The 55817-nt window shown below is 64.3% G+C and carries 55 protein-coding genes, 1 pseudogene and 1 riboswitch (2 of these 57 running past the window's edge); of the genes and pseudogenes, 30 read left to right on the top strand and 26 right to left on the bottom strand.

The window, feature by feature from the left end:
• The 8 genes from sufB to K6301_RS07595 all read left to right on the top strand — a co-directional run.
• On the top strand, positions 1-1354 hold the 3' portion of the coding sequence (sufB, locus tag K6301_RS07630; protein ID WP_247220288.1) for a Fe-S cluster assembly protein SufB. It extends 116 nt beyond the left edge of the window; 1354 of the gene's 1470 nt are visible here — the last part of the coding sequence; its start codon lies off the left edge, out of view; its stop codon occupies positions 1352-1354.
• Positions 1355-1428: 74 nt separating this feature from the next.
• Entirely contained in the window at positions 1429-2184 is a 756-nt protein-coding gene (gene sufC / locus K6301_RS07625; protein ID WP_247220286.1) for a Fe-S cluster assembly ATPase SufC, read from the top strand.
• A gap of 22 nt (positions 2185-2206) precedes the next feature.
• Positions 2207-3481, top strand: a complete 1275-nt coding sequence (gene sufD / locus K6301_RS07620; RefSeq protein ID WP_247220285.1) for a Fe-S cluster assembly protein SufD — start codon at positions 2207-2209, stop codon at positions 3479-3481.
• 64 nt (positions 3482-3545) lie between these two features.
• Complete coding sequence (locus K6301_RS07615; protein WP_247220284.1) at positions 3546-4784, top strand: cysteine desulfurase; 1239 nt, start codon at positions 3546-3548, stop codon at positions 4782-4784.
• Between the two features lie 11 nt (positions 4785-4795).
• Complete coding sequence (locus K6301_RS07610; protein ID WP_134650774.1) at positions 4796-5176, top strand: SUF system Fe-S cluster assembly protein; 381 nt, start codon at positions 4796-4798, stop codon at positions 5174-5176.
• Positions 5177-5284: 108 nt separating this feature from the next.
• A complete protein-coding gene (gene sufA / locus K6301_RS07605) occupies positions 5285-5674 on the top strand; it encodes a Fe-S cluster assembly scaffold SufA (RefSeq protein WP_247220283.1) in 390 nt (129 codons plus the stop codon).
• A gap of 107 nt (positions 5675-5781) precedes the next feature.
• A complete protein-coding gene (locus K6301_RS07600; protein ID WP_247220282.1) occupies positions 5782-7668 on the top strand; it encodes a sensor histidine kinase in 1887 nt (628 codons plus the stop codon).
• A complete protein-coding gene (locus K6301_RS07595) occupies positions 7652-8038 on the top strand; it encodes a response regulator (protein WP_160872441.1) in 387 nt (128 codons plus the stop codon). The genes K6301_RS07600 and K6301_RS07595 overlap by 17 nt, the downstream gene beginning before the upstream one ends.
• A gap of 67 nt (positions 8039-8105) precedes the next feature.
• Here K6301_RS07595 and gcvP read toward each other — a convergent pair whose 3' ends face one another.
• The 5 genes from gcvP to K6301_RS07570 form a co-directional block, all read right to left on the bottom strand.
• Positions 8106-10967, bottom strand: a complete 2862-nt coding sequence (gene gcvP, locus K6301_RS07590) for an aminomethyl-transferring glycine dehydrogenase (protein ID WP_247220281.1) — start codon at positions 10965-10967, stop codon at positions 8106-8108.
• The gene (gene gcvH / locus K6301_RS07585) at positions 10967-11329 is read right to left on the bottom strand and encodes a glycine cleavage system protein GcvH (RefSeq protein WP_134650769.1); all 363 of its coding nucleotides are present in this window, start codon (positions 11327-11329) and stop codon (positions 10967-10969) included. The genes gcvP and gcvH overlap by 1 nt, the downstream gene beginning before the upstream one ends.
• Positions 11330-11366: 37 nt before the next feature.
• Positions 11367-12506, bottom strand: a complete 1140-nt coding sequence (gene gcvT / locus K6301_RS07580; protein ID WP_247220279.1) for a glycine cleavage system aminomethyltransferase GcvT — start codon at positions 12504-12506, stop codon at positions 11367-11369.
• Between the two features lie 152 nt (positions 12507-12658).
• A riboswitch (glycine riboswitch) is annotated at positions 12659-12760 on the bottom strand.
• A 168-nt stretch (positions 12761-12928) separates the two neighbouring features.
• A complete protein-coding gene (locus K6301_RS07575) occupies positions 12929-13162 on the bottom strand; it encodes a DUF2171 domain-containing protein (RefSeq protein WP_247220277.1) in 234 nt (77 codons plus the stop codon).
• 75 nt (positions 13163-13237) lie between these two features.
• Entirely contained in the window at positions 13238-13732 is a 495-nt protein-coding gene (locus tag K6301_RS07570) for a peptide deformylase (protein WP_247220276.1), read from the bottom strand.
• A gap of 302 nt (positions 13733-14034) precedes the next feature.
• Between K6301_RS07570 and mgtE the strand changes: the two genes are divergently transcribed.
• Together mgtE and K6301_RS07560 are read left to right on the top strand one after the other, a co-directional pair.
• Positions 14035-15468, top strand: coding sequence for a magnesium transporter (mgtE, locus tag K6301_RS07565; protein ID WP_247220274.1), 1434 nt, complete (start codon positions 14035-14037; stop codon positions 15466-15468).
• 86 nt (positions 15469-15554) lie between these two features.
• Positions 15555-15941 (top strand): MerR family transcriptional regulator, encoded by a 387-nt coding sequence (locus K6301_RS07560; protein ID WP_134650764.1) that lies wholly within the window; start codon positions 15555-15557, stop codon positions 15939-15941.
• A gap of 49 nt (positions 15942-15990) precedes the next feature.
• On the opposite strand, the gene K6301_RS07555 is transcribed toward K6301_RS07560, so the two are convergent.
• The 3 genes from K6301_RS07555 to K6301_RS07545 all read right to left on the bottom strand — a co-directional run bounded on the left by K6301_RS07555 (position 15991) and on the right by K6301_RS07545 (position 18280).
• Positions 15991-16464 carry a methyltransferase family protein gene (locus tag K6301_RS07555; RefSeq protein WP_247220272.1) on the bottom strand — a complete coding sequence of 158 codons (474 nt, stop codon included), beginning with the start codon at positions 16462-16464 and terminating at the stop codon, positions 15991-15993.
• A gap of 5 nt (positions 16465-16469) precedes the next feature.
• Positions 16470-17489 (bottom strand): acetyltransferase domain-containing protein, encoded by a 1020-nt coding sequence (locus K6301_RS07550; RefSeq protein WP_247220270.1) that lies wholly within the window; start codon positions 17487-17489, stop codon positions 16470-16472.
• A 101-nt stretch (positions 17490-17590) separates the two neighbouring features.
• On the bottom strand, positions 17591-18280 hold the full coding sequence (locus tag K6301_RS07545) for a DUF599 domain-containing protein (RefSeq protein ID WP_247220537.1): 690 nt from the start codon (positions 18278-18280) through the stop codon (positions 17591-17593).
• Positions 18281-18840: 560 nt separating this feature from the next.
• Between K6301_RS07545 and K6301_RS07540 the strand changes: the two genes are divergently transcribed.
• Both K6301_RS07540 and K6301_RS07535 read left to right on the top strand, forming a co-directional pair.
• Positions 18841-20241 (top strand): L-serine ammonia-lyase, encoded by a 1401-nt coding sequence (locus K6301_RS07540; RefSeq protein WP_247220268.1) that lies wholly within the window; start codon positions 18841-18843, stop codon positions 20239-20241.
• 92 nt (positions 20242-20333) lie between these two features.
• On the top strand, positions 20334-20771 hold the full coding sequence (locus K6301_RS07535) for a DUF1489 family protein (RefSeq protein WP_247220267.1): 438 nt from the start codon (positions 20334-20336) through the stop codon (positions 20769-20771).
• A 61-nt stretch (positions 20772-20832) separates the two neighbouring features.
• On the opposite strand, the gene K6301_RS07530 is transcribed toward K6301_RS07535, so the two are convergent.
• The 6 genes from K6301_RS07530 to K6301_RS07505 form a co-directional block, all read right to left on the bottom strand.
• Entirely contained in the window at positions 20833-21105 is a 273-nt protein-coding gene (locus tag K6301_RS07530; RefSeq protein ID WP_134650758.1) for a hypothetical protein, read from the bottom strand.
• A gap of 159 nt (positions 21106-21264) precedes the next feature.
• A complete protein-coding gene (locus tag K6301_RS07525; protein WP_370340474.1) occupies positions 21265-22623 on the bottom strand; it encodes an SPOR domain-containing protein in 1359 nt (452 codons plus the stop codon).
• 219 nt (positions 22624-22842) lie between these two features.
• Entirely contained in the window at positions 22843-23601 is a 759-nt protein-coding gene (locus K6301_RS07520; RefSeq protein WP_247220264.1) for a hypothetical protein, read from the bottom strand.
• Between the two features lie 231 nt (positions 23602-23832).
• A complete protein-coding gene (locus K6301_RS07515) occupies positions 23833-24432 on the bottom strand; it encodes a transglutaminase-like cysteine peptidase (protein ID WP_247220263.1) in 600 nt (199 codons plus the stop codon).
• 479 nt (positions 24433-24911) lie between these two features.
• On the bottom strand, positions 24912-25523 hold the full coding sequence (locus K6301_RS07510; protein ID WP_247220262.1) for a PilZ domain-containing protein: 612 nt from the start codon (positions 25521-25523) through the stop codon (positions 24912-24914).
• Positions 25524-25675: 152 nt separating this feature from the next.
• On the bottom strand, positions 25676-26305 hold the full coding sequence (locus K6301_RS07505; protein WP_247220261.1) for a PAS domain-containing protein: 630 nt from the start codon (positions 26303-26305) through the stop codon (positions 25676-25678).
• 290 nt (positions 26306-26595) lie between these two features.
• Between K6301_RS07505 and K6301_RS07500 the strand changes: the two genes are divergently transcribed.
• Together K6301_RS07500 and K6301_RS07495 are read left to right on the top strand one after the other, a co-directional pair.
• Positions 26596-27336 (top strand): rhomboid family intramembrane serine protease, encoded by a 741-nt coding sequence (locus K6301_RS07500; RefSeq protein ID WP_247220260.1) that lies wholly within the window; start codon positions 26596-26598, stop codon positions 27334-27336.
• 186 nt (positions 27337-27522) lie between these two features.
• Positions 27523-27951 (top strand): CBS domain-containing protein, encoded by a 429-nt coding sequence (locus tag K6301_RS07495; protein WP_134650750.1) that lies wholly within the window; start codon positions 27523-27525, stop codon positions 27949-27951.
• Between the two features lie 110 nt (positions 27952-28061).
• Here the strand turns inward: K6301_RS07495 and K6301_RS07490 are convergent, their stop codons facing one another.
• From K6301_RS07490 to folE, 3 genes are all read right to left on the bottom strand, one after another.
• Positions 28062-29027: a patatin-like phospholipase family protein gene (locus K6301_RS07490; protein WP_160872430.1), complete on the bottom strand. Its 966-nt coding sequence runs from the start codon at positions 29025-29027 to the stop codon at positions 28062-28064.
• 349 nt (positions 29028-29376) lie between these two features.
• Positions 29377-29829 (bottom strand): phosphoribosyl-AMP cyclohydrolase, encoded by a 453-nt coding sequence (gene hisI / locus K6301_RS07485; protein WP_134650748.1) that lies wholly within the window; start codon positions 29827-29829, stop codon positions 29377-29379.
• Positions 29830-29865: 36 nt separating this feature from the next.
• Positions 29866-30477: a GTP cyclohydrolase I FolE gene (gene folE / locus K6301_RS07480; RefSeq protein WP_134650747.1), complete on the bottom strand. Its 612-nt coding sequence runs from the start codon at positions 30475-30477 to the stop codon at positions 29866-29868.
• Between the two features lie 342 nt (positions 30478-30819).
• On the opposite strand from folE, the gene K6301_RS07475 reads away from it, so the two are divergent.
• Genes K6301_RS07475 through K6301_RS07465 form a run of 3 tightly spaced genes read left to right on the top strand, consistent with a single transcriptional unit; the run spans position 30820 to position 32202 of the window.
• A complete protein-coding gene (locus K6301_RS07475; protein WP_134650746.1) occupies positions 30820-31266 on the top strand; it encodes an iron-sulfur cluster assembly scaffold protein in 447 nt (148 codons plus the stop codon).
• A gap of 6 nt (positions 31267-31272) precedes the next feature.
• A complete protein-coding gene (gene yidD, locus K6301_RS07470) occupies positions 31273-31653 on the top strand; it encodes a membrane protein insertion efficiency factor YidD (protein WP_247220259.1) in 381 nt (126 codons plus the stop codon).
• Positions 31654-31656: 3 nt separating this feature from the next.
• Positions 31657-32202 (top strand): DUF1697 domain-containing protein, encoded by a 546-nt coding sequence (locus K6301_RS07465; protein ID WP_247220258.1) that lies wholly within the window; start codon positions 31657-31659, stop codon positions 32200-32202.
• Here K6301_RS07465 and K6301_RS07460 read toward each other — a convergent pair.
• Positions 32186-33034: a pseudouridine synthase gene (locus tag K6301_RS07460; RefSeq protein ID WP_247220256.1), complete on the bottom strand. Its 849-nt coding sequence runs from the start codon at positions 33032-33034 to the stop codon at positions 32186-32188. The genes K6301_RS07465 and K6301_RS07460 overlap by 17 nt on opposite strands.
• A 101-nt stretch (positions 33035-33135) precedes the next feature.
• On the opposite strand from K6301_RS07460, the gene prmB reads away from it, so the two are divergent.
• Complete coding sequence (prmB, locus tag K6301_RS07455) at positions 33136-34053, top strand: 50S ribosomal protein L3 N(5)-glutamine methyltransferase (RefSeq protein WP_247220254.1); 918 nt, start codon at positions 33136-33138, stop codon at positions 34051-34053.
• A gap of 71 nt (positions 34054-34124) precedes the next feature.
• The gene (locus K6301_RS07450; RefSeq protein ID WP_247220252.1) at positions 34125-34628 is read left to right on the top strand and encodes a hypothetical protein; all 504 of its coding nucleotides are present in this window, start codon (positions 34125-34127) and stop codon (positions 34626-34628) included.
• 1277 nt (positions 34629-35905) lie between these two features.
• Here the strand turns inward: K6301_RS07450 and K6301_RS07445 are convergent.
• Positions 35906-36073, bottom strand: a pseudogene (locus K6301_RS07445) (YegP family protein); the annotation flags it as partial.
• A gap of 327 nt (positions 36074-36400) precedes the next feature.
• Here K6301_RS07445 and thrS point away from each other — a divergent pair.
• Positions 36401-38374: a threonine--tRNA ligase gene (gene thrS / locus K6301_RS07440; protein ID WP_247220251.1), complete on the top strand. Its 1974-nt coding sequence runs from the start codon at positions 36401-36403 to the stop codon at positions 38372-38374.
• Between the two features lie 158 nt (positions 38375-38532).
• Positions 38533-39369, top strand: coding sequence for a lysophospholipid acyltransferase family protein (locus tag K6301_RS07435; protein WP_247220250.1), 837 nt, complete (start codon positions 38533-38535; stop codon positions 39367-39369).
• On the opposite strand, the gene K6301_RS07430 is transcribed toward K6301_RS07435, so the two are convergent.
• A complete protein-coding gene (locus K6301_RS07430) occupies positions 39370-40365 on the bottom strand; it encodes a hypothetical protein (protein WP_425475378.1) in 996 nt (331 codons plus the stop codon).
• A 241-nt stretch (positions 40366-40606) separates the two neighbouring features.
• On the opposite strand from K6301_RS07430, the gene K6301_RS07425 reads away from it, so the two are divergent.
• Together K6301_RS07425 and K6301_RS07420 are read left to right on the top strand one after the other, a co-directional pair.
• Positions 40607-41191 (top strand): nitroreductase family protein, encoded by a 585-nt coding sequence (locus tag K6301_RS07425; protein ID WP_247220248.1) that lies wholly within the window; start codon positions 40607-40609, stop codon positions 41189-41191.
• Between the two features lie 4 nt (positions 41192-41195).
• Entirely contained in the window at positions 41196-41804 is a 609-nt protein-coding gene (locus K6301_RS07420) for a flavin reductase family protein (RefSeq protein ID WP_247220531.1), read from the top strand.
• A gap of 30 nt (positions 41805-41834) precedes the next feature.
• Here the strand turns inward: K6301_RS07420 and K6301_RS07415 are convergent, their stop codons facing one another.
• Positions 41835-42404: a hypothetical protein gene (locus tag K6301_RS07415; RefSeq protein ID WP_247220246.1), complete on the bottom strand. Its 570-nt coding sequence runs from the start codon at positions 42402-42404 to the stop codon at positions 41835-41837.
• Between the two features lie 181 nt (positions 42405-42585).
• Here K6301_RS07415 and K6301_RS07410 point away from each other — a divergent pair, with 181 nt between their 5' ends.
• Positions 42586-43713: a DUF2336 domain-containing protein gene (locus tag K6301_RS07410; RefSeq protein ID WP_247220244.1), complete on the top strand. Its 1128-nt coding sequence runs from the start codon at positions 42586-42588 to the stop codon at positions 43711-43713.
• Between the two features lie 32 nt (positions 43714-43745).
• Here K6301_RS07410 and K6301_RS07405 read toward each other — a convergent pair whose 3' ends face one another.
• Positions 43746-44174: a hypothetical protein gene (locus tag K6301_RS07405; RefSeq protein ID WP_247220243.1), complete on the bottom strand. Its 429-nt coding sequence runs from the start codon at positions 44172-44174 to the stop codon at positions 43746-43748.
• Between the two features lie 69 nt (positions 44175-44243).
• On the bottom strand, positions 44244-46301 hold the full coding sequence (parE, locus tag K6301_RS07400; protein ID WP_247220241.1) for a DNA topoisomerase IV subunit B: 2058 nt from the start codon (positions 46299-46301) through the stop codon (positions 44244-44246).
• 207 nt (positions 46302-46508) lie between these two features.
• On the opposite strand from parE, the gene K6301_RS07395 reads away from it, so the two are divergent.
• The 4 genes from K6301_RS07395 (at position 46509) to pyrG (ending at position 50702) form a co-directional block, all read left to right on the top strand.
• Positions 46509-47393, top strand: a complete 885-nt coding sequence (locus K6301_RS07395; RefSeq protein WP_247220240.1) for an alpha/beta hydrolase — start codon at positions 46509-46511, stop codon at positions 47391-47393.
• A 96-nt stretch (positions 47394-47489) separates the two neighbouring features.
• Positions 47490-48260, top strand: a complete 771-nt coding sequence (gene tpiA / locus K6301_RS07390; RefSeq protein WP_247220238.1) for a triose-phosphate isomerase — start codon at positions 47490-47492, stop codon at positions 48258-48260.
• Between the two features lie 131 nt (positions 48261-48391).
• On the top strand, positions 48392-48928 hold the full coding sequence (gene secG, locus K6301_RS07385; RefSeq protein ID WP_247220237.1) for a preprotein translocase subunit SecG: 537 nt from the start codon (positions 48392-48394) through the stop codon (positions 48926-48928).
• A gap of 145 nt (positions 48929-49073) precedes the next feature.
• The gene (pyrG, locus tag K6301_RS07380) at positions 49074-50702 is read left to right on the top strand and encodes a CTP synthase (protein ID WP_134652182.1); all 1629 of its coding nucleotides are present in this window, start codon (positions 49074-49076) and stop codon (positions 50700-50702) included.
• A gap of 55 nt (positions 50703-50757) precedes the next feature.
• Here pyrG and K6301_RS07375 read toward each other — a convergent pair whose 3' ends face one another.
• Both K6301_RS07375 and K6301_RS07370 read right to left on the bottom strand, forming a co-directional pair.
• Positions 50758-52119 (bottom strand): MATE family efflux transporter, encoded by a 1362-nt coding sequence (locus K6301_RS07375; protein ID WP_247220235.1) that lies wholly within the window; start codon positions 52117-52119, stop codon positions 50758-50760.
• Positions 52120-52336: 217 nt separating this feature from the next.
• Positions 52337-53560, bottom strand: coding sequence for an MFS transporter (locus tag K6301_RS07370; protein ID WP_247220233.1), 1224 nt, complete (start codon positions 53558-53560; stop codon positions 52337-52339).
• 115 nt (positions 53561-53675) lie between these two features.
• Between K6301_RS07370 and K6301_RS07365 the strand changes: the two genes are divergently transcribed.
• Entirely contained in the window at positions 53676-54269 is a 594-nt protein-coding gene (locus K6301_RS07365; protein WP_247220231.1) for a TetR/AcrR family transcriptional regulator, read from the top strand.
• Between the two features lie 6 nt (positions 54270-54275).
• On the opposite strand, the gene K6301_RS07360 is transcribed toward K6301_RS07365, so the two are convergent.
• On the bottom strand, positions 54276-55427 hold the full coding sequence (locus K6301_RS07360; protein ID WP_247220229.1) for a ceramide glucosyltransferase: 1152 nt from the start codon (positions 55425-55427) through the stop codon (positions 54276-54278).
• Positions 55428-55672: 245 nt separating this feature from the next.
• On the opposite strand from K6301_RS07360, the gene K6301_RS07355 reads away from it, so the two are divergent.
• On the top strand, positions 55673-55817 hold the beginning of the coding sequence (locus K6301_RS07355; protein WP_247220227.1) for an acyltransferase family protein. 968 nt of this gene lie beyond the right edge of the window; only the first 145 of its 1113 coding nucleotides appear in the window; the start codon lies at positions 55673-55675; its stop codon lies off the right edge, out of view.

Genomic DNA, 55817 nt, shown 5'->3' with positions numbered 1-55817 from the left:
GATCATCCGTTTCATCTCGGCGAAGAAGGACGAGCCGGAATGGATGCTCGAATGGCGTCTTGAGGCCTATCGCCGCTGGCTGACGCTGGAAGAGCCCACCTGGGCGCGCGTCAATTATCCGAAGATCGACTTCAACGATCTCTATTATTATGCCGCGCCGAAGAATCAGACCGGCCCGAAGTCCATCGACGAAGTCGATCCGGAACTTCTGAAGATGTACGAAAAGCTCGGTATTCCGTTGCGTGAGCAGGAAATCCTGGCCGGCGTGCAGACGTCGAAGATCGCCGTCGACGCCGTCTTCGACTCGGTTTCTGTCGTCACGACCTTCAAGGAAGAGCTGAAGAAGGCCGGCGTGATCTTCATGTCGATCTCCGAAGCCATCCGCGAATATCCCGATCTCGTGAAGAAGTATCTCGGCACCGTCGTGCCGACGACCGACAACTTCTATGCGACGCTCAATTCGGCCGTCTTCACGGACGGGTCCTTCGTCTTCGTGCCCAAGGGCGTTCGTTGCCCGATGGAGCTGTCGACCTACTTCCGCATCAACGAGAAAAACACCGGCCAGTTCGAGCGCACGCTGATCATCGCGGAAGAGGGCGCCTACGTCTCCTACCTCGAAGGCTGCACCGCGCCGCAGCGCGACGAAAACCAGCTGCATGCCGCCGTCGTCGAGCTGGTCGCGCTGGATGATGCCGAAATCAAGTATTCCACCGTCCAGAACTGGTATCCGGGCGACAAGGAAGGCAAGGGCGGCATCTACAACTTCGTCACCAAGCGCGGCGATTGCCGGGGCAAGAATTCCAAGATCTCGTGGACGCAGGTCGAGACCGGCTCCGCCATCACCTGGAAATACCCGTCCTGCATCCTGCGCGGCGATGGCTCGCGCGGCGAGTTCTACTCGATTGCCGTTTCCAACGGCCATCAGCAGATCGACAGCGGCACCAAGATGATCCATCTCGGCAAGAACACGTCGAGCCGCATCGTCTCCAAGGGCATTTCCGCCGGCTTCTCCAACAACACCTATCGCGGCCAGGTCTCGGCCCACCGCAAGGCGGAGAACGCGCGCAACTTCACCCAGTGCGACTCGCTCCTGATCGGCGACAAGTGCGGCGCGCATACCGTGCCCTATATCGAGGCGAAGAACGCCACGGCCCAGTTCGAGCACGAGGCGACCACGTCCAAGATTTCCGAGGACCAGCTGTTCTACTGCCTGCAGCGCGGTATCCCCACGGAAGCGGCCATCGCCCTGATTGTCAACGGCTTCGTCAAGGAAGTCATCCAGGAACTGCCGATGGAATTCGCCGTCGAGGCGCAGAAGCTCATCGGGATTTCGCTGGAAGGCTCGGTCGGCTGACCTCAATTCACTGAAATTCAGGCGCGCGAAAGTCCGCGCGCTGCACCACGAATTCGTCCGAAAAGGATATGTCCATGCTTGAAATCAAGAACTTGCACGCCCGCATCGCCGAAGACGGCACCGAGATCATCCGCGGCCTTAACCTCACCGTGAAGGCCGGCGAAGTCGCTGCCATCATGGGCCCGAACGGCTCCGGCAAGTCGACGCTCTCCTACATCCTGTCCGGCCGCGAAGACTATGAAGTCACCGAGGGCGACATTCTCTATAACGGCGAGAGCATCCTGGAGCTCGACCCGGCCGAGCGCGCGTCCAAGGGCATCTTCCTGGCCTTCCAGTATCCGGTCGAGATCCCCGGCGTCGCCACCATGCAGTTCCTCAAGGTCGCGATGAACGAGCAGCGCAAGGCGCGCGGCGAGGACGAGCTGACGACGCCGGACTTCATGCGCCGCGTCAAGGAAGCCGCCGCCGAACTCAAGATCGCGCCGGAAATGCTGCGCCGTCCGCTCAATGTCGGCTTTTCCGGCGGTGAGAAGAAGCGCGCCGAAATCCTGCAGATGTCGCTGCTGGAGCCGAAGCTGTGCGTTCTCGACGAGACCGATTCCGGCCTCGACATCGATGCGCTGAAGATCGTGGCCGACGGCGTCAACGCGCTGCGTTCGCCCGACCGGGCCTTTATCGTCATCACCCACTACCAGCGCCTGCTCGACTATATCGTGCCCGACACGGTCCATGTCCTCTACAAGGGCCAGGTCATCAAGTCCGGCGACAAGACGCTGGCGAATGAGCTGGAAGCGAACGGCTATGCCGACATCATCGGGGCTGCTGCCTGAAGCATGGCGAAGGAGTGATCTCATGAACATGCAGACAGGCAAGACGCTTTCCGTCGCCGAAACGGCGTTGTGCGGCGCCTATGACCAGGCCATCGGCGAACTGCCGGGCGATGGCGCCGTGCTGGCGGCGCGCGATGTGCTGATCAGCGATTTCAAGGACGCCGGCCTTCCGACACGTCGCATCGAGGCGTGGCATTACACCGACCTCAAGGCTTTGCTGCGCGCTGTTCCGGCCTTCGATCCCGCGGCTGCCGCCGACAGGATCGAGCCGCTCGTCGAGGGCGCAAACGTGCTGTCGGTTGTCAACGGCGTCGCCGACAAGCGGGCGTCCGCCGATGGCGTGACGGTGACCCGCTTTGCGGATGCGCTCATCGACGGCTCGGCCGCCGCCGGCCTCGTTGCCCGCGACGCTGACGATACGATCGGCCGCCTTAACGGTGCCTTCGTACGCGACGGTTTTGTGCTCGACATTCCTGCCGGAACGGAACTTGAGAACCCCGTCGAAATCCAGACGACGCAGAATGCCGGCCAGACGCATACGCGTTTCCCGGCGACCTTCGGCGCGAATTCCAAGGCGACCGTCATCGAGCGCCATGTGGCGACCGGCGAGAACGCCGCCTTCGTCACGACCGTCAGCGACATCACGCTTTCGGACGGCGCGGAGGTCACCTGGATCATCCTCCAGGCACAAGGCGTAGCCGATACCCATCTCGGCCAGATCCGCATCACGCTGGGCACCGACGCGAAGCTTCGCCTCTACGTGATCAATGCCGGCGGCAAGCTCGTGCGGCAGGAAATCCATGTCGTGGTGTCGGGCGAGGGCTCCGATCTCGTGCTGCGCGGCATCAACCTGCTGGGCGGCGAGACGCACAATGACGTGACCTTCACGGTCGGCCACGACGTGCCGAACACGACCTCCACGGAAGTCATCCGCAACGTGATCTTCGATCGCGCCCGCGGCGTCTTCCAGGGCCAGATCCGTGTGGCGCCCGATGCCCAGAAGACCGACGCGAAGATGTCGTGCAACACGCTGCTGCTGTCCGACGAGGCCGACTTCTCGGCCAAGCCGGAGCTGGAAATCTTCGCCGACGACGTGCAGTGCGGCCACGGCGCGACCGTGATCGATATCGACCACACGCAGCTCTATTACCTGATGGCGCGCGGCATTCCGGAAAACAAGGCACGCGCCATGCTGGTCAACGCCTTCGTCGCCGAGATCGTCGAGGAACTGGAAGACGAGCCGCTGGTCGAAGCCCTGGAAGGCGTGATCGCCGCCTGGCTCGAAAAGCACGCGTAACCCTGGGCAATCCCGGCAGGCAGGCGTCCCTTGCCTGCGGGACTGCTTAACAAGGATCATCGAGATGGAACATGTGCCGGCAAAGACCTATGATGTCGAGGCGATCCGCAGGGATTTCCCGATCCTGTCGAAAACGGTCTATGGCAAGCCGCTGGTCTATCTCGACAACGGCGCTTCCGCACAGAAGCCGCAGTCGGTGATCGACGCGATCTCCAACGCCTATTCGAACGAATATGCCAACGTGCATCGCGGCCTTCACTTCCTGTCGAATGCGGCGACCGATGCCTATGAGGCGGCGCGCGAGAAGGTGCGCCGTTTCCTGAACGCTTCCTCGGTCGATGAGATCGTCTTCACGAAATCCTCCACCGAGGCGATCAATACCGTCGCTTACGGTTACGGCATGCCCAAGATCAGCGAAGGCGACGAGATCGTGCTGTCGATCATGGAGCACCACTCCAACATCGTGCCGTGGCATTTCATCCGCGAGCGGCAGGGCGCCAAGCTCGTCTGGGCGCCGGTGGACGATGCGGGCGCGTTCCATATCGAAGACTTCGAGAAGTGCCTCACCGAGCGCACCAAGCTCATCGCAATCACGCATATGTCCAATGCGCTGGGCACGATCGTGCCGGTCAAGGAAATCTGCCGTATCGCGCGCGAACGCGGCATTCCGGTCCTGGTCGATGGCTCGCAGGGCGCGGTGCACATGCCGGTCGACGTGCGCGACATCGATTGCGACTGGTATGTCATGACCGGCCACAAGCTCTACGGCCCGTCCGGCATCGGCGTGCTCTACGGCAAGATGGACCGCCTGAAGGAGATGCGCCCCTTCCAGGGCGGCGGCGAGATGATCGTCGACGTCACCGAGGATATCGTCACCTACAACGATCCGCCGCATCGTTTCGAGGCCGGTACGCCGCCCATCGTGCAGGCGATCGGCCTCGGCTATGCGCTCGACTATATGGAAAGTGTCGGCCGCGCGGCGATCTCCGCGCATGAAGCGGACCTGCGCGACTATGCCCATGAGCGGCTGTCCGCGATCAATTCGCTGAAGATCTTCGGCACGGCGCCCGGCAAGGGCTCGATCTTCTCCTTCGAGCTTGAGGGCATCCACGCCCACGACGTCTCCATGGTCATCGACCGGGCAGGGGTTGCGGTGCGCGCCGGCACCCATTGTGCGCAGCCGCTCTTGAAACGCTTCGGCGTGACCTCCACATGCCGGGCATCGTTCGGCCTTTACAACACGCGCGCCGAAGTCGATGCCCTGGCCGACGCGCTCGACCATGCCCGCAAATTCTTCGCCTGAGGAGGTGGAACATGTCCCTCGACGCAACCGAAGACAAGATCGACGTCCGTGAAGGCATCGTGCATTCGGCCATCCCGGCCGATGAGCTGGCGCGCCTTTCGGACGATGTCATCGCCGCCCTGAAGACGGTCTATGATCCGGAAATCCCGGCCGATATCTTCGAGCTCGGCTTGATCTACAAGATCGACATCGAAGACGACCGCATGGTCAAGATCGACATGACGCTGACGGCACCGGGTTGCCCCGTTGCCGGCGAAATGCCGGGCTGGGTGGAAAACGCCGTGGGCGCCGTCGAAGGCGTGTCCGGCGTCGAGGTTTCCATGACCTTCGATCCGCCGTGGACGCCCGACCGCATGTCGGAAGAGGCGCAGGTTGCCGTCGGCTGGTATTGAGGGCGAAGGCCGGTCGGCGCTCCGCTATTGATCGTGGCGGCCGGCGGCACTAGATTCAGAGTCGGAACCGTCGGGCCTTGAACCCGTCAGGCCGAAGGAGAAATGACCATGGCCTTTGCAGTTATGACCCTCACGGATGCGGCGGCGGACCGGGTGAAAGCCATTGTCGACAATGCCGGCGACGGCGCTTCGGGTATTCGCGTCGGCATCAAGAAGGGTGGTTGTGCAGGCATGGAATATTCCATCGACCTCGTCACCGAACCCAATGCCAAGGACGACCTGATCGAAAAGAACGGCGCCCGCGTCTGGGTGGCGCCGGAGGCCGTGCTCTACCTGCTCGGCACCGAGATGGATTTCGAGGTGACGACGCTGCGCTCCGGTTTCACCTTCCACAATCCCAACCAGACCTCCGCCTGCGGCTGCGGCGAATCGGTCGAGCTGAAGCCCGCCGACCTTGCCGCGCTGGCGGCTGCTGTCCAGCCCACCGTGCGCGCCTGACCTGCAAAAACGCCCTGTCTGCATCTTTTCTTCGCCCGCCGTTTTGCCTAGGCTCCCGCAGCCGGCGAAGGGCTTGATGCCGGCCTGAGCGCGAAGGAGGGCGGGCGATGATGGATTTTGCCGCCGCACTTTACCGGGATTTGCCGTTTCCCGTTCTGATCGTCGATGCGCAGGCGTGCGTCCTGTCCTGCAACGATGCGGCCGCCCGCGTCTTCGGCCGGGTCGCGGGCCATGCAAGCGCGCCGGGCTCGCCCGTCATAGACGACCCCGCCATTGCCGATACCCTTGCGCGTCATGCCGCGGGCGGGCGGGAGAACGCCCATCCCTTCCTCTTCAAGGTCGACAGGAATGCCGGGCTCGAAGCCACGGCCCATGTCATTGCGCTGCCCGGCGAGACGGACGGCCCGCGTTACGCGCTCCTCCTGCGCAGCCTGCTCAGCGGCGGCAGCCAAGGCGAGCAGATCCTGCTCGGCCAGCGCATCGCCTCCGCGCTCGACACGATGGAGGAGGGCTTTGCCATCTTCGACCGGCACGAGCGGCTCGTCCTGTTCAATCGCTCGTATCGCGAGCGCTGCGGCAGGGCGCGCGAGGCCGTGCGCGTCGGCGCGACCTTCGAGAGCATCGTGCGCGCCAATGTTCGCGCCGGCATGTTCCCGGGCATCCGCGAGGGCACGCCGGAGGCCGAGGCGATGGTGCGCGAGCGTCTGGCCAGCCACCGCAGCGCGGGCAGCGGCGGCGATGTCTTCAGCTTCGGCGACGACCGCTGGCTTCGCGCTGAAAGCCATGTGGCGGAGACCGGCGATATCGTGGCGCTGCGCATCGACGTGACGGAGCTGAAGCGCACGGAGGCGGCGCTGGAGGAAAAGCGGCGCGAGTACTTCTCGCTGCTGCAGATCCTGCCCGACATGATCGTGCGGTTCGACCGCAACCTTTCCATCCTCTTCGCCAATGATAGCTACGCGCAGCATGTCGGCGCGACCGCCGATGCGCTGATCGGGGCCTGCCTGCGCGATGTCGCCTGTGCGCCCGAGCAGACGGCCGCGCTGATCGATATCGCCGGCTATACCCCTGAGCAGCCCGTCAGGACGCGGGAGATCTGCACGCAGGGCGCCGATGGCCAGCAAGACTGGATGCTCTGGACGGCGGTGGCGACCTTCGACGACGATGGCGTCTGCGAGGTGGTGGCGGTCGGCCGCGACATCACCGAGACGAAGCGGCAGCAGGCCCGGGTGGAAGCGCAGGCGGACGAGCTGCGCCGCAAGAACGAGGCGCTCGACCAATTCACCGCCACGGTCTCGCACGATCTCAAGGCGCCGCTGCGCCATCTCTCCATGTTCGCGGAGATGATTTCGGAGGACCTGCATCGCGGGGAATTCGCCGAGCTGCCGCATTACGCCGATCATGTGCGCAAGAGCGCGGCGCGCATGCGGCGCATCATCGACAGCCTGCTGGAATATTCGCAGATCGCCTACCGCATCGCCGCGCCCAAGCCAGTGGACCTGTCCGGCGTGGTGCACGATGCGCTGGCGCTGCTCGAAAGCCATGTGCAGGAAAGCGGCGGAACCGTTGAGGTCGCCGCCATGCCTGCGGTCATGGGTGACCGCGAACTCCTGAAGCGCCTCGCGCAGAACCTCATCGGCAATGCACTGAAATACCGCCGCCCCGAATGCGCGCCGGTCGTGCGTGTCTACTGCCGGGAAAACGAGGCGGGGCTCGATTTCGTCGTGGAGGACGAGGGCATCGGCATCGATCCGCAGCATGTCGACCGCATCTTCGAAGTCTTCCAGCGGCTGCACCGCAACGAAGCCGTCTATCAGGGCACCGGCATCGGCCTGGCGCTGGCGCGCCGGATCGCGGAAAGCCATAACGGCCTGATCACCCTTGACACGACCTATGGTCCGGGCGCACGCTTCGTCGTGACGTTTCCGCAAACCGCGAAGCCAAGGGGGAACGATCGTGGGAGACCTGGCGAGGAAGATGATCGTCGTCGATGACGATCCCGTGGATGTGCGTTTCGTGCTGCGCGCCTTCAGCGACGCCGGCAGCACGCTCGATATTACCCATGTCTCGGATGCGAAGGCGGCAAGCGACCGTCTCGATGCCGAGGTCTTCGACTACATCCTGCTCGACATCAACATGCCCGGCACCAGCGGCGTCGATCTCCTGAAGCGGCTGCGCAGCCAGCCGCGCACGGCGGTCACGCCCGTCATCATGTTGTCCTCTTCGTCGAGTATGACCGACATCAACCGCGCCTATGAGAGCGGCGCCAATGCTTATGCCGTGAAACCTTCGACGCTGAGCGGCTACCGCGAGTTCGCGGAAGGTTTTACGCGTTTCTGGGTGGACGTCGCCGTCTCGCCCTGACCTTTCCCTGCCCGAAACGGAAAACCCCGGCCGATCGATCGGCCGGGGTTCGAATGCGTCTGGCGAGCTATTCCGCCGCGTCCGCGTAGTCCTCCAGCGGCGGGCAGGAGCAGACGAGGTTGCGGTCGCCATAGACATTGTCGACGCGGTTGACCGGCGACCAGTATTTGTCGACGCGGAAGGCGCCCGGCGGATAGCAGGCCTGCTCGCGCGAATAGGGACGATCCCATTCGCCGACGAGGTCTTCCACCGTGTGCGGTGCGTTTTTCAGCGGATTGTTGGCCCTGTCCATCCGGCCCTCCTCGATGGCGCAGGCCTCCTCGCGGATCGCCAGCATCGCATCGCAGAAGCGGTCGATCTCGGCCTTCGTCTCCGATTCCGTCGGCTCGATCATCAGCGTGCCCGCGACCGGCCAGCTCATGGTGGGCGCGTGGAAGCCGCAATCGATCAGCCGCTTGGCCACGTCATCGACGGTGACGCCCGCGCTGTCGACCAGCGGGCGCGTGTCGATGATGCATTCATGCGCCACACGGCCCCTGGCGGACTTGTAGAGCACGTCATAGGCGCCCTTGAGACGGGCGGCGATGTAGTTGGCATTGAGGATCGCCACCTTCGTCGCCTGCGTCAGCCCGGCGCCGCCCATCATCAGGCAGTAGCTCCAGGAGATCGGCAGGATCGAGGCCGAGCCGAAGGGTGCTGCCGAAACCGCGCCGGCCTCGCCCGTCAGCGGGCTTTCCGGCAGGTGGGGCGCCAGATGGGCCTTCACGCCGATCGGTCCCATTCCCGGGCCGCCGCCGCCATGCGGAATGCAGAAGGTCTTGTGCAGGTTGAGATGCGAGACATCGCCGCCGATATCGCCGGGGCGGGCAAGGCCCACCATGGCGTTCATGTTGGCGCCGTCGATATAGACCTGGCCGCCATGGCTGTGCACGATGTCGCAGATCTCCCGCACATTCTCCTCGAACACGCCGTGGGTCGACGGATACGTGATCATGCAGCACGAGAGGTTTTGCGCGTACTGCTCTGCTTTCGCTCGGAAATCCTCCATGTCGATATCGCCGTTCTCGGACACTTTCACGACGACGACCTTCATGCCGGCCATCTGCGCGGAGGCCGGGTTGGTGCCGTGCGCGGAGGTCGGGATGAGGCACACGTCGCGATGTGTGTCGCCATTGGCGAGGTGATAGGCGCGGATCGTCAGCAGCCCCGCATATTCGCCCTGCGCGCCGGAATTCGGCTGCATGGAGACGGCATCGTAGCCGGTGATGTCGCAGAGCTTCTGCGACAGGTCCTCGATGAGATGCCGGTATCCCTGCGCCTGGTCGGCCGGCACGAAGGGATGGATCTCGGAAAACTCCGGCCAGGTGATCGGCAGCATTTCCGCCGTCGCGTTGAGCTTCATCGTGCACGAGCCGAGCGGAATCATCGCCCGGTCGAGCGCGAGGTCGCGGTCGGAGAGGCGGCGGATATAGCGCGTCATCTCGGTTTCCGCGCGGTTCATGTGGAAGATCGGATGCGTCAGGTATTCGCTGGTGCGCAGCAGATCGCCCGGCAGGCGGTAATCCGGCTCGAATTCCGAGACCTCGAAGTCGCCGCCGAAGGCGCGCCACACGGCTTCCAGCGTGACGGGGCGCGAACGCTCGTCGAGGCTGATGCCGATGCGGTCGTTGCCGATCTTGCGCAGGTTCACCTCTTCGGCCACCGCCGTCTTCAGGATGATGCCCTGCAGCTTGCCGACATGGACGGTGATCGTGTCGAAGAACATGTCGGGCTCGACCGTGAAGCCGAGCTTTTCCAAGCCCTTGGCAAGGCGCACCGTCTTCTGGTGAACGCTCTGGGCAATCGCCTTCAAGCCCTGCGGACCATGGAAGACGGCATACATCGAGGCCATGACGGCGAGCAGCACCTGCGCGGTGCAGATGTTCGACGTCGCCTTTTCGCGGCGGATGTGCTGTTCGCGGGTCTGGAGGGAGAGGCGGTAGGCACGGTTGCCGCGTGCGTCGATGGAGACGCCGACGAGGCGGCCCGGCATGGAGCGCTTGTAGGCATCCTTCACAGCCATATAGGCCGCATGCGGCCCGCCATAGCCGACGGGGACGCCGAAGCGCTGCGTGCAGCCGATGGCGATGTCGGCATCCATGTCGCCGGGCGACTTGAGCAGCGCCAGCGCCAGCGGGTCGGCCGCCATGACGGCGATCGCGCCGGTCTGGTGCAGGCGCGCGTTCAGGCCGGTGAAGTCGCGCACATGGCCATAGGTGCCGGGATACTGGAAGATCGCGCCGAAGACGTCGACCGGATCGAGATCGGTGAAGGGGTCGCCGACGACGATCTGCCAGCCGAGCGGTTCCGCACGGGTCTTGAGGAGTGCGATCGTCTGCGGGTGGCAGTTCTCGTCCACGAAGAACGCGGTCGCCTTGGATTTCGCCACACGCTGCGCCATGGCCATCGCTTCGGCGGCTGCCGTCGCCTCGTCGAGAAGCGAGGCATTCGCCACGTCGAGGCCGGTCAGGTCGCAGACCATCGTCTGGTAGTTCAGGAGCGCCTCGAGGCGACCCTGGCTGATTTCCGGCTGATAGGGCGTGTAGGCGGTGTACCAGGCCGGGTTTTCCAGGATGTTGCGCTGGATGACCGGCGGCGTGATCGTGCCATAATAGCCCTGGCCGATCAGGGAGACGAACTTCCTGTTGCGGTTGGCGGTCTCGCGCAGCTTGTCGAGCGCTTCGCGCTCGGTCATCGCGGCACCCCATTCGAGCGCCTTCGTCTGGCGGATCGATTTCGGCACGGTGTCGTCGATCAGCGCATCGAGGCTGTCATAGCCGATCACCTTCAGCATCGCCTCCATCTCCTTCGGCGACGGGCCGATATGGCGACGGTTGGCGAAATCGTAGGGCTGGTAATCGGTGAAGGCGAAGTCCTTGGGAAGGTTCATCAGCCGACAAGCTCCTTGTAGGCGGCTTCGTCCAGCAGGCTGTCGGCATCGGCCGCATTGGCGAGCTTCAGCTTGAAGAACCAGCCGGCACCCTGCGGGTCGCTGTTGACGAGCGAGGGATCGGCGGTGATCGCCTCGTTGATTTCGACGATCTCTCCGTCAAGCGGACAATAGACGTCGGAGGCCGCCTTGACGGATTCGACCGTCGCCGCGTCGCCGCCCTTCTCGAAGCTCGCGCCGACTTCGGGCAGTTCGACGAAGACGAGGTCGCCGAGCTGTTCGGCGGCATGCGTCGTGATGCCCACGGTGGCGACGCCGTTCTCGATCTTCAGCCATTCATGTTCTTCGGTGAATTTCAGCATGTTTGTTCCTCTCTGGAATGGGAATGGTGTGTGCCGGTCAGCGCTTGAAGGTGTTCTTGACGAAAGGCATGGCGGTGACGGTGACGGGCAGGAATTTGCCGCGCACGCCCGCATAGAGCTCTGTTGCGGGAGCGGTCGCCTTGCCATCGACATAGCCCATGGCGACGGGGCCATCGACGGAGGGGCCGAAGCCGCCCGATGTCACGGTGCCGACGATATCCTGCCCCTCCGGGTCGGTCGCGAGCACTGCGCCGGCGCGAACCGGGGCGCGGCCCTCGGCGCGCAGGCCGACGCGGCGGCGCGCGGCGCCGTTTTCAAGCTGGTCGAGAATGACGTCGGCGCCCGGAAAGCCACCGGCACGCGCACCGCCCGTGCGGCGGACCTTCTGGATCGCCCATTCCAGCCCGGCTTCGACCGGCGTCGTCCCGGTGTCGATGTCGTTGCCGTAGAGGCAGAGGCCGGCTTCGAGGCGCAGCGAATCGCGCGCGCCGAGGCCGATGGGCAGCACGTCGGGATGATCGAGCAGGCGCCGGCAGACCGTCTCGGCGAGGGCGGCGGGAATGGAGATCTCGAAACCGTCCTCGCCGGTATAGCCCGACCGCGAGACGATGCAGTGGGCGTCGTGCAGGTCGCAGGCGCGCACGTCCATGAAGCGCATGGCCGATACGTCCGCCCACAGTTCCGCCAGCACGGCCTCGGCATGCGGTCCCTGCAAGGCGACCAGCGCGCGGTCGTCGTGCAGCGTCAGGTCGCAGACGTCGCCGATCTTCTCCTGCATATGGGCGAAGTCGGCGTCCTTGCAGGCGGCGTTGACCACCACATAGAAGTGGTCGCCGCGGTTGGCGATCATCAGGTCGTCGCGGATGCCGCCCTGGTCATTGGTGAAGAGCGCGTAGCGCTGGCGGCCTTCGGGCAAGCCGACGATATCGACCGGCACCAGCGTTTCCAGCGCGCGGGCCGCATCCGTGTTGTCGCCGGAGCGGGCGCGCACCGTGACCTGGCCCATATGGGACACGTCGAACAGGCCGGCGGCGGCGCGTGTGTGAAGGTGCTCCTTCATCACGCCGGCGGGATATTGCACAGGCATGTCATAGCCGGCAAACGGCACCATGCGGCCGCCGAGCGAGACGTTCAGCGCGTGAAGCTGGGTTTTCTTGAGTTCAGACGATCCGTCCAAAGGCGCCCTCCGGTCGTTGGGCGCCTGATCCTTCAGGCGCCGGCTCACAATTCAGGCGCAGCTGCGCCGTTCTCCTGAGCCCCCTCTGTCCCTTCGCCTGAGATTGTTATCCCTTCGGCGAGCGCTTTCGCGCTTCTCTCCAGAGTTTCGACGGCACCTTGCTGGTCCTTTTGCCTGAGAGTTTCCGGGGCGGTTGCTCCTTCGGCACCGGCGCTACCTTCATCGAGGCAGCCGGTTTCTCCCAGCGAGGTCGATCCCAGATAACGGCCTTGCCCATGTTTTGGCAAGAGCGGCGCGTCGCTCTCGAACAATTTTTTGTCGTTGAGGGAAAGTGGCGCGATCGGGGCGAGGGGTGCCGCGTCGTCCGGATACGGAAAACCCGCCTTTCGGCGGGCTTCCCTGGTGGTTCGCGACAGATGCGGTCAGTTCATCGACGACCATTCGCGCTTCACATCCTCGGCATCCCTGTTGAGGTGCACGTGGGAATCGACGTGATCGACCCAGTCGAGCGGGATGAGGTGGTGCTGGCCGTCGTCGGAATCGCTGCGGGTCAGCTTGATACGGCTGTCGCCTTCCATGTGGTCGACCGTGCCGACATGGCGGCCGTCGGCAGCCTTGACTTCCATATGTTCGCGGATCTGGTTTGCGGTGACCATCGGTCTTCTCCTTTTCACGGGGTTGGATAGACCCAAAACGTGTTGCCCCGCGCGTGGTTCCGACCTTTCTGCACGTCAGGCGCCGGCCTTCCTGAACTTCTTGACGATGCGCTCGCGTTTCAGCCGCGAAAGGCGGTCGATCCAGAAGATGCCGTCGAGCTGGTCGATCTCGTGCTGCAGGCAGACGGCGAGAAGGCCGTCCGCTTCCGCGTCATGGTTTTGGCCTTCGAGATCCTGCCAGGAGACGCGGATGCGGGCAGGGCGCTCCACCTCGTCCGTCACGCCGGGCATGGAGACGCTTCCCTCCATGTGGCGCTGCATGTCCGGCGAGGACCAGGTGACCTGCGGATTGACATAGACGCGCTGCGAGGCCGGGCCGTCGAGCTCGATCACCGTGAGGCGTTCCAGAATGCCGACATGGGCCGCCGTGATGCCGATGCCGGGTGCCGCGCGCATCGTGTCGGCGAGGTCGCCGGCAAGCGCCGCCAGGCGACTGTCGAAGATGGTGACGGGCCGGCAGGCCGTGCGCAGGCCCGGATCCGGAAAGCGCAGGATGGGCAGGATCGCCATGATTGCTCCGCTGATATGTTGCTCGCGCGTTCCTAGCGTGTTTGCGCCACGCGGGAAATGCCCGCCATCGCGCGGCGGCCGTGGTGGCGTGATTAGCGTTGATTTGCAACAGCTTGTTAAATTCTTTCGCCGCCCTACCATTTGCCGTGTTCGGCAATGGACCGGCCGGGCGCTTTGCTTTAGCACGATGGAAAGCGAGGCTCTCCCGACCGGTGCTTCGCGCCGAGCCCTGCCCAGCAATCCCAATCGTTCCCGCTTCGCCGAAGTGCCGCGCGGGACGAGCCGATACAAGGAGCGCCCCGATGGAAAACACCGGTGACGACGACCGTATCCGCGCGGGGCAGACCGAGCAGGCCAATTTCCCGCCCGAGGATATCTATGCCGAGGACGGCTCGATCCGCTCGGATTTCCTCATGCATGTCGGCGCGGCGATTGCCGACCGCGACCTCCTGTTCCTGCGCCGCCATGTCCTGCGGCTGCATGAATCGGAACTGGGTGATCTTCTCGAAGCCATCCAGCCGGAGCAGCGCCACCAGCTCGTCTCGCTTCTGGGCGACGACTTCGACCTGTCCGCGCTGACGGAGGTCGACGAGGCGATCCGTCTCGACATCGTCGACCACATGCCCAACGAGCAGATCGCCGCGGCCATCGGCGAGATGGATTCGGACGATGCCGTCTACATCCTGGAAGACCTCGACGAGGCCGACCAGGACGAGATCCTGTCGAAGCTGCCGTTTACCGAGCGCATCCGCCTGCGCCGTTCGCTGGATTACCCGGAGAGCACCGCGGGCCGGCGCATGCAGACGGAGTTCGTAGCCGTGCCGCCGTTCTGGACCATCGGCCAGACCATCGATTACCTGCGCGAGGATGCCGACCTGCCGGAGAGCTTCTCGCAGATCTTCGTCATCGACCCCACCTTCCGCCTGCTCGGCGCCATCGATCTCGACCGCATTCTGCGCACGCCGCGTAGCGCGAAGATCGAGACGGTCATGCGCGAGACGAACCACCCCATCCCGGCCGACATGGACCAGGAAGAGGCGGCGCAGCTTTTCGAGCAGTACGACCTTCTCTCCGCCGCCGTGGTGGACGAAAACGGCCGTCTGGTCGGCGTTCTCACCATCGACGACGTGGTGGACGTTATCCAGGAAGAGGCCGAGGAAGACCTGATGCGCCTCGGCGGCGTGGGCGACGAAGAGCTGTCGGATACCACCATCGACACCGTGCGGTCGCGTGCGCCCTGGCTGCTGGTCAACCTGCTCACCGCCTTCCTTGCCGCTTCCGTCATCTCCATGTTCGAGGCGACCATCGAGGAGATCGTGGCCCTTGCCGTGCTGATGCCGATCGTCGCCGGCATGGGCGGCAATGCGGCCTCGCAGACCATGACGGTCACGGTGCGCGCGCTCGCCACCCGCGACCTCGATATCCACAATGCCTGGCGTGTCGTGCGGCGTGAGGCGGGCGTCGGCGTCCTGCATGGCCTGGCGTTCGGCCTTGCCATCGGTTCGGTCGCGGCCTTCTGGTTCCACGATCTCAATATCGGCGGCGTGATCGCCGCCGCCATGCTGATCAACATGTGCGCCGCCGCGCTTGCCGGCATCATGATCCCCATGCTGCTCGACCGCGCCGGCGCCGACCCCGCCGTCTCCTCCAGCGTCTTCGTCACCGCCGTCACCGACATTGTCGGCTTTCTCGCCTTTCTGGGGCTCGCGACCTGGTGGTTCGCCGTCCGTTATTAGCGGGCACAGTGGCGCCGGAGGGACGGAAAAATTGACTTATACGTAAAAGTCAATAGAATGCCGATCCACAGAGGATCGGAGCAGGCGTGGACAAATACTATACCATAACCGAGTTGACGCGTGAATTCGGCGTATCCACCCGAACCCTGCGCTTCTACGAGGACGAGGGGCTGATCAATCCCGAGCGCCGTGGCCGGACCCGTCTTTTCCGCCCCGCCGACCGTCGCCTCATCCAGGAAATCCTGCGCGGCCGGCGCATCGGTTTCACCATCGCCGAAATCCGCGACATCATCCGTGTCTACAAGGATCCGCCGGGCGAGATCGGCCAGCTCGAATTGCTGATGACCAAGGTCAGCGAGAAGCGGGAAGAGCTGCGCCAGAAGCGGCGCGATATCGAGGAGACCCTGGCCGAGCTCGACAATGTCGAGGAAGCCTGTCTGACGCGCCTCGCCGAGATCGGCGTGGGCACGTAATCGTCGCCGGCAAGTCCGTCATAGGCGGGTCGCCGGCGTGCTGCGCGGCTCAGATCCAGCGCGTCGTATCGTGGCAATAGCGCTCGAAATCCACACCGAAGCGGGAGAGCAGATGCAGTTCCTCGCGCTTGATGGCGACGAGGCTGGTCAGCGCCGCGGCGACCATGGCCGTCACGATGAACCATGGATTGAGCACCGCAAGCCCGATACCGGCCGTTGCCAGCGTATAGCCGAGATAGATGGGGTTGCGGGTGAAGCGATAGGGGCCCGACGTCACGAGGTGGGTGGAGCAACGGTTCGGCAGGATCGTCGTGTGACAGTCGACCAGCGTGCGCATCGCCCAGACATCGAGAATGACGGCCGTGGCGATCAGCACGCCGCCGGCCGCGCGCGCGATCCAGATATTGGTTTCCTCCACCGAAAGCGGGAAATAGGCCTGAAGCAGGAAGGCTGCCGCAATCGCCGCGCCGTAGATGAAGGGCGGCCAGGGAAAGGCGAGCGGTTTCATGCGATAGGCATTCATGATTCCTACTCCTTCAGGTCGGTCGTCGCCTCGGCTGCCGCCGTGCATTGCGACGACATGCGGGTGATCCGCTCGTCCGTCGTCACGTCTATCGCGCCCCGGTTGAGGTCCGCGAACATGTTCTCATTCACAAGGCTGTCCAGCGTGCAACTGCAGAAGCTCTGGCAGAAGCCGGCGCTGCGGTCGCTCTCGCAGGTTTTTGTGCAACTCTTAGTATACGCTTCCATCGGATTCGCCGCAACGGGCGGACTGACGAGAAAGGCGCCATAGACGAGCGCGATTAGCACGGGCTGATGAACAAGGTAGATGGCAAGACTGTGGCGGCCGGCCTGCTCCAGCAGGGTTTTCCACCAGCGTTTCGTGGAGTGGCCGAAGCCCGCCAGACGCTCGGGAAGCGCGCTTGCGACGAACAGTCTGGCGAGTGCGATACCGAGCAGCACGGGCGCGATCCACGGCAGGAGCGGCACATAGTCGTTGGAGCGCGGGATGTCGACCGACAGCCCGACCCACCACAGCGCAGGATGGTCGAACAGCGGCGCGCGCAGGTAAAGCGGCGCGGCCACGGCGGCAGCGGCCGCCAGCAGTGTGACGGCGACCGGCAGCCGGACGAAGAGAAGGCCGATCAGGCTCGACGCGACGATGGCATGCAGGATGCCGAAGAAGATGAACGTGTCGGGAAAGGCGAACCACGTCGCCACGCTGATGGCGGCAGCGGCGAGCGCGATCTTTCCCAGCCGGATGAAGTACGGCTTCGGCCGGAACCCGTTGGCATGGCCGAGCACCAGGCTGAAGCCGACCAGGAACAGGAAGCTACCGGCGATGAGGCGTGCGAAGATGCGCCAGCCGCCGGTGGTCGCGGTTTCCGCGTCGATATAGCCGAAATAGCCGAGGTCCCAGGTGAAATGGTAGATCGCCATGGCGATCAGCGCGACGCCGCGGGCCTGGTCGATCAGCGGAATGCGCGGCAGCGGGCGGGTCGCCGTGCCTGTTTCCTGCGCATCTCCGTCAATCACCGTCGTCGTCATGGGTCGGGGTCGCCGCATTGCATGGATCCACTATAGAATGTCACGCCAAGCTTGCGCCGGGCGGATGGCCGAAAGGTGGCAAATCGGGAGAGGACAAGGCCTCAGTCGAGGCTTTCGAGTACCGCCAGCCGGGCTTCCGAATAGAACTGCCGGCGCACGAGCACGATAATGATGCCGATGGTCGTGAGGATGAAGAGATAGGGGCTGACGAACCAGCCGAGATAACCGATCGACAGGAAGATGGCCCTGAGCCCCATGTTGAAGTGCTTGGCCGCGAGGATGTTCATCCGGATGACGCGGTCGGCGGCGAGGTCGGCGCCGGCCGGATCCTTGTGGATCTCGCCGCTCATCGGAATGGCGCCCAGGAGGATGGTGCAATAGTTGAACAGCCGGTAGGACCAGCCGAACTTGAAGAAGGCGTAGCCGAAGATCACGGCGAGCCCGCCGACCTTCATCTCGAAGCCCGCGCGGCTCGCGCGAAAGACGCCGGGCAGGTCGTTGAAGATCGCGAAGACCTGTTCGGTGGCGCCAAGCAGCGCAAAGCAGCTGCCGAGCGCCAGCAGCGACGTGGAGGCGAAGAAGGCCGTGCCGTTCTGAAGGCCCGCCATGATCTGCGTGTCGATCATGCGCAGGTCGCGGTGCATGGCGTTGCGGATCCAGCGCGCACGCTGCGAGCTCATCGCGCGGGTGAGGCTGACGCGGTTGAACAGCCGCTTGCGGTCGGTGATCGAGGAATACCCGATCCACAGGACGATGAAGATGGCGAGGGCGACGAGATCCGGGGTGCTCATGTCGAAGCGTTGTGCCACGGATTTTGCATTTTGCAAGCGGCTGCGACCGCTGCGCTTGCGCCGTTCAGACCTGGGGCGGGATTGAGGCGGGTGCATAAAGTGCCGCGCCGCGCGCAAGCGTCTGATTTTGCGGCAGGTCATGCATCACGCGCGGGGCTCGTATGCGGCGCGCGCCTCGCTTTCGCCATCTTTGCCGATTGCGTCTTCATCAAATCTTCATTAAACAGGGCCCGTCGGCGCCGATGATGGCTGCCGCTCGACATCTTCCACTTGGGGAAATCATGGAAAGTACCGCTCAGAAGTCCTGCTGGGGCATCACCGTCCGTGCAGTTCTCGGTTTTGGCATCATTCTGGTCGTCGCCCATCTCTTCGGCGGCATCTGAAAAGACCGGGCCATAGCCCCTATATAAACAGCGCGCTCTTCCGAGACGCGCTGTTTTTGTTTTGGGGCATGTCGCACCCGTAAAACCCGATGTCGGGCGATCGCCATGAACGCAACGCGTGATAACGTAGCTTCGGCGATCACAGCATAGCCTGCCGCGGCAAGGAGAAGTCCGGGAATGTTCCTTTCGGTTTTTGATGTCTTCAAGATCGGTATCGGTCCGTCGAGCTCGCACACGATGGGCCCGATGTCCGCGGCGAACCGCTTTCTGGATCTGATTCTCTCCAGCGACTGGCCGCGCCCCTCCGGCGCGCAGGTTGCGGCGATCCGCATGAGCCTGCACGGCTCGCTCGCCTATACCGGCGTCGGCCACGGTTCGGACCGCGCCGTCATTCTCGGGCTGATGGGCGAGAAGCCTGACAGCGTCGATCCCGACCGGATGGAAGCCATCGTCGAGGAGGTCGAGCGGACCGGCCGCATCACCCCGCCCGGCCATCCCGCTTACGCCTTCCAGCCGAAGACGGACCTGATCTTCGACAAGAAGAACCCGCTGCCGGGCCATGCCAACGGCATGACCTTCTCCGCCTATGACCGCGACGACCGGCTGCTGCTCAAGCGCGTCTATTATTCCGTCGGCGGCGGTTTCGTCGTGACCGATACGGAACTGGAGCAGATGCGCGCCAGCAAGGCGCGCTCCAGCGACAGGAAGGTGCCGTTCCCCTTCGCCTCCGCAAAACAGATGCTCGAAATGGCCGAGCGCGCCAACATGACGATCGCGCAGATGAAACGCGCGAACGAGGAAACCGTGATGTCGCGCGAGGCGCTGAATGCCGGCCTCGACCGCATCTGGGAGGCGATGAAGAACTGCATCGACCGCGGCCTGAAGAACGAGGGCATCATGCCGGGCGGGCTCAAGGTCCGCCGCCGCGCGCGCTCGATCCACGACAAGCTGCAGGAAGAGTGGCGCTCCAACAAGGTGAACCCGCTTCTGGCCAATGACTGGCTGTCCGTCTACGCCATGGCCGTCAACGAGGAGAACGCCGCCGGCGGCCGCGTCGTCACCTCGCCGACCAACGGTGCGGCCGGCGTCGTGCCCGCCACCATTCGCTACTACCTGCATTTCCACGAGGATGCCGACCAGGACGGCATTCGCGACTATCTGCTGACGGCTGCCGCCATCGGCGGGATCATCAAGCACAATGCCTCGATTTCGGGCGCCGAGGTCGGCTGTCAGGGCGAGGTGGGGTCCGCCTCCGCCATGGCCGCCGCCGGTCTTGCCGCCGTCATGGGCGGCACGCCCGAGCAGGTCGAGAATGCCGCCGAGATCGCGCTGGAGCATCATCTCGGCATGACCTGCGACCCGATTGCCGGCCTCGTGCAGGTGCCGTGCATCGAGCGCAACGCGCTAGGCGCCGTCAAGGCGGTGACGGCCGCCTCGCTTGCCATCAAGGGCGACGGCACGCATTTCGTGCCGCTCGACGCCTGTATCGAGACGATGCGCCAGACCGGCGTCGACATGAACGAGAAGTACAAGGAAACCTCGACCGGCGGCCTTGCCGTCAATGTCGTGGAGTGCTGAGCGCCCGCGCGCTTGCCTGTGGCCCGCTATTGGCTGTGGAATGCGACACGACGGCCCCTTGACCCGGCCGCCGCAAGGGCGTTCAAGACATCATGGCGCTTCATCTCATCAAACTCTGTGTCGGTGCCGATACGATCGACGACCTGCGCGAATGGGTGTCCGAACGCTCGCTGATCGCGATGGCGGCGGGCATAGAGGCGCATTCCAGCCACATCACTCGCATGATCCCCAGGCGGGATCAGGAACTGCTCGACGGCGGCTCGCTCTATTGGGTCATCAAGGGGCAGGTGCAGGCGCGACAGCGCCTCCTCGACATCAAGACCTTCACCGATGTCGACGGCATCTCGCGCTGTGAACTGGTGCTGGGGCCCGAAGTGATCGAAACCGAGTTCCAGCCGCGCCGCGCCTTCCAGGGCTGGCGCTACCTGACCGCCGAAGACGCCCCGCGCGATCTCAAGAACATGGGCGAGGGCACCGCCGACCTGCCGATGGAACTGCGGCGCGAACTCGCAGAACTCGGCCTTCTGTGAACGTCCACATAAAGTAACGGCCCGTCCTTTGGGAGCGGGCCGGCAGGCTGTGGTCGAAAGCTCAGCGGAGCCGGAGTCGCACCGGATGACGGCGCTCGTTGACGCCGACATGCAGGTGGATGCCGGCGGAGGGCTGGCCGGAGCGCCAGGCCCGCGCGCCATGCGCCAGCAGCATCCCGACCAGGTCCTTCGTCTTGTTGCGGGAACGGCCGAGCCCGATATCCGCGATCCGCATCGCTGCCTCGTGCAGCGGGTGGAGCGTGCCCTTCAGCGGCCGGCGCTTTCCGTCACGCGCTGCGGAGGGGACATCGAAGAGGTTTTCGTTCATCGCCATGATCTGCCTCGTACGCAATACCTATCGAGGATGGCCGGGCCGTTACGCGGCTTCGACCTGCCTTCATCCGCAGCCACCGGTACGCAATACCTGTCCGGGGCTGGTGCGGCATGAATGCTTTGTTTACGGACCGCATCGCAGGGATGCGGTCCCTGTTCGTTACTGTTGGCTCGCCCAGCAGGCGAAGCCCTTCCTTTTCAGGGCCTTGCAGGCGGCTGCCGCGCGGTCCTGATTGTCGAAGCCGCCGAAGCGTGCGCGGTAGAGCTGCGCGCTGCCGCTGTTGACGGCCACCGTGAAGGGGGTTGCCGCAGACAGCGCCCGGCCGCCCTGATCCTTTGCCTTCGCCAGAAGCTTCTGGGCCTGGTCCTGGTCCGGCGTGGCGCCGATCTGGATGACCCAGCCGGCGGGCAGGGCCTGGGTCGCCTTGGCGACGGCCGAGGTCGTCAGCTGGTCGACGGCGCCGCCATCGCCCTGTCCGGAAAGGTCCTCGGGCGGCAGGACGGCGTCGCGCTGTACCTTCAGCGTGGCGGCCAGGGCGCGCTTGCCGACGACTTCCGAGCTGCGCTCCGTCGTGGCGGCATAGGCCGTCTCGATGCGGCTTTCCTCGTAGCGGTAGGACGGGACAGGGCCGTTTTCCGGCAGGTCCAGGCCACCGGCGACGGACGCCGTTGCGGCCGTGGACGCGACTTCAGCTGTCAGGGTCGGCGCGGCCTTTGTCTGGGCGATCAGCTCGCCGTTGCCGCGACGGGAGGCCTGCGGCATGTAGGTGGCGATGAGCTTGCGCATCTGCTGGTCGCGGGCGGCACCCGAACGGCCGCCGATCACGACGCCGACGACGCTGCGGCCGTCGGCCTGGGCGGACGTGACGAGGTTGTAGCCGGAAGCGCGGGTATAGCCGGTCTTGATGCCATCGACGCCGCGCACGCTGCCGAGCAGGCGGTTATGGCCGTTGATGGTCTGCTTGCCGAAGCGGAAGCTGCGGACCGAGAAATAATCGTAATATTGCGGGAAGTGCTGGCGCAGTGCGATGCCGAGGCGGGCCTGGTCGCGGGCGGTGGTCACCTGTGCCGAATTGGGAAGGCCGTTGGCATTGCGGTAGACGGTGCGCGTCATGCCGAGTGCGCGGGCCTTCTGCGTCATCATGCGTGCGAAGCGCTCTTCCGAGCCGCCCAGCATCTCGGCCAGCGCCGTGGAGGCATCGTTTGCGGAGCGGGTGATGAGGCCGAGCATGGCCTGTTCGACCGTGATGGAGTTGCCGACGCCGACGCCGAGCTTGGTCGGCGGCTCGCTTGCGGCATTCTTGGAGAACGGAACGCGGGTGTTGAGCTTGATCTTGCCGGCTTCGAGGGCTTCGAAGGTCAGGTACAGCGTCATCATCTTGGTGAGGGACGCGGGAAAGCGCAGTTCGTCCGCGCTATCGCTGTAGAGCACCTTGCCCGTCTTGGCGTCGATGACGATACCGGCATATTTCGGATTGGCCTGAGCGGGCGTAGCGACGGCCGCAGTGGCGGCGACCATTCCGACCATCACCAGACTTTTCGCCGCTTTGGCAAATGCCTGGACGGAGCGAGGCAGAAAATCGAGGAACACGGTAGGGGACACTAGGCTACTCTTCATTCTCGGATTGCACATGTGGCCCGGATGGGAGGTTTCCGGACGACTGATCCCGGCACAGTAGCGGCACAGCGTTACCAATCGGTTTATGATGAATCATTGGTTGCCGATGCCTGTACTTTTTTATCGGGCTCTGGTGGTGGGGACGCGACCGTCCTCGACGAGGGCGCGGCCGAGATAATCGCGCATGCGGGCCTCGATGGCCTGCCACTGCGGCAAAAGTCTGCTCGAGAAGCGATAAAGCACAGAAAGATCGCGGCCGATGTGGATATCGCGCTGGCAATCGGCGCTGGTCGACTGCTTTTCGTCCGCCGGCATCATGCAGCGCACCGCGTAATCCGTGCCGTCGGGCAGCGTGCCCGTGAAGAAAACCTCGTCGCCATAGGCCGAATTGCCCTTCAGGCGGCGCAGCACGAGCCCGGCCGGGCCCGGTTCCAAACGTTCGTCGAAAAGCTGGCTGTAGATCGGGCCGAGCCGCCCCGACATGTCCTTCGACATCGTGCTTTGCGACAGGTTGAGGAAGACGAGGCTTTCGGGCCGGCCGGCATCGTTGAAGCGAAGCCGTTCGGCATTCGAGTAGCCGGCCATTTCCGGCCATGTCAGGTAGAGGTCGATCCGCTCGGCGCGGCCGATCCTGCGCTGTTCCTCGAAGCGGATGGTGTTGGCGGGAAGGCGGACATGGTCCTGGCCGACGATGATGTCGAGCACGTCGGTGCTTTCGGTGTGGCCGGCGAGCGCGATGCGCTCGCCCATCAGGCGGCCGCCCAGGCTGATCGCGACCGTCAGCGCCGCGAGTGCGGCAACGCCGATGGTCAGGCGCGTCAGCAGGCGATTGGAAATCAGCGGCGTATGCGTTTCCTCGCCCGTCGTTGCCGCTGCCATCTTTCCCTCGCGATTCCCAGAGGTCGAACCTGCGGGGAGCGTCGGCCAACAGGGTTAATTTTCGGTTGATTGTGGACGATGGTGAAAAGAAAGCGGCCGGTTCCGGGGACAACGGAACCGGCCGCAGGGCCATGGTCGGACGGGGATTGGGGGACGGACCGGGCCCTTTCCTGCACCCGGCAGGGCTGCCGGGCTCATTGTCGCGCTGCGCCGTTTCCGGCTACGGCGGTGTTAGTTGACGCTACCGACAGCCTCGGCGCGGCCGTCCTGCAGCTTCACCCACTTGCCGGCATGGACCGACGACTGGCGCTTGAGGAACCGGTATTCGGTTTCCGACCAGAGCATGACCTTGTTGCGCATGTTGTCGAGCACGAAGTCGCCGCGGTCGGTGCGCACGGTCAGGACGGCATGGCCTTCGCCGTTCGGCTGGAGAACGACGGTGATCAGCAGGTTGGAGGGCGCGATGCCGGCTTCCATCAGGCGCTTGCGCTTGATCAGGACATAATCCTCGCAGTCGGCCGCGGCTTCGGGATAGGCCCAGTGCTCTTCGACGCCGTAGATTTCCATGTCGGTCATCGGCACGAATTCGGTGTTGGCCGTGTAGTTGACGTTGAGGATCGTCTTCCAGCTTTCCGGCGTCAGCTTCAGCGGACCGGCGTCCTTGCCGGTCGGGCCGCATTCATCGCTGTAGCGCTTGCAGAATTCGTAATGGCCGATCGGCTGGTTGGTGGCGCCGGCGAGCGGAATGTTGGCCGGCAGGGCCAGCGCGACCTGTGCGGCGGCCAGCGAGAAGAGGAATGCAAACGTCCCTGTCTTGAGTGTTTTTGTCATTGTGTCGTCCCCGTTTGATGGGGTCACAATGACAGGCATGTTTTGATCTTGCGCGAAAACCCGAAGTATAAGTTAGTTCAAATCAAGATCGCATAAGTATAAAATAAAAACAAAATTCGAGTTTTGTTTTATCTGTATTTGAAGCGAATTTGATTAAAATTGTAACGAATTTAGCGCTCGCCGGCTTCCGGCTACTCCGTGATAATTATCTGATTCCATTTGAAATTTCTGGGCTGTTTCCGACGGATATGGTTCTGCAGGCCGGCCGCCGCGCCATCCGATGGGTCACTTCACGCCGGGCTTTGGCCGCCGGATTTTCACTCGCGGCCGGGGCGAGTGGCGTCGACTTGCACTTCGCGCCGATGTCAGCCCAAAATTTTTTTGCGTTTTTTCTGGTGAAGAGGTGCATCGTTCTGAAACAGAAAAGGGCCCGTCGGGCCCTTTTTCGTACAGTCCATGCCGTGTGGTGTCGCGGAATGCTACAGGAACGACGTGAGCGCTTCCTTCGACTGCACCGAGGAGAACTCGATGGCGACGCCTTCCTGGAAGTGGCGGACCACGCGGCCCTTCATGCTGCCGAGCTGCACGGGGGTTCCCAGCGCCGGGCGCACTTCGATATCGACTGCGGCGCCCGACAGCGACAGGTCTATGATCCGGCAGGGATAGCGCCGGCCGTCGTCGAGGGTCAGTTCCGTGCGGGTGTTGCGCGGCGTCAGGCGGTCGTGGCGGCGGTCTTCCGGCAGGCCGAGCTCGTGCTTGTTGGCGATCCAGGTCAGCTGTGCCGCGAGCTTTTCGCGCTTCCTGTCGGTCGCGGTCAGCTGGATGGCAAAGCCAGTATCGTTGAGCAGCGCGACATTGCCCTCGATGCGGCCGAGATGATCGATATAGGCGATGATCCGCTCGCCCATGCGGGGCCGCGCCGCGCATATGAAATTCGCATCGCCCGGCGACATGTCGAGCACCGTGCAGTCATACTCGTCGTGATTGGCGGTCATCAGCCGGCCCGACAGGTTGACCGAGACGCGCTGGAAGTTGCGCTGGTCGCTCTGGGGCTGCCGTGCGGCAGGCGATGCCTGTTGGAAAGAGTACATGAGCGCGGGTGCCTGATGATCCTATCTCTTTCCAACCTTTAATCTTTCTGGGTTAACAGAAGGTTTGCCGCAGCCCGGAAATCTCGTATCCGTCAAGCGTTTCGACAACTTATGGGGGTTGCCGGTTGCATTGCCCGGTGCAGCCCTATCAGTCACTCCGTCTTGCGGCCGCCTTCGAAGATGCGCAGATGCATGACGCGGCTCATCGCCTGGCCGATCCCGGCCGGCCGCATCGTCATGATCGAGGTCGGCACGGGAATGGATGGCCGCGGGGCGGCAAGCGTGTCCGTGCGATCCGGGTCGATGACCGTCAGCGTATCGATCATGGCGTAAAGGAAGGCCGACAGCGGCTGGCGCTGGCCGGGCAGGGGCGCGAACGCGCCGATGATGCGGTCGGCGGTCCGGCCCTGGGTGGCGAGCGGCAGCAGCATGATCTCGGCCTGCGTGGTGTCCAGCGCACCGTCGACGAACTGGGTGTTCAGGATCGTAGGCGCGGTCTGGGCCATGACATTCTCGGCGATCCGCCCGACCCGTTCGCGCAGGTCCGGCGCAAACAGCCGGTCGAAGCCGGTGCCCTTCAGCTCGCGGGCGAACTGCGCGCAGATGCGCGTTCCGGCAAGCCGGAACAGCGGGGCCTTCGCCTCGGCATGTTCCAGGATGAAGACGTCGGGCAGGATGCCGGCGATGTCGGCCGGCTCGATTGCGCTGCGCAGGGGCAAGGCCTGCCGGCCGCGCTGGCGCGTCCAGTAATCGTAAAGTGTCGTCGCGGCCTTGGTCTGCATGCACGTCATCCAATCACTTCTGTCCCGTTCCGGAACGGATTCCGGGGCTGACGGGGCGTGTGAGGTGAGAGGAGCGAGTTTCGTGCCACCGCGCGATTAAGGTTAACAAACGGTTTCGATTGCGCGGCCGGCCGGCTTCGGGAAAAGTCGGGGCATCCCTCCACGAGGGGTGGTTAAGTGCAGATCTTTCAAGCTCCGGGGATTGGGGGCGCGGGCCGTCGGCGAAAGCTGCACGGCCTTTCTTTTATCTGTATAAGCGCGATTCCCTTTGTATGAGTTGGTGGTTCGCAATGCGTGACGACGGCGTGGAAATGCATGATGAGGAGAACGGCGTGCGCAGGCGCGAGCCCGCCTTCAATCTTCCCGGAAGTCTCGTCTTCGTGCTCGGCCTGCTGACGCTCATCCATGCCCTGCGCACCTATGTACTGTCGGTGCCCGCCGACGAGAGCGTGCTCCTGCGCTTCGCCTTCATTCCCGCACGCTACGCCGTGCCGCTTGCCGATCAGGACCTGAGCTGGCTGTGGAGTCCGGTCACCTACTCGCTGCTGCACGGCAGTTGGGAGCACCTGCTGTTCAACGGCTTCTGGATGGTCGCCTTCGGTGCGCCGGTGGTGCGGCGGATCGGCGTCACGCGCTTCTTCCTGTTCTGGTGCCTCTCAGCCATCGCGGCGGTCGCCTTCCACACGGCGCTGCACTGGGGCGAGATGATCCTCGTCGTCGGCGCGTCCGGCGTCGTCTCCGGCTTGATGGGCGCTGCGGCGCGCTTCGTCTTCTCGCCGAGCGGCCGCATCAGCCGGCAGTTCGCCCATCTCAACCGGCGGCTCTCGATCCCCGAGGCGCTGTCGAACCGTTCCGTGCTGGTCTTCTCGGGCATCTGGTTCCTCACGAACTTTCTCGTCGGCGTCGGCCAGGTCTTCGGCTCTGTCGGCGGCGGGGCCATCGCCTGGGAGGCCCATATCGGCGGCTTCCTCTTCGGGTTCCTGTTCTTTCCGATCTTCGACCGGCTGGACAGCGAAGCCCGGCGGGATTGACGCAATCCATAAGCAGTCTTGCAATCGCCGTTTTCGTGGCGCACCATAAGACAGTTCCGGTTCGCACATGCAGACCGGAAGGGATCGGCACACGCACGGAGGAAGCGATGCCTGTCTCACCATACTGGCAGGGCATTCCTGCAAGGGTGCCCCGCCTCTCTGTCATGACGCACACGGGAGGTACGCATGTATGTAAAGTCGATACTGGACGAGAAGGGCCGCAACGTCGTGACCGGCGGCCCACAGCTTACCGTCAGGCAGGCTGCCGTCTACCTTCATGAAAATCACATCGGCGCCATCGTCATCGTGGATCGCAACGACCGCATCTCCGGCATCCTGACCGAGCGCGACATCGTTGCCGCCGTGGCCCGCAATGGTGCGGAATGCCTGGAAAAGCCGATTTCCTCCATCATGTGGGGCAACGTCCACCGCTGCGGTGAGGCGCAATCCGTCGAAGACATCATGGAAATGATGAGCAAGCTACGCGCGCGCCATATCCCCGTGGAGAAAGACGGGCGGCTGGTCGGCATCATCTCCATCGGCGACGTGGTGAAAGCCCATATCCGCGCGATCAAGCATGAGGCCGAAGCGATCAAGGCCTATATCGCGAGCTGACCGCATCGCGACCGGCCCGGTGAAACGGTTTCGGGCGGAACGATCCTAGCCGTTCCGCCCGCCTTTATTCTTGCAGAATTCCTGCAGGCTTTCCCTGATATTGCCGCGCCTCAGCGCACGGCTCGCACGACTTCCTGCATGCGCTGGATTTCGGCGATGCGCGCCTTGGCTTCCTGATAGCCGCGGTCGATGGCTTCGCCGGCGCGGTGGAACTCCGAAAGGCCGATATCGGCGAGCTTCGGATGCAGCGCGAGATCCGGCGGGTCGCCGGCAAGGCGCGCGCGGGAAATGCGGTCCTGGATGATGTTGAACGACTGCACCATCACGCCGGTCAGGCCGAGCCGCGCAGCACTGTCTTCCTGCCGGTGTTCGTCGATCTTCTGCTGGCTGGCGCTGTGCTTGATCACCGCCGAGCGGCCGTAGAGGTCGTAGTTGAGATTGACCGCAACGACGAGCGGCTCTTCATAGGCGCGGCAGACGGAGACGGGCACCGGATTGACGAGCGCGCCGTCGACCAGCGTGCGGTTGTTGCATTTGATCGGTTCGAAAATGCCGGGCAGGGCGTAGGACGCGCGCAACGCCGTGATCAGCGAGCCGCCGTTGATCCACACTTCATGGCCGCTGTTGACCTCCGTCGCCACCGCCACAAAGGGGCGGTCGAGGTCTTCGATCGCGAGATTTTCGAGATGCTCCTGCATGCGCTTTGTCAGCCGCATGCCACCGAACAGGCCGGAGCCGCGAATGGTGAAATCCAGGAGGCTGGCGATCCGGCGCATGGTGAGCGACCGGGCAAAGCTCTCCAGTTCGTCGAGCTTGCCGGCGAGATAGCAGCCGCCGACGAGGGCGCCGATCGAGGTGCCCGCGATCATGCCGACTTCGATGCCCTCTTCCTCCAGCGCCCTGAGGACGCCGATATGGGCCCAGCCGCGGGCAGCGCCGCCGCCGAGTGCGAGTGCGATCTTGGACTTGCGGGGCGGGGCGGGTGCAGGCATGGGCGGGAGCGTGTCGAGGGTGGGGTCGCCGGGATTGGATGCGTCCGATGGCATCAGGCTGCGGTTGAAACTCCAGTTCAGCATTCCGGACCTCCATTCCCGAAAGGAATTCGCGGTGACGCGACCGGTTCCGCCGCTTCAACACCTGCGAATACAGGATATAGGGCAGGATAAGGGCGATGCGTATCGCGGGGAACTTTCAACGTGAAAAAAAGATGCGGATGCGCGATTTTGCGGAGGCTTGCCTGTGTTCGCAGGGGGGCCGTCATCCACGGGGTGGCGCTGGAGACCGGTCTTGATGCAGGAGTGCGATGCGCTTCCATCTCGTGATCCGCATGGCGGGGGTAAAAGCCGCCATGCGAGCCATTAGGCAATTCGAACGGTTTCCAATTCGTGAAAACGTCTCGAATCTGGACGAAAATCGCGCAGATGCTTAATTTTTGCTGTAGACAGCAGCCGGATCGAACTGCGGCTCGCCGCCGGTGATTGTCAGCACCGCGCCGTCGGGTCCGTTCGAGACGGTGCGGTAGAAGCAGGAGCGGCGGCCGGTGTGGCAGGTGGCGTCATGACCGGCCACGGACACTTTCAGCCAGACCGCATCCTGATCGCAATCCGTGCGCAGTTCCACCACCGTCTGGAGATTGCCCGAGGTCTCGCCCTTCTTCCAGAGCGCGTTGCGCGAGCGGCTCCAGTAGTGCGCGATGCCGGTCTCGATGGTCAGCGCCAGCGACTGGGCGTTCATGTGCGCCACCATCAGCAGCTCGCCGTCCTTCGCATCCGTCACGACGGCGGTCACAAGCCCGCTTTCGTCGAAACGCGGGGTGAATGCGGTTCCGGTCTCGAGTTCGGCCTTGTCTTTCGAAGGGGCGTCGAAGGTGATCGGCATGGCGGCGGCTCCGTCTCGCGAAGCCGGCCGTTTCGCCTAGCTTCGTATCATGGTCATGAACCGGACCTGTTCGGTCGGCTCGGTCTTGAAGGCACCGGTAAAGGTGGTGGTCAGCGTTGTCGAGCCCTGTTTCTGGATGCCTCGCATCGCCATGCACATATGCTCGGCCTCGATCATCACGGCCACGCCGCGCGGATTGAGCGTCTCGTCGATCGACTTGGCGATCTGCGCCGTCATGGTTTCCTGCGTCTGCAGGCGGCGGCCGTAGATTTCCACCACGCGGGCGATCTTGGAAAGGCCGAGCACCCGGCCGTTCGGCAGATAGGCGACGTGCGCCTTGCCGATGATCGGCACCATATGGTGTTCGCAATGCGAGAAAAACGGGATATCGCGCACCAGCACCATGTCGTCGTAGCCGGCGACTTCCTCGAAGGTGCGGCCCAGCACGTCCTCGGCGGCGAGGTCGTATCCGGAGAACAGCTCACGATAGGCCTTGGCCACGCGCTTGGGCGTGTCCAGCAGGCCTTCGCGTTCCGGGTCGTCACCGGCCCAGCGAAGCAGGACGCGAACGGCATCCTCCGCCTCTTTCTGGGAGGGGCGATCCGTCTGGTCTTCGGGGCGCGGAAAATTCGTTACGATGGCGTCCATGGTCGTGGAGACCTTTCTGCAGGTTATCTGACGTGTATTCGGACTCGCCACTGGCCATTCGCCTAACCCTGCAGGCTTGGGTTCCGTTGGCGGGCTCCGGGGCTTTCAGGTCTCGCTTAACAGTGCGCTGACCGTCCGGCACGGTTTCCCAAACAACAGGTGGTGTCCGCTTTCCGCCATTTCGCTTCTTGCAAAACACGCACCCCAATACGAGCTATCATATAGTATGGATCACTGGTCGCGAAAGAGGCAGGAGGCGACACGTCGTGCTTTTTTCCCGACCCGATCGGAATAATATCCCCGGATCATTGAAGATTTCGCAAAAAGTGCGAAAAGCAGGTCATGATGGACGATATCTATAACAGCCGCATTCTCGAATTTGCCGGCAACATTCCGCGGATCGGCACGCTTGACGACGCGGATGCCGAGGCAGGCGCCCATTCCAAGCTCTGCGGTTCCCGCGTGAAGGTCTATATCAAGCTCGACGGCGACCGGGTCAGCGACTTCGCGCATGAGGTGAAGGCCTGCGCGCTGGGGCAGGCGTCGTCCTCCATCATGGCGCGCCATGTGATCGGCGCCACCGTTGAGGACATTCGCCGGGCGCGCGAGGACATGCTGGCCATGCTGAAGGCCGACGGCGAGGGCCCGGGCGGACGTTTCGAGGAAATGCGCTTCCTCAAGCCCGTGAAGGACTACAAGGCGCGCCACGCCTCCACCATGCTGACCTTCGATGCGGTGGTGGATGCCATCGGCCAGATCGAGGCGAAGCGGCTCGAAAAAGCCGGGTGAAGCGCGATGTGCGACGGCCCGGACTGCCGGCATGCCGCGCCGGCTTCGGCTTCGGCTTCGGCTTCTAAGGGCCGCAACTGGTCGGGACCGTTCCGCAAGACACCGGGCCGGCTTTTCGGCATGGGCCTCATTCGCTTCTATCAGCTCACGCTTTCCGGTTTCATCGGCAATTCCTGCCGGCATCTGCCGACCTGCTCGGAATACGGCTATGAGGCGGTCGCACGCCACGGCCTGTGGCGGGGCGGTTTCATGACGCTGTTTCGCGTCGCGCGCTGCGGCCCGGGCGGCACGCATGGTTTCGATCCCGTGCCCGAGACGCTGGAGCGCCGGTTCGCCTGGTGGGCGCCGTGGCGGCTGTGGCGCGTGTCGCGCGCCGGCAGGGGCTGAGCCATGACGACCTATGTCGCGCTGCTGCATTCCATCGTGCTCGCGCCGGGCCGGCGGCTGGTGATGGCGGATCTCAAGGCCATGGCCGAGGACCTCGGTTTTGCCGCGCCGCGCACCTATGTCGCCACGGGCAACCTCGTCTTCGAGGGTGATGAGGCCCCAATCGGGGCGCTTGAGACCCGCCTGGAGGCGGCATTTCAGGCGCGGTTCGGCAAGCATGTCGATATCATCCTGCGCACGGCGCAGGCCTGGAGGATGACCGCGGCGCAAAATCCCTATGCCGACGGCAATGGCCAGGATGTCGGCATCCGCGTCATGCGCCGGCCGCTCGGCCCGGAGGCGCTTGCCATGCTTGAAGCCTTCGCCGCGCCATCGGTTCGCATGCAGATCGTCAACGGCGACCTGTGGGTCGATTTCGGCGGCAAGCCTGCCGAGACGCGGCTGCTGTCGCATCTGACGACCCGCAAGCTCGGCATCGGCACGCTGCGCAATGCCAACACCGTCAACGGCCTCGCGAAGATGGTTGCATTGGTCAGCGGCGGCGGGTGAGGCTGCGCAGGTTGCGCACTTCCGTCTCGCTCAGCGGGCGCACGGCGCCCTTTTCGAGATCGCCGAGCGGCAGGTTGCCGATGGCGACGCGCACGAGGCGCAGGCATTCCACGCCGAGCGCTTCGAGCATGCGGCGGATATGGCGGTTGCGGCCCTCGTCGAGCTCGATTTCGAGCCAGGCGTTCTTTTCGCCCGCCCGCAGCTGCCGCACCCGGCGCGCCTTCAGGACGTCGCCGTCATGGATGACGCCGCGCGCCATCGCCTCAAGCAAGGGAGCGTCGGCCTGCCGGTCGATCTGCACGTGATAGGTCTTGGCGACATGGGTCTCGGGATCGAGCAGGGCGTTGGCGAACTGCGTGTCGTTGGTGAAGAGCAACAGGCCCTCGCTTGCCTTGTCGAGCCGGCCGACGGGCGAGAGATGGGCGTGCTCGACGCCCGCGAGGCAATTATAGACCGTCGGGCGGCCCTCCGGGTCGTGGCGGGTGGTGACGAGGCCGCGCGGCTTGTTGAGCATGAGATAGACCGGCGCCTCGGCGACCACCGGCCGGCCATCGACGGCGAGCGCGGTTTCGGCAAGGTCGATCCACGTCTCGGGATCGGTGACGACGCGGCCGGCGACCGTGACGCGGCCTTGCGTGATCAGCGCTTCCGCCTGAGTGCGCGAGCAGAAGCCGAGCTTGGAGAGCGCGCGGGGCAGGGTGACGCGCTTGCCGTCCTGTGCCGCCTTCGGCCTTGCGGACAGGCGCGGCTTAGCGACTGCGGGCGCACGCGCTACCGCGCCTGCCTTGCGGGAGGGGGCCGGTCTCTGCCTGTTGCGCGTATCCTTCGCCATGCTGTCGCGGAAAGCCTCTATGGTTATGATTGACCGCTCCGCCCTTGCCATTCTAAAGCCGGGTCAGTCCAGAGAATACTATAGCGCACACGAGGCCGCCGTTGACACAGCAAGACATCACAACCGAACTCGTGACGCTGCGCGACTACTGGCGCTATGCGATCTCGCGCTTCAACGCCGCCGATCTCAGCTACGGCCACGGCACGACGACGGCGAGCGACGACGCGGCCTACCTGCTGCTCGACACGCTGGAACTGCCGATCGACGCGCTCGATCCCTTCCTCGATGCCCGCCTGCTGCCCGACGAGCGCCGGCTGCTTGCCGAGCGCATCGAGACGCGGGTGACGACGCGCAAGCCCTCGTCCTATATTACCGGGCGCGCCTATATCCAGGGCGTGCGCTTCCATGTCGACGAGCGGGTGATCGTGCCGCGCTCGCATATCGGCGAGATCCTGTTTGCCGAATATCTCGGCGAAAACGGCTCGGCCTTCCTGCCCGATCCGATGACGGTGACGAGCGCCGTCGACATCTGCACGGGCTCGGGCTGCCTGGCGGTGCTGGCGGCAAAGTTCTTCCCGCATGCCACGGTCGATGCCGTCGACCTCTCGGCCGATGCGCTGGAGGTCGCGAAGATCAATCTCGACGAACACGATGTCGAGGACCAGGTGACGCTGTTTCAGGGCGATCTCTTCGAACCGCTCGAAGGCAGCACCTACGACCTCATCATCACCAATCCGCCCTATGTCGACCACGAGGCGCTGGAAGGCTACCCGCCGGAATTCCGCGCCGAGCCGGAAATGGCCCATGACGGCGGCGTGGACGGGCTCGATCTGGTGCGCCGCATCCTTGCCGACGCGCCCGCCTATCTCAACCCCGAGGGCGGCATGATCTGCGAGATCGGCTCGGGTCGGGAAATCCTGGAAGAGGAATTCCCGCATCTCGATTTCGTCTGGCTGGAAACGGCCGAGTCGCAGGACGCCGTGTTCTGGATTTCCGCCGAGGCGCTCGGCGTCTCCTGAGCGTCATACGTCTCCTGAGCGCCACGCGTCTCCCGGGCCTTCGACCGGCCACGCCGGGCACGCCGGCCGCCGTGCCGGCCCAGCTTGCGGGCGCGCGGCAGGCCTTCGGGCGGTGGAAATGCGAGGGGTTCGCCATCGCCCGCACCGTCCGCTGCCGTATCGTCGTCATCTTCGCCGGGGACGAGCCCCCAGGCCTCCCGGATGATGCGGTCTACGTCCATGACGCCGTCGATCAGGCGCCGGATATCCGCGCCGGTGACGATGCAGGGCGGAAGCGTGGCGCTGTCGGGCAATGCGTCCGCTTTACCGCCCGGGCGAGGGCAGCCGGCGCAGCGCCGCGCCCGCCGGCAGCGCGGCAGGCGGCAGGTGCGGAAGAAGCCGGCCTCGGTCGCCCCGAACTGGTGGATGACCAGCCTGTGGTCATCGTCGCCCTCGGGCGGTGCGGTGGTGCCGTGCCTGTCTGGTGTCATGGTTCTCTCCTGGGCTCTCTCCTGGGGTCTCTCGTGGGGCCTCTTCCGGGGTCTCCGGCAGATTGCGCGCAGCCGGAACGGCCCGCAGGTTTCCCATCGGGTTGAAAATGTCGGGACCGGAGAACCGCGCGAAAGCGTTGCCTCTGGAAAGGGTGTGTGTGGTGGCTTCGCTTTCGCGCGGCCCAAGCGTTCTTCGGAGGCGGTCTTGTCCTCCTTCAGGCATGGCAGGGCTTCGCTGCGCATTCTGGCTGGCCCATGCGCCTTGTCCGAAAACCGCGTTCCGCACTTTCCGGGGGCATGGGCTGCCATCCTGCCTGCATGGCGGACCCAAACCGACCCCGCGACCCGGGGAAGGGGGAAGCCCCGCACGACGAAGGGCGTCACCCCCTCGTCGCTCCAAACCTCTCTCGCCCCCGCCGCACGTTACGGCAGACAACGAAAGCGCCTCCTCCCGCCCGCATCGACACGTTACGCGATCCGTCCGGCGGCGGAAGGACGCTCAGGATAGGCGCGGTTCGGGGAGCGGGGATGATTCGCGGGTGAATTTGGCGATGGGGACTGGAATGATTGGGTTTTTTCGGTGGCGGCGTCCCCGTGTTTCAGAGGTGGGCGCCATCGTTGCAGCATCCCCGGTCGCCGCCGCACCCACCGTTTCCACAGATGCTGTCGCTACACCCAGTGACGTCATCCTCGGGCCTGGCCCGAGGATCCCTGCTCGTCCGTTTTTTGCTGTGTTAGATCCTCGGGTCAGATGACAGGGAAACGGGCGCGGCTTATGGTGTGGCGTTGTAGGTTGGGCGGCTGCTTTATGGATTTTCGTCTTTGCCGCATCTTTTCGCAAAACCGAAAGCGCCTCCTCCCACCCGAATCAATATGTCGCATGATCCGTCCGGCGGCAAAGTGGGACTCAGGGCACGCGACGTTTTGTGGGTGAGGATTGGGCTAATTGGAACTTTCCTGTGTAGGCGCCCAGCAAAGTGTACCAGTCTGTCTGCTGTGTCACAGCTTTAAAAAGTTATACTTAAAAGCTTCGCTAACGCCGCGAGGGCGGAAAGAGCCAGTGTTCCGATGACAGCACTTGCGGATTGGCTAAAAATCCAGAGGAGTGTGCTTTTTGCCACCTGCCAGATGTGAGAAGGTCTTACCCATTGCCATTTTTGTTCTGATTCAATTTGCGAAATTTCGGATTTCGCGATTTCTATTTCCTCAGAAGATAGATCACCTAGATCGTTTGAAGTGCGAATACTCTCTTCCAGTTTTTCGAACGCAGCCTTGAATTCTTTAAATTCCGCCGAATTATGGTCAAAACTGACGATGCGATCTGCTGCTGGAATAGGCGCGTTTTCAAGTCTGCGCTTAAGAATTTCAATGTCGCTGGTTGGATCTTCGACGGAAGCCGTCGGAGCGTTCTTTTTAATGCTATCTATCAGATTTTGAGCTGAGTCTTTATTCGAATAACCTTCTGACCTCCAAATCACTTCAGAATTGTATTTGAACCTAACGCGAAACTCACCTGTTTTATCCTTGTATATCTCAAATTTGTGCGCCACATACTCCCCCATCAATCATAATTGCTTTTCAATTTATGCGTGTCTTTAAACGCAATATCAACATTTGCCGTACTGCCGTTGTCAGAATTGACCTATTTGCGAATGTGAACTTTCCATGTGTTATCGGATTCGTCCAGACCGGGCAGAAGCTCGTCAGCCACCGGTAACATCGTGTCGGGAGGCTTATCTACCCCAGCAACTAAAAGCGCCACCCCTTCCAATCCCTCCAAAATCCCCGTATACCGCGCGACGCACGCGCCGGGGCATCCGGCCTCTTCCCTTCGCATACCACCCGCATTCGTTGGCGGGACTGGATAGGAGAATTTCATGTCTGCACCTGTTTCCCTGACATTTCCCGATGGCTCCGTTCGCGAATATCCCGCGGGCTCGACGGGGCGTGATGTGGCGGAGGCGATTTCCAAGTCGCTGGCCAAGAAGGCGGTTGCCATTGCGCTCGACGGCGAGTTGCGCGATCTCTCCGATCCCATTTCGGACGGGCGGATCGAGATCGTCACCCGCGAGGACGACCGCGCGCTGGAGCTGATCCGTCACGACGCCGCCCACGTCATGGCCGAGGCCGTGCAGGAGCTTTGGCCCGGCACGCAGGTGACCATCGGCCCGGTCATCGACAACGGCTTCTATTACGACTTCGCCAAGAACGAGCCCTTCACGCCCGACGACCTGCCCAAGATCGAAAAGCGCATGAAGGAGATCATCCAGCGCAACAAGCCGTTCACCAAGGAAATCTGGTCGCGCGACAAGGCGCACCAGGTGTTTGCCGACAAGGGCGAGGCCTACAAGGTCGAGCTGGTCGATGCGATCCCGGCGGGGCAGGACCTGAAAATCTATTACCAGGGCGACTGGTTCGACCTGTGTCGCGGCCCGCACATGGCCTCGACCGGCCAGATCGGTACGGCCTTCAAGCTGATGAAGGTGGCCGGCGCCTATTGGCGCGGCGACAGCAACAACCCGATGCTGACGCGCATCTACGGCACCGCCTGGCGCACGCAGGAGGAGCTCGACACCTATCTCAACATCCTCGCCGAGGCCGAGAAGCGCGACCACCGTCGCCTCGGCCGCGAAATGGACCTGTTCCATTTCCAGGAGGAAGGGCCGGGCGTCGTGTTCTGGCACGGCAAGGGCTGGCGCATGTTCCAGACGCTCGTCGCCTATATGCGCCGTCGCCTGGCCGGCACCTATGAAGAGGTGAACGCGCCGCAGGTGCTCGACAAGTCGTTGTGGGAAACCTCCGGCCACTGGGGCTGGTATCGCGACAACATGTTCAAGGTGACCGTTGCCGGCGACGAGACCGACGACGAGCGCGTCTTTGCGCTGAAGCCGATGAACTGCCCGGGCCATGTGCAGATCTTCAAGCATGGCTTGAAGTCCTATCGCGAACTGCCCGTGCGCCTTGCGGAATTCGGCAACGTGCATCGCTACGAGCCTTCGGGCGCGCTGCACGGTCTGATGCGCGTGCGCGGCTTCACGCAGGACGATGCACATGTCTTCTGCACCGACGAGCAGATGGCGGCGGAATGCCTGCGCATCAACGACCTGATCCTTTCCGTTTACAAGGATTTCGGCTTCGAGGAGATCACCATCAAGCTCTCCACCCGGCCAGAAAAGCGCGTCGGCTCGGACGAGTTGTGGGATCGCGCCGAAGGCGTGATGACACAGGTGCTCGACACGATCCAGCAGCAGTCGAACAACATCAGGACCGGCATCCTGCCGGGCGAGGGCGCGTTCTACGGGCCGAAGTTCGAATATACGCTGAAGGACGCCATCGGCCGCGAATGGCAATGCGGCACCACGCAGGTCGACTTCAACCTGCCGGAACGCTTCGGCGCCTTCTATATCGACCAGAATTCCGACAAGAAGCAGCCCGTCATGATCCACCGCGCCATCTGCGGCTCGATGGAACGTTTCCTCGGCATCCTGATCGAGAACTTCGCCGGCCATATGCCGCTGTGGATCGCCCCGCAGCAGGTGGTGGTCGCCACCATCACCTCGGAGGCCGACGACTATGGCCGCGAGGTGGCCGAGAAGCTGCGCGAGGCGGGGCTGACGGTCGAGACCGACTTCCGCAACGAGAAGATCAACTACAAGGTCCGCGAGCATTCCGTGACCAAGGTGCCTGTTATCGTCGTGTGCGGCAAGCGCGAGGCGGAGGAGCGCACGGTCAATATCCGCCGTCTCGGCTCGCAGAACCAGACGTCGATGACGCTCGACGAGGCGATCGCATCGCTCGCCGACGAGGCGATGCCGCCGGACCTCAAGCGCAAGCGCGACAGGGTCGCTTGAGCACCCTGCCATCTGTCTGAAAACCTTCATGATCCCGTGCTAGTCGTGCGGGATCATTTTTTTGTACCCACCCTCGTCATCCTCGGGCCTGACCCGAGGATCCATCTTCGGCCGAGAGGCATGACGGAGGAGAGGTTAGGGATTATTGGGGAACGCCCGTGCGGTTCAAAGAACTGTCCTATGCCAACGAGAACGATCCGCGGCTCAAGCGGTGGTTCATCCGCTCCATGGAGGGGCTCGCCGGGCGGGACCGCTATGCGCGGCTCTACGATATCTGGCGCACCTCCATCGTGGGCACCAGCGCGCGCGTCTTCGGCGACATGCTCGATCTCATCGACGTGCGGCTCGCCGTGCGCGGCGCCTGGCCGCCGGCCGAACTGCCGGAGGGGCCGCTGGTCATCGTCGCCAACCATCCCTTCGGCATCGGCGACGGCATCGCGGTGCTGGCGCTCGCCGAACAGCTCGGCCGGCCCTTCCGCGTGATGATCCACAACGATCTGCTCAAGGTGCCGGAAATGCAGCCCTATGCGCTGCCGGTCTCTTTCGAGGAGACGAAGGCGGCGCTGGCGCTCAACATGGCGACGCGCGCCGAAGCGGTGCGGCTTCTGAAGGCCGGCACCACGGTGGTGGTGTTTCCGGCGGGCGGGGTGGCGACGGCGAAGAACGTGTTCGGCCGCGCGCAGGACCTGCCGTGGAAGATGTTTCCGGCCAAGCTGGTGCAGGCGGCCGGGGCGCATGTCATTCCGGTCTATTTCGAGGGGCAGAACGGGCGGCTCTTCCATCTCGCCAGTAAGGTCTCGCTCACGCTGAGGCTGTCGCTGCTGATCCGCGAATTCCGCAGGCTCTCGGGCTCGACCATCACGGCGCGCATCGGTGCGACGATCCCGTGGGCAGCGCTTGCGGCCAGTGACCGCAAGGGCATTATGGCGCGGCTGCACGATGCGGTCTTCGCCATGGCGCCGGCGCGCCGTTCCCTACGCAAGCGGGCGGGCTGATCAGTCGACGACGTCCTGGGCGGCCGCCTTCTGGTCGTTTGCCTTCTCGTCGAGCAGCACCTCGACATCCGTGTTGACGCCGGCCTGCACGTTGAAATCGCGCTGGTAGATGTGGTTCTTGTTGCGGGCGACGGCGATATAGCTGCCCTCCGCCAGAACGAGCGTCGGGAAGGCGCCGACGCTTTCGGAGACCGTGTCGCCCGAGGAGGTGAGGATCGACCAGGCGGTATCGGCGATCGCCTCGCCGCCCGGCTCGGCGACGAGCTTCAGCGTCAGCTTGGCGGCGCGGTGCTGGATCGTGGCGCGCGTCAGCTTGCCGGCCTCCACCTGGATATCGGCGCGGATGACGGCGTTGACCGTGCCGTAATCGGAGACGACGTGGTACGTCCCGGCATTGAGCCGCACGACGGAATTCGGCTTCACGTCGGCGACGACGAGGTTGCGCTCGCCATCCTCGCGGACTTCGGACGAATAGACGGAAAAGCTCAGCTCCTTCGGCGGAATGCGAACGTCCGAGCCGGAGACCGCGTTCAGCATGATGCCGCCTGCATCGAGCACCATCACCTGCTTGTCGACCTTGCCCTGATCGGGAACGACAAGCTTCTTGGTGGCGCCGGCGCGGCCGAAGGCGACGTTGACGAAATATTCGCCGGGCACGAGCTGGAAAGCCGCCGTGCCGCCCTCGGAGGTCGCGACCAGCGGCAGCTTGCCATCGGCCGCCGGGATGGGCGAGAAGACGCGCCAGGTCAGACCGCCGCGCATCGGCTGGCCGTCCTTGGTCAGCAGCGCCTCGCAGGTGATGTCACGCAGGTTGTTCGGCGTCGCTTCGCCCGTCACGATCGGGTTGAAGGAGGTGAGCTTGCCACCCTTCACCGCGGGCTTGCTGACCTGCGAAAAACTCTCGACCGTGTCCTGCGCGAAAACCGGCGCGAGGGGGGAGGCAAGGCTCGCCAGAGCAAGACTTACGACGGCGACAGGATGGAGAGGCATGCGCATGGACTGGTTGACTTCCTGACTGTAAGGCTCCACTTGAGGAGCCGGCACAGGGACTGTTGTAAATGCTTGATGACGGGCTGCAAATGGCGATTTCCGCGCTTCCGGTACGGGCGGACTTGCGTACGCTGCGCTCCGATGCTCGGCATCCCCTTCTTCGCCGGACCCTGACGCATTTCCAAACAGTCCCGAATGGCATTTTCAAGGCCGCTTTCGCGCGCCAAGGTATTGGAACTCTCTCCCGATGAAAACCGAAATCAAGCTGATCGACTACCTTTCGACCCGCCGGTCCATTCCCGCCTTCCAGATGGGCGAGCCCGGCCCCTCCAGAGAGGAGGTCGAGGCGATGCTGACGCTTGCTTCGCGCGTGCCCGATCACGGCAAGCTCGCGCCGTGGCGTTTCATCGTCTACCGGGGGGCCGAGCGCAAGCGCATCAGCGAAGCGCTGGCCAAGATCGCGATGGCGGACAAGCCCGATCTCTCCGAAGAAATGGTGAAGGTGGAGAACACGCGGCTGACCCGCGCGCCCGTCGTGGTCGCCGTCATCAGCCGTGCTGCGCCGCATTTCAAGGTCCCGGAATGGGAGCAGGTGATGTCGGCCGGTGCGGTCTGCCTCAACCTCTTGATGGCGGCGAATGCGCACGGCTATGCCTCCAACTGGCTGACCGAATGGTACGCCTTCGACACCCGCGCCTATCCGATCCTCGGCGTCAACCAAGGCGAGAAGGTCGCCGGTTTCATCCATATCGGCACGCCGACCGTGCCGCCGACGGAACGGCCGCGCCCCGTGCTTTCGGACATCGTGACATGGGTGGGCGACGATGCCTGACACCCTGTTCTACGAGACCGCGCAGAACGCGCACGGGCTGCGGCACGATCCCTTCAAGGCGATCGTCGCGCCGCGCCCGATCGGCTGGATCGGCACCAAGGCGGCGGACGGACGGCGGAACCTTTCGCCCTATTCGTTCTTCAATGCGGTGGCCGACCGGCCGAAGCTGGTGATGTTTTCCTCCAGCGGCCACAAGGACAGCGTGACGAATATCGAGGAGACGGGCGTCTTCACCTGCTCGCTCGCCGGCCAGCACCTCGCCAAGGAGATGAACGCGAGTTCGGTCGCCGTGCCGCGCGGAGTCGACGAGTTCGAGATCGCGGGGCTGACGCCGGTCGGCGGGCGCCTCGTCGATGCGCCCTATGTGGGCGAGGCCTATGCGGCGCTCGAATGCCGCACGACGCAGATCCTGCGGCCGCTTGATCTCGATGGGCGCGAGACGGACAACTGGATCGTGTTCGGCCAGGTGGTCGGCATCCATATCAGCCCGAACATCCTGCGCGACGGCATGATCGACATGGCGGTGGCGCGACCGCTCGGGCGCATGGGCTACATGGATTACACCGACGGCGGCACGGGCGTTTTCACCATGCTTCGCCCCAGGGCGGACTAACGTAGCGTTAGCCGCAGGACTGACGTTGCGTCATCTGCGGGGATAGGTCGCTTCGATGATGGCGGCCTGCGCGGCATCCATCGCGATTCGGCCGTAAAAGCCTTCATTGCGCGAGGTCTCGCAGTCGCGCTGAAAGCTGTTGCCGTCGAGATCGCGGGCGCAGTCGTAGGCGGGGATGCCGGCGGCGGCTGCGGCGAGCAGCACGGCTGAGCGCGCGGCCGCGAAGGCGACGGTCCAGGTACCGTCCTGCATGCGGGGCGCGGCGGTCGCGAGCGCGTTTTCCAGTGCCAAATGATCCCAGACCAGCGCGGCGAGCCGCGGGGACTTTCCGGTGAACCCCTCAGGTCCGGCGGGTGCGGGCAGGATTCCGTCCGTCAGCGCAAGGATGCGCGTTTCGCCGTCCACGCGGCCGGCCTGTGCCTCGGCGACCGAAAGCAGGGTGGCGAGGCGCTGGATGTCGGCGCCCTTGCGGCAGCCGGCAAGCCCGATCATCGGCGTTCCGGCGGCGACGATGACTTGGAGATCGTCCACGGTCGATTCGTTGTTCACGATGGGGAAGGCATGCCCGCTCGCCGCGGGGGCGGCCTCACGGCGACCCATCGGAGCGCGTCCGGCGGGGGGCATGAGGAAGGGGGCGCGGGGCAGCATCGTCATGCTTCTTCTTAAGAGGGCGGATGGCGATCTGGCAATGACCGGAGCGTTAACGGATATGGTGAACCAATCTTAAACACTTTGACGCTAGGTTGCTTTCACTAGAAGTCGCAGGCGTTTGGGGCGTCCATTGATCGTTCATGCATTCCTCCGTTGGATCGAGACCGCGCGGGCAGCCGACAGGGCGAAGGCGGCCAGCGTTCTGGCGCGGGCCTATGCGAAGGCGCGCATCGCGCCCGACGACCGTCGCGCCGCCGAGATGGCGATGATCTTCCTGCTCGACGATCCCGCGCCCAAGGTGCGGCTGGCCCTGGCCGAAGCGCTTGCCTCTTGCGCGGACGCGCCGCGCGCGGTCATTCTGCCGCTGGCCGAAGACCAGCCCGAGATCGCCGCCCATATCATCCTGTGTTCGTGCCTGCTGACGGATGCCGACCTGGTCGATCTTGCCGCCAAGGGCAGCGACGTGACGCGCATGCTGATTGCCAACCGCAGCTATGTCTCGCGGGCGGTGTCCGCTGCCCTTGCCGAGGTGGGGGATGTGGAGGACGTGCTGGCGCTGCTGGAAAACGAGGGCGCCATGCTGTCGCGCCGCAGCCTGGCGCGCATTGCCGAGCGGCTGGGCCATGACGCGGATATCCGCGCGCTGCTGCTCGACCGCGAGGACCTGCCGAGCGATGCCCGCCATGCGCTGGTGGAGAAGGTCGGAACGGCGCTGGCCGGCTTCGGCCTCATCCAGGCGGCGGTGGGCACGGGCCGGGTTGAGCGCATCACGCGTGAAGCCTGCGACGTCGCGACGATCGGCATGGTGGCGGACGTAGCCCCCACGGAAATGCCGGCGCTGGTCGAGCATCTTCGCGTGACGGGCCGCCTGACGCCGGTCTTCCTGATGCACGCGCTGTGCACCGGCCGCGCGGAATTCTTCGTCGCCGCCATCGCGAACCTTTCGGGGCAGGAGGAGCGGCGGGTTCGCTCCATCCTGTCGGACGGTCGCGAGGCGGCCGTGCGGGCGCTCTACGAAACCACCGGGCTCGGCGTCGATATCAGCGCGCTCTTTGCCGAGGCGACGATGCTGTGGCGGCGCGAGGCCAAGGGCGGGGACGGGCTGCACTCCGTTTCGGAAATGCTTCTGGCGCGCAGCCGCGCCATGGGCAACGCCGCCTGCCAGGCGATGCTCGAACTGGTCGAGCGCCTTGCCATTGCCGAACAGCGCCAGACGGCGCGCAGCTATGCGCTGATCGCCACGCGCGAGGCGGCGTGAAGGCAAACGCCTGGCCGTCCGTGGTTCTGTAATCAGTCGGCGAAGCGCTTGGCGACCCAGGAATAGCCGTCCTCGGCATAGCGGATCGGCGTGGTGACGGCAGCCTTCAGCGACTGGCGGTCCGGAATGGCTTTCTTCAGGAAACCCAGCGTGCGCGCCGCAAGGCCCTGACGGGCCTCGACCGTTTCTGCCGGCAATGGCAGCGGGGTCTCACCGGTCGTGTCGGCGGGCGCGGGATCGGGCGTCGGCGTGACCTCCGCCGTCATGCGGTCGCTGGCGGTTTCACAGACCGCCACGATAACGGGATAATTCTTGTCCTGATGGCGGTTGATATAGGTTTCCGCCTGCGCATCGCACAGCGCGACCGTCTGCCAGGAGCGGTCGACCGTGTCGATATAGTGGCACTGGGTCGCGCTGTCGTCGCAGCCCATGAGCGTCATGACGATGAGCGCAGCTTTCATGGCCGATTCTCCGGGATCGATGCCGCCGGTTAGAGGCCGGCAATGGCGCGAAAGTAAGGCATTTCTTCCTCAGATATCGAGGTTGTCGGCAAAGACCGCGCGCTCCTGGATGAAGCGGAAACGCGCCTCCGGCTTCGTGCCCATCAGGTCGTCCACGGCGGTGCGGGTGCCCTCGAAATCGACGTCGTCGATGGCAACCTTGAGAAGCGTGCGCTTCTTCGGATCCATCGTCGTTTCCTTGAGCTGCGCCGGCAGCATTTCGCCCAGACCCTTGAAGCGGCCGATCTCGACCTTGCCGCGCCCGTTGAATTCGGTGCGCATCAGCTCCTCGCGGTGCGCATCGTCGCGGGCATAGAGCGTCTTGCCGCCCTGGGTGAGGCGGTAGAGCGGCGGGACGGCGAGATAGAGGTGACCGCCACGGATCAGGTCCGGCATCTCCTGATAGAAGAAGGTGATGAGCAGCGAGGCGATATGCGCGCCGTCGACATCGGCATCGGTCATGACGATGACGCGGTCGTAGCGCAAGTCCTCGTCGCGGTATTTCGAGCGCGTGCCGCAGCCGAGCGCCTGCACCAGATCGGAAATCTGCTGGTTGGCGCCGAGCTTTTCGCGGCCGGCGCTGGCGACGTTGAGGATTTTTCCACGCAGCGGCAGGATGGCCTGGTTGGCGCGGTTTCGCGCCTGCTTGGCCGAGCCGCCGGCCGAATCGCCCTCGACGATGAAGAGCTCCGCGCCCTCGGCGGAATTCTGCGAGCAGTCGGCGAGCTTGCCCGGCAGGCGCAGCTTGCGCACGGCCGTCTTGCGCGAGACTTCCTTTTCCTTGCGGCGGCGCATGCGCTCTTCGGCGCGCTCGATGACCCAGTCGAGCAGCTTGGCGGCTTCGGCGGGGTTGTCGGCGAGGTAGTGGTCGAAGGGGTCGCGCAACGCGTTTTCCACGATGCGCTGCGCCTCGACGGTCGCGAGCTTGTCCTTGGTCTGGCCGACGAATTCCGGCTCGCGGATGAAGACGGAGAGCATGCCGACCGCCGAGATCATCACGTCGTCGGTGGTGATGTCCCTGGCGCGCTTGTTCTGGGTCAGCTCGGCATAGTTCTTCAGGCCCTTGGTGAGCGCGATGCGCAGGCCCGCCTCGTGCGTGCCGCCGTCGGCCGTCGGGATGGTGTTGCAATAGGAGTGGATGAGCGAATCGCCGCCATACCAGGTGACGGCCCATTCCAGCGAGCCGTGGCCGCCCGACTTCTCGCTCTTGCCGGCGAAGATTTCGCGCGTGACGGTGTAGTCCTTGCCGAGTGTGGCCTGCAGATAGTCCTTCAGGCCGCCGGGGAAGTGGAACACTGCCTTTTCGGGCGTCTCGGATCCCTCGGGCAGGAGGGCCGGATCGCAGCTCCAGCGGATTTCGACGCCGCCGAAGAGATAGGCCTTGGAGCGCGCCATGCGGAAGACGCGGCCGGGATCGAAGCGGGCATGCGCGCCGAAAATCTCCGGATCCGGATGGAAGCGGACCTTCGTGCCGCGGCGGTTGTGCACGTCGCCGAGCTCTTCCAGCCCGCCGACGGGTTTGCCGCGCGAAAAGCGCTGGCGATAGAGCTTCTTGTTGCGGGCGACCTCGACCTCGAGATGATCCGACAGCGCGTTGACGACCGACACGCCGACGCCGTGCAGGCCGCCCGATGTCTCATAGGCCTTGCCGTCGAACTTGCCGCCGGCATGCAGCACGGTGAGGATGACTTCGAGCGTCGACTTGCCCGGCATCTGCGGGTGGTTCTCGACCGGAATGCCGCGGCCGTTGTCGGTAACGGTCAGGAAGCCTTCGGCATCGAGATTGACCTCGATGAAGTTGGCGTGTCCCGCGACGGCCTCGTCCATCGAGTTGTCGATGACTTCGGCGAAGAGGTGGTGCAGCGCCTTTTCGTCCGTGCCGCCGATATACATGCCGGGACGCATGCGCACGGGCTCCAGCCCTTCCAGCACGCGGATCGCCGAGGCGTCGTAATCGCCGCCGGCAGCCGGAGGCGCCGGAACCGGCGCGGCGGCGGCGCGCGGCACGGGCTTTTCCTCCCGCGCCACGGGTTCGGGGGCGGGCTGGGATTGCAGGCTGGCGAAAAGGTCGTTGCTGTCGTCTTGCATGGGCCGTTCAGAGTTTGTTCCGTCTGCCGCTTTCAGCCGTCGCTCCCTGCGGAGCGCGGCGTGGCGGAATGAGGTGGGCGGCGAATCACTTGCGACTCTGCCAGATTCTGCGGGTTTTCGCGAACGCCGGCTGCACCGCCGCGCCACGAGGATTGCTTTGCATCCGGACGAATGGCAAGTATCGCCACCCCAAGGGAGTGCGTGTTCATGGCTCAGTCCACAGTTGATTGCCTTCGCCGGTTCGTTCTGGCCGCCGTTTTCACCGGCCTGGCCGCCCATCAGGCGTCGGCACTCACGCTCAAGCCGTGGAAGGACGAGCTGTTCGCCTACGGCACCGTGGTCGAGACGGCCGACGACGGGGCGCTGCGCGTTGTCGATTACGAGGAGATGCGCGACATCAACGGGCGCGACCAGGTGCCGGAGCGGCGCGTGAAATCCACCTATGTCTCGACGGCGGTGAAGAAGGCGACGCAGGCGCTGACGGTAGACACGCCGGCCGGCAAGCTCGACGTCGCCATGACCGGCAAGGGCGAGGGCGCGGCCTTCACCGTGATCTTCATCCACGGCCGCGGCGGCGACCGGCGCCTCGGCAACAACGACTGGACCTTCGGCGGCAACTTCAACCGCCTGAAGAACCTCGCGGCGCAGAACGGCGGCGTCTATTACGCGCCGAGCGTGCCGTCGTTCGACGATGCGGGTGCTGCGCGCATTTCCGGCCTGATCCTGCGGGCCAAGGCGCTTTCGCCCGATGCGCCCGTCATCCTCGCCTGCGCGTCGATGGGCAGTTTCATCTGTGCGCGTGTGGTGCGCGACGCCACGGCGGTGAAAAGCCTGTCCGGCATGGTGCTGATGGGCGGGGCGGCGGATGGCGACTATGCCAGGACGCCGGCCTTCAAGGCCAAGCTGCCGGTCTATTTCACCCATGGCGACAGCGACAAGGTCTATGCGGCCAACGACCAGATCGCGGTGTTCCGCAAGCTGCGCAAGGCCGGCATTCCCACCCGCTTCGTGCTGTTCCAGACCGGCGGCCACGGCACGCCCGTGCGCATGACCGACTGGCGCGAGACGCTGAATTTCCTGCTGGCGCGCTGAAGCGGGATAGGGGGCGAAGGCTCGCCATGCCTTTCCTTGGCCGCGCCGATTTGCTACGCCCCATGCGACCCGAGAATTCAAGGACAGGGAGGCCTCATGACACCGGATGTAACACCGCTCGTCGCCGGGAACTGGAAGATGAACGGCACGCGCGCATCGCTCGACCAGATCAAGGCGATGGCCGAAGGCGTGAAGGGGCCGCTTTCCGAAAAGGTGGAGACGCTGATCTGCCCGCCGGCGACCCTTCTTTACGTGGCGACGGCGCTTTGCGACGACAGCCCGCTCCTGATCGGCGCGCAGGACTGCCATGACAAGGCCTCCGGCGCGCATACCGGCGACATTTCCGCCGAGATGATCGCCGACTGCTTCGGCACCCATGTGATCGTCGGCCATTCCGAGCGCCGCACCGACCACAAGGAAAGCGATGCGCTGGTGCGCACCAAGGCGGAAATCGCCCATGAAAACGACCTCGTCGCCATCGTCTGCATCGGCGAGACGGGCGAGGAGCGCAAGGCGGGCAAGACGCTGGACGTGCTGAAAAGCCAGCTGGCAGCCTCGGTGCCGGATGGCGCGACGGCGCAGAACACCGTCATCGCCTACGAGCCGGTCTGGGCGATCGGCACGGGGCTGACACCGACGGCCAAGGACGTGGAAGAGGCGCATGCCTTCATGCGTGCGGAACTTTCGGCGCGCTTTGGAGGTGAGGGCGCCAAGATGCGCATTCTCTACGGCGGTTCCGTCAAGCCGGGCAATGCGAAGGAATTGATGGGCGTCGCCAATGTCGACGGCGCGCTGATCGGCGGAGCGAGCTTGAAATCGGACGATTTCCTCGCCATCTACCGCGCCTATGAAGCGCTGACGGCGTAAGCCCTTTTGCAGCCTCTTCCGTCTGCCTGCAAAAGGGCAGGCGGATTGATCGCTGGGGCTTGGAATGGCGCACGGCTTGGTATATTGAGCCGCAAACCTGAAATTTGGCCGCTTGGCCGGGATAGCTAAACATGCAGACCATCTTGCTCGTCATTTATCTCATGGTCGTCGTCGCGCTGATCGGCGTCGTGCTGATCCAGCGCTCGGAAGGCGGCGGCCTCGGCATTGGCGGCGGCTCCGGCTTCATGTCGGCGCGCGGCACGGCCAATGCCCTGACGCGCACCACGGCGATCCTTGCCACGCTGTTCTTCGTGCTGGCGCTCGGCATGGGCATCTATGCCCGCTACGAGACGCGCCCGACCGACATTCTCGACCGTATTCCCGGCACGACCGGCACCGGCGGCGTTCTCGACGCGCTCGGCGGCGGCCAGAGCCAGCAGAACGGCGGTACCCAGCAGAACCAGGGCACTCAAAACCAGGGCACGCAGGGCCAGGGGACCGAGGGCCAGGACACCGGCAACACCACCAACCAGACGCCCGCGGCGACCGGCACCGACGCCGTTCCGACCGAGGGCGGCAACGCCGATACCGGTGCGGGCCAGACGCCCGCCACGACGGGTGGCGCAGCGGAGACCGGCGGCAACACCGGCGTCCCGAGCGGCCAGTAAGCCGAAGCAAACAAAAACAAACCGGCCGGTTGGCAAAACCAACCGGCCTTCTTCTGTGTAAAACGCCGATTGCGACTTCCGAAATCACGCCCAAGGTGATTTTTCGGTGGCGGAATCGATTTTGAAAAGGTATCCGGTGACTCCCATGGCGCGATATGTATTCATCACAGGCGGCGTGGTTTCTTCCCTTGGAAAAGGCATCGCCGCAGCAGCACTGGGAGCCCTCCTTCAGGCCCGCGGTTACCGCGTTCGCCTTCGCAAGCTGGACCCTTATCTCAACGTCGATCCGGGCACCATGAGCCCGACGCAGCACGGCGAGGTCTTCGTCACCGACGATGGCGCGGAGACCGACCTCGACCTTGGCCACTACGAGCGCTTCACCGGCCGCTCGGCCACCAAGACCGACAACATCACCACCGGTCGCATTTACAAGAACATCATCGACAAGGAACGCCGCGGCGACTATCTCGGCGCGACCGTGCAGGTCATTCCGCACGTCACCAACGAGATCAAGAACTTCGTCACCGAAGGCAACGACGATTACGACTTCGTGCTGTGCGAGATCGGCGGCACGGTGGGCGATATCGAGGCGATGCCCTTCATGGAGGCGATCCGCCAGCTCGGCAACGACCTGCCGCGCGGCACGGCCGTCTATGTCCACCTGACGCTGATGCCCTATATCCCGGCCGCCGGCGAGTTGAAGACAAAGCCGACGCAGCATTCCGTCAAGGAACTGCAGGCCATGGGCATCCACCCTGATATCCTCTTGGTGCGCGCCGACCGCGAAATCCCGGAAGCCGAGCGCCGCAAGCTCTCGCTGTTCTGCAATGTGCGTCCGACCGCCGTCATCCAGGCGCTCGACGTGGCCTCGATCTACGACGTGCCGCTCGCCTATCACAAGGAAGGTCTCGACGACGAGGTTCTGGCCGCTTTCGGCATCGAGCCGGCGCCGAAGCCGCGCCTGGAAGCCTGGCAGACCGTTTCCGACCGCATCAGCACGCCGGAAGGCGAGGTGACGATCGCCATCGTCGGCAAGTATACCGGCCTCAAGGATGCCTATAAGTCGCTGATCGAGGCGCTCTATCACGGCGGCATCGCCAACCACATCAAGGTCAAGCTCGAATGGATCGAGTCGGAGGTCTTCGAGAAGGAGGATCCGGCGCCCTATCTGGAGAAGGTGCACGGCATTCTCGTGCCCGGCGGTTTCGGCGAGCGCGGCTCCGAGGGCAAGATCAATGCGGCGCGTTTTGCCCGCGAGCGCAAGGTGCCGTATTTCGGCATCTGCTTCGGCATGCAGATGGCCGTCGTGGAGGCCGCGCGCAACCTCGCCGGCATCGAGAAGGCGTCCTCGACCGAATTCGGCAAGACGGCCGAGCCGGTCGTCGGCCTGATGACGGAATGGGTGAAGGGCAACGAGCTGGAGAAGCGTTCCGCGTCTGGCGATCTCGGCGGCACGATGCGGCTTGGCGCCTATCGCGCGTCGCTGAAGGGCGGCACGAAGATTGCCGATATCTACGGCTCCACCGACATTTCCGAACGTCACCGTCACCGTTACGAGGTGAATGTCGATTACAAGGACAAGCTGGAGAGCTGCGGCCTCGTCTTCTCCGGCATGTCGCCGGATGGCGTGCTGCCGGAAACGGTGGAATACCCCGATCATCCGTGGTTCATCGGCGTTCAGTACCACCCGGAGCTGAAGAGCCGCCCGCTCGATCCGCATCCGCTGTTTGCCAGCTTCATCGAAGCGGCCCTGGAACAGAGCCGCCTCGTCTGAGTGTCGCAATGCAGTTTTGAAAACCGTCCGGCGCGCCAAGCACCGGGCGGTTTTTCTATGGGCTGACGGCGCGGCGTTTCACCTGCCGTAACGTGATGGCCGTAAGGGCAAGCAGCAGCGCATCCGCCGCCGGCGTGGCGAACCAGATGCCTTTTTCCCCGAGCAGCGTGGTCAGGGCCAGCACCAGCGGCATGGTGAAGAGATAGGGCTTTGCGAGGCTCAACAGGGCCGCGCGTCTGGCATCGCCGATTGCCTGAAAGGAACCGGCAATGACCATGAGCGGGCCGGAGAGGACATAGAGCGCGGCCATGATCGGCATGATGTGCGTGACGGCGGCGATGACGGACGCATCCGCGACGAACAGGCTGGCGATCCGGCCGGGCACGGTGACGAGCAGGATTTCGATGCCGAGGCAATAGAGGAAAACGGCGGCGAGGCCGAGGCGCAGTACCTTGGTGGCGCGCTGCGTGAGGCCGGCACCATGGTTGTTGCCCAGGATCGTCTGCACGGCCTGGCTCATGCCGAGCAGCGGCAGATAGGCGAAGGTGAGGATGCGCGTGACGATACCGTAGGCGGTGACCAGCGTTTCGTATGCGCTTCCGGCAGAGATTTGCAGGGCGGCTATGACCGCGGCGGAGACGAGGGCGAGGCCGATGAAGCCGAGGCTTTGCGGCGCGCCGAGCGCCAGGATGTCTCGTATCGAACTGGACAGGCGGGACGGTTTGCCCATGATGTCCGCAAGGCGCAGGCTGGTTTTCCCGACAGTCCTGAATACCGCCAGAAATCCGAGCGCCAAAAGTTGCGCCGAGACGGTCCCGAGCGCGGAGCCGGTGACGCCGAGATCGAACCCCGCGATCAGGATATAGTTGAAGGCAAGGTTGGCGAGCGAGATGAAGAGGCTCGCCAGCGCCATCAGCCCGACACGCCCCTCGCAGCGGAGAGCATCGACATTGACCGCCAGCAGCAGTTGGAGCGGTGAGAAGAACACGACGATCGCGATGTAGCGATAGGCCAGCGTTTCGAGCAGCGGCGCGCCATTGGCGATGACGGCGATGAGGGCGGGGCCAACGGCGAGAAACGCCAGGATGAAGGCCGCGCCGATGGCCAGCGCCAGCCCGTGGGCGGCGGCGAAGGTATTGCGGGCTGCCGGCAGGTCGCCTGCGCCGAGGCGGCGCGCGAGCAGGCTCGCCATGCCGCTGCCGACGAGGGTGGCGAGCGCCACCAGCAGCATGAAGATGGGAAAGACCGCCGTGACGGCGGCGACGGCCTCCGGCCCGGCATAGAGGCCGAGCATCACGGCATCCATGACGGTCAAAAGCCCGTTCATGCTCATGACAAAGACGATGGGCGCTGCTGTTCTGGCGAAAAGCGCGCCGAGCGGCGCGGTCAGAAATGGATTGGAAAGGTCTTGCGACATCCCGCTCTCCTCATGTGCATTTCGATGAGAGGGAGGGGCTCGCATTGCCTGCCGCACGAAATGCTTCGAGGGTCGGGGTCGTCCAAGATCAGATTTCACCGGGACTTTCGTCTGCGAGCGGCAGGTATCTGAAACCTGATGTGCTTGTTAGTGGTGTGGCGCGATGGCGTCAAGTCGTGGGCGTGAAGGCCCGGCGCGATGGCCGGGCCTTGCTGCCTTATTCGGCGGCTTGCGGCGCCGGGCAGACGCCGTCGTCGCAGTCTTCGCCGGCCAGTGTGCGCTGACCGAGCGCGACCGTCAGCACGGCGCCCAAGCAGGCGGCGACGGACACCCAGAAGCCGTTCTGCGGGCCGAACGTATCCACAGCCCAGCCGGCCACGAAGGCGCCCAGCGCCATGCCGATGCCGATACCCGTCGTGACCCATGTGACGCCTTCCGTCAGCATCGCGGCCGGCACGCGGCGTTCCACCAGTCCGAAGGCGGTGATGAAGGTCGGCGAAATCGCGACGCCGCTGATGAAGAGGGCGATCGCCAGGAGCGGCACCGTGCCGGCAAAGGGCAGCGGCAGGGCGGTGAGGCCGAGCACCGTCACGGCGATCATCATCTGCTTTTGCAACGGCGTGGTCGGGTTGATTGCGCCAAGCAGGAGGCCGACGACGAAGGAGCCGACGCCGTAGACGCCGATGACGAGACTTGCCGCGTTGGGCTGCCCGAGATCCTTGGTGATGGCGACTGCACTGACCTCGGCCGTGGCAAAGGTGGCGCCGACGAAGACGAGCGCGAGCGTGATGATCTGCACCGCGCGCAGGCGGATGGCCGATTTTCGCGGGCTGCCGCTGCCGGCCGTGCGGATCGCGGGCTCCGTCGCGCGTTGCAGGACGAAGGCGAGGGTGCCGAGCGCGAGGCATAGGGTGCTGACCAGCATGCCGGCTTCGGGGAAGAGCGCGACGGCGAGACCGACCGACAGCGACGCGCCGGCGATATAGACGAGCTCATCGGCCGCCGATTCGAAGGCGAAGGCGGTGTTCATCTCCGGCCGGTCGCGGAAAAGTCCGGTCCAACGGGCGCGCAGCATGGCCGGCATGCTGGGCATGGTGGCGGCGAAGAAGGCCGAGGCGAAGAGCGTCCAGACCGGCCAGGCCCGATTGGTGGCCGCAATCAGCGTCAGAAAGGCGATGACGGAGATGGCCGTTGCGGGCGTGAGCACCGCAGATTGGCCGTAGCGATCGACAAGCCGGGACACCTGCGGTGCGATCAGCGCATTGGTGAGCGCGAAGGTGGCGGAAACAGCACCCGCGAGCCAATATTCGCCATGCGCCTGCGACAGCATGGCGACGATGCCGATGGGCGCCATGGCAATGGGCAGACGCGCGAAAAAGCCGGCGGTGGAAAAACCTATCGTGCCGGGCACGCTGAAAATCTCTTTGTAGGGATTGGCCATGGCCTGCTCCTGCCTATCGATGAATGAATGCCTACATACGTGGCGTATGTGAATTGGTAATTGCATACGCCACGTATGTCAAATAAAATACGCGACGTATGTAAAAGGGGATGCCATGCGCAAGCCGCGCGAAGAAATGATCGCCGAAACCAGGGCAAAGCTCATCGCCGCCGGCCGCCATGCCTTCGGAACCGTCGGTTATGCGGGCGCGTCCATGGATGACTTCACGGCGGCGGCGGGGCTGACGCGCGGTGCGCTCTACCACCATTTCGGCGACAAGACGGGGCTGCTCCAGGCCGTCATCCAGCAGATCGATGCGGAGATGACAATGCGGCTCAACCGCATTTCCGCCGCCGCGCCGAACCGCTGGCAAGGCTTTGTCGACGAGTGCGTCGCCTATATCGAAATGGCGCTGGAGCCGGAGATACAGCGCATCATGTTCCGTGACGGTCCGGCCGTGTTGGGCGACGTCTCGCAGTGGCCGACGAATAACGGCTGCATCGCCGCGCTCAGCCGAAGCATCGAGCGTCTGAAGGCGGACGGCCTGATGGTGGACATCGATACGGAGGCGGCGGCCCGGCTGATCAATGGTGCAAGCAGCCATGCCGCGCTATGGATCGCCAATTCGCAGACGCCCGAGGCGACGTCGCGGCAGGCCGTCGACGCGTTCAGGACGTTGCTGGACGGACTGCGCGCCCGTAGGGCGTGATCCGGTTCAGGGGCCTGCCGGCGCTTCCTCCAGCTCGCAGGCGGTGGTGCCGATGGTCATGGTGTTGCCGCGCCAGTCGATGGTGCCGCCAAGCCAGGCGCGCAGCCAGATGGCCGGCAGCATGACGTCGCGCACGATCATGGCCGGCACCGACCAGCGCGACAGGCGCCAGCCCTTCGCGAAGGCGAGCGCGAGTTCCGGCAGGTAGATGCCCGCGAGCACCAGCAGCACGGCCGAGGGCAGGGTGCCGTAGCCCAGCGCCACGGCGATCAGGGCAAGCGACAGCGGCGGCAACAGGCCGAGCAGGATTTCCGGCGTGAAGAAGCCTGGAAAGGTGACGCGGCGCAGGCGCGACCAGCGGCACTGGCGCGACCAGATGTCGTGGCCAGTACGGCGGCCGAGCGGTTGCTCGAACGGCGACGACACGAGATGCACCTTGAGGCCGAGGCGGTTGACCAGCTTGGTGGAGGCGGCGTCCTCGGCGATCTCGGCATTGAGGGCGTGGATGCCGCCATTGGCATCCAGCATCGGCTTGTACCAGAGCATGCTCTTGCCCTGCGCGAAACCGAGGCCGAGCGCTTCGCCGGCATATTGCCAGCGGGCCTGCTGGGTGTTGAGGAAGGTGCACTCCACCTCCGCCCAGAAGCCATCCGGCCGCGAGCCGAGCGGTGTCGAGCAGACAAGGCCCGAATCGCTGCGCCAGCCGCCCATCAGGTGCTGCACGTAATCCTCCGGCATCAGCACGTTGGAATCGGCAAGCACGACCCAGTCGTGCCGCGCCGCCTGCCAGCCCTTCACGCAATTGTTGAGCTTGGGATTGGCGCTGATGCGGTCGTCGCCGACGAGGATGCGCGACGCCACGGACGGGTGTTCGGCCGCCGTCCTCTCGATTTCCGCGATGACCGGGTCGTTGCCGTGGGCGACGCAGAACAGGAGTTCGTAATTCGGCCAGCTCAGGCGGAAGGCGCGCGACAGTGTCTCGGCCGTGAAATTCTCGATGCCGCGAACGGGGATGACGATGGAGACGGGCGGTTTCTTGCGCAGGTCCGGCGGCGGAAAGCCCGTTGCCTTGAGCCGCTTGCCGGCGATGAGAATGCTGGCGAGGTTGGTCGCAACGAGGGCGCCCGAGGCAAGGGCGAAGGCCTGAGCCATGTCCATTCACGCAAACTCCTGTGGGCGCCGCATCGGCTGGCGGCTGCCGGGTTCAGTCACGCGCGAAGAAACATCACTGTCACATGACACGGGAATGACGGTGGCGTGCGGCAAGCCTCCATCCCGCTGCAATTCCGGCCCGTGCGCCGATGCCATCACGCTATAATATGGTGTTTCCCGCAGATGGTGCACCTATGCGGGTAGTTGCAAATGTGGTTGACTGTGGTGCCGATGGGAATGGGGTGCGCTGCATGCGATCTGAAAAATACGTGATCGGGCTGGATTTGGTCCGATTCTTTGCAGCGTCGGCGGTCCTGGTTTTTCATCTGGTTTATATGATCGGCGTGCCTGGTGGGGATTCTTACAAGATTTCCGGCGGTGTCGTTGCCTATCCGG

This window comes from Shinella oryzae, from assembly GCF_023038235.1.
GTDB classification, from domain to species: Bacteria; Pseudomonadota; Alphaproteobacteria; order Rhizobiales; family Rhizobiaceae; genus Shinella; species Shinella sumterensis.
This window is presented reverse-complemented; position numbering and strand designations above follow the sequence as displayed.

What these genes read in the sequence shown, in the direction of transcription:
- K6301_RS07365 (WP_247220231.1), top strand. Translation starts at nt 53,676, where the DNA reads ATGCGCAAGCCGCGCGAAGAAATGATCGCCGAAACCAGGGCAAAGCTC.
- K6301_RS07550 (WP_247220270.1), bottom strand. Translation starts at nt 17,489, where the DNA reads ATGACGACGACGGTGATTGACGGAGATGCGCAGGAAACAGGCACGGCG.
- yidD (WP_247220259.1), top strand. Translation starts at nt 31,273, where the DNA reads ATGTGCGACGGCCCGGACTGCCGGCATGCCGCGCCGGCTTCGGCTTCG.
- K6301_RS07525 (WP_370340474.1), bottom strand. Translation starts at nt 22,623, where the DNA reads ATGGTCGCCGCCACTGCGGCCGTCGCTACGCCCGCTCAGGCCAATCCG.
- K6301_RS07545 (WP_247220537.1), bottom strand. Translation starts at nt 18,280, where the DNA reads ATGAGCACCCCGGATCTCGTCGCCCTCGCCATCTTCATCGTCCTGTGG.
- K6301_RS07465 (WP_247220258.1), top strand. Translation starts at nt 31,657, where the DNA reads ATGACGACCTATGTCGCGCTGCTGCATTCCATCGTGCTCGCGCCGGGC.
- K6301_RS07575 (WP_247220277.1), bottom strand. Translation starts at nt 13,162, where the DNA reads ATGGTCACCGCAAACCAGATCCGCGAACATATGGAAGTCAAGGCTGCC.
- K6301_RS07500 (WP_247220260.1), top strand. Translation starts at nt 26,596, where the DNA reads ATGCGTGACGACGGCGTGGAAATGCATGATGAGGAGAACGGCGTGCGC.
- K6301_RS07425 (WP_247220248.1), top strand. Translation starts at nt 40,607, where the DNA reads ATGAAAACCGAAATCAAGCTGATCGACTACCTTTCGACCCGCCGGTCC.
- K6301_RS07395 (WP_247220240.1), top strand. Translation starts at nt 46,509, where the DNA reads ATGGCTCAGTCCACAGTTGATTGCCTTCGCCGGTTCGTTCTGGCCGCC.
- K6301_RS07570 (WP_247220276.1), bottom strand. Translation starts at nt 13,732, where the DNA reads ATGGCGATCCTGCCCATCCTGCGCTTTCCGGATCCGGGCCTGCGCACG.
- mgtE (WP_247220274.1), top strand. Translation starts at nt 14,035, where the DNA reads ATGGAAAACACCGGTGACGACGACCGTATCCGCGCGGGGCAGACCGAG.
- thrS (WP_247220251.1), top strand. Translation starts at nt 36,401, where the DNA reads ATGTCTGCACCTGTTTCCCTGACATTTCCCGATGGCTCCGTTCGCGAA.
- parE (WP_247220241.1), bottom strand. Translation starts at nt 46,301, where the DNA reads ATGCAAGACGACAGCAACGACCTTTTCGCCAGCCTGCAATCCCAGCCC.
- sufA (WP_247220283.1), top strand. Translation starts at nt 5,285, where the DNA reads ATGGCCTTTGCAGTTATGACCCTCACGGATGCGGCGGCGGACCGGGTG.
- tpiA (WP_247220238.1), top strand. Translation starts at nt 47,490, where the DNA reads ATGACACCGGATGTAACACCGCTCGTCGCCGGGAACTGGAAGATGAAC.
- gcvP (WP_247220281.1), bottom strand. Translation starts at nt 10,967, where the DNA reads ATGAACCTTCCCAAGGACTTCGCCTTCACCGATTACCAGCCCTACGAT.
- K6301_RS07595 (WP_160872441.1), top strand. Translation starts at nt 7,652, where the DNA reads ATGATCGTCGTCGATGACGATCCCGTGGATGTGCGTTTCGTGCTGCGC.
- gcvH (WP_134650769.1), bottom strand. Translation starts at nt 11,329, where the DNA reads ATGCTGAAATTCACCGAAGAACATGAATGGCTGAAGATCGAGAACGGC.
- pyrG (WP_134652182.1), top strand. Translation starts at nt 49,074, where the DNA reads ATGGCGCGATATGTATTCATCACAGGCGGCGTGGTTTCTTCCCTTGGA.
- hisI (WP_134650748.1), bottom strand. Translation starts at nt 29,829, where the DNA reads ATGCCGATCACCTTCGACGCCCCTTCGAAAGACAAGGCCGAACTCGAG.
- folE (WP_134650747.1), bottom strand. Translation starts at nt 30,477, where the DNA reads ATGGACGCCATCGTAACGAATTTTCCGCGCCCCGAAGACCAGACGGAT.
- K6301_RS07370 (WP_247220233.1), bottom strand. Translation starts at nt 53,560, where the DNA reads ATGGCCAATCCCTACAAAGAGATTTTCAGCGTGCCCGGCACGATAGGT.
- K6301_RS07375 (WP_247220235.1), bottom strand. Translation starts at nt 52,119, where the DNA reads ATGTCGCAAGACCTTTCCAATCCATTTCTGACCGCGCCGCTCGGCGCG.
- K6301_RS07430 (WP_425475378.1), bottom strand. Translation starts at nt 40,365, where the DNA reads ATGCGCATGCCTCTCCATCCTGTCGCCGTCGTAAGTCTTGCTCTGGCG.
- K6301_RS07415 (WP_247220246.1), bottom strand. Translation starts at nt 42,404, where the DNA reads ATGGGTCGCCGTGAGGCCGCCCCCGCGGCGAGCGGGCATGCCTTCCCC.
- K6301_RS07520 (WP_247220264.1), bottom strand. Translation starts at nt 23,601, where the DNA reads ATGGCAGCGGCAACGACGGGCGAGGAAACGCATACGCCGCTGATTTCC.
- K6301_RS07615 (WP_247220284.1), top strand. Translation starts at nt 3,546, where the DNA reads ATGGAACATGTGCCGGCAAAGACCTATGATGTCGAGGCGATCCGCAGG.
- K6301_RS07405 (WP_247220243.1), bottom strand. Translation starts at nt 44,174, where the DNA reads ATGAAAGCTGCGCTCATCGTCATGACGCTCATGGGCTGCGACGACAGC.
- K6301_RS07555 (WP_247220272.1), bottom strand. Translation starts at nt 16,464, where the DNA reads ATGAATGCCTATCGCATGAAACCGCTCGCCTTTCCCTGGCCGCCCTTC.
- K6301_RS07540 (WP_247220268.1), top strand. Translation starts at nt 18,841, where the DNA reads ATGTTCCTTTCGGTTTTTGATGTCTTCAAGATCGGTATCGGTCCGTCG.
- K6301_RS07505 (WP_247220261.1), bottom strand. Translation starts at nt 26,305, where the DNA reads ATGCAGACCAAGGCCGCGACGACACTTTACGATTACTGGACGCGCCAG.
- K6301_RS07530 (WP_134650758.1), bottom strand. Translation starts at nt 21,105, where the DNA reads ATGGCGATGAACGAAAACCTCTTCGATGTCCCCTCCGCAGCGCGTGAC.
- sufD (WP_247220285.1), top strand. Translation starts at nt 2,207, where the DNA reads ATGAACATGCAGACAGGCAAGACGCTTTCCGTCGCCGAAACGGCGTTG.
- sufC (WP_247220286.1), top strand. Translation starts at nt 1,429, where the DNA reads ATGCTTGAAATCAAGAACTTGCACGCCCGCATCGCCGAAGACGGCACC.
- K6301_RS07495 (WP_134650750.1), top strand. Translation starts at nt 27,523, where the DNA reads ATGTATGTAAAGTCGATACTGGACGAGAAGGGCCGCAACGTCGTGACC.
- K6301_RS07600 (WP_247220282.1), top strand. Translation starts at nt 5,782, where the DNA reads ATGATGGATTTTGCCGCCGCACTTTACCGGGATTTGCCGTTTCCCGTT.
- K6301_RS07610 (WP_134650774.1), top strand. Translation starts at nt 4,796, where the DNA reads ATGTCCCTCGACGCAACCGAAGACAAGATCGACGTCCGTGAAGGCATC.
- K6301_RS07515 (WP_247220263.1), bottom strand. Translation starts at nt 24,432, where the DNA reads ATGACAAAAACACTCAAGACAGGGACGTTTGCATTCCTCTTCTCGCTG.
- K6301_RS07360 (WP_247220229.1), bottom strand. Translation starts at nt 55,427, where the DNA reads ATGGACATGGCTCAGGCCTTCGCCCTTGCCTCGGGCGCCCTCGTTGCG.
- K6301_RS07490 (WP_160872430.1), bottom strand. Translation starts at nt 29,027, where the DNA reads ATGCTGAACTGGAGTTTCAACCGCAGCCTGATGCCATCGGACGCATCC.
- K6301_RS07510 (WP_247220262.1), bottom strand. Translation starts at nt 25,523, where the DNA reads ATGTACTCTTTCCAACAGGCATCGCCTGCCGCACGGCAGCCCCAGAGC.
- K6301_RS07535 (WP_247220267.1), top strand. Translation starts at nt 20,334, where the DNA reads ATGGCGCTTCATCTCATCAAACTCTGTGTCGGTGCCGATACGATCGAC.
- K6301_RS07475 (WP_134650746.1), top strand. Translation starts at nt 30,820, where the DNA reads ATGATGGACGATATCTATAACAGCCGCATTCTCGAATTTGCCGGCAAC.
- secG (WP_247220237.1), top strand. Translation starts at nt 48,392, where the DNA reads ATGCAGACCATCTTGCTCGTCATTTATCTCATGGTCGTCGTCGCGCTG.
- K6301_RS07460 (WP_247220256.1), bottom strand. Translation starts at nt 33,034, where the DNA reads ATGGCGAAGGATACGCGCAACAGGCAGAGACCGGCCCCCTCCCGCAAG.